The organism is Chryseobacterium aquifrigidense (assembly GCF_006716485.1).
In the GTDB taxonomy this organism is placed as follows: Bacteria; Bacteroidota; Bacteroidia; order Flavobacteriales; family Weeksellaceae; genus Chryseobacterium; species Chryseobacterium vietnamense.
In genome coordinates, this window is sequence record NZ_VFPD01000003.1 from 361,053 (window position 1) to 418,404 (window position 57,352).

Here is a 57,352-nt window from a genome sequence, read left to right on the forward strand (position 1 = left end):
AAGATATGTTTCATTTTTTCGATCGCTAAGGCGTTCCACTTAGCTAGTGTAAATTCTCTGCTGAATGAAGTGTCGCTGCGATCGGAAGACTAATCAATAGTAATAGATTTCATTGCGTACGTAGCGTTTTTATAAAAATCTTTTTAACGAGAAGTTCGCAAAGTTTCTATTAGGATGATTTTCATTTTTTGATCGCTAAGGCGTTCCACTTAGCTAGTGTAAATTCTTTCCTGAACGAAGTGCCTTTGCGAGCGACAGACTAATCAATAGTAATAGATTTCGTTGCGTACGTAGCGTTTTAACTATTTATTTTTGAAGTTAACCTGCTATAAAACAATGTTTTTTATGGGAATATTCTTAAATTATCATAACTTTAGATGAGGGATAGAAAGAAACGATAACTGTTTTTTACAAAAACAAAGTCTATTATTTTTGTGGACTAATAAATATATTCTACATTTGCACCTTGTAAAAAACATAAATGTTAATCAAATTCTAACCTATGAAAAATAAGAAAACTATTCTTTCGGCCTCTGTTTTATTTTTCCTCGGCGTATTCACTTACGGACAGGAAAAAGACAGCATAAGAGCAAATAAGGACACTATAAAGACCAATAATGTAGAAGAAGTAGTAGTACTGGGTTCTAGAGCCGGAGCAAGATCTAAAGTAGACAGCCCGGTTCCTGTAGATGTATTCAACGTAAAAGAATCTTCAATTATCCTTCCACAAACCAATATCGGACAAATCCTGAATGCGGTTGCCCCCTCATTTACTTCTACAATTCAAACGAATTCTGATGGGACAGACCATTTGGATCCCGCTCAGCTGAGGGGTTTAGGGCCAGATCAGGTTTTGGTTTTGGTGAATGGTAAAAGAAGGCATACTTCAGCATTAGTCAATGTAAACGGAACACCCAGAAGAGGTACCGTAGGAACCGATTTGAATGCCATTCCGTCTTTCGCTTTGAACAGGATTGAAGTTTTAAGAGACGGAGCTGCCGCACAATACGGATCCGATGCCATTGCCGGGGTGATCAATCTTGATCTGAAAAGAGACACAGGAAAACTGGCAGGGCAGATCAGCTATGGTGGAAACCTTACGCCAACGGCTAATGACCATACCGGAGATTTTGACGGCCAGAATATTCAGCTGGATTTGAACTATGGAAATAAAATAGGGACCAAAGGTGGTTTCTTTAATATTACCTGGTCTTCACAATTCAGAAATCCAACGTACAGAGCAGGAACAGAAAGTGGTCCGATTTACAATGCATATAATGCTATTGAGCAGCGTGCCTTGAATGACGGAGTGAACCTTTCTTCTCTTTTCACGAATATCAACAATACCCCCAATTCACAACAGATTGTAAATTATATCCATCAGTATGCTCAGAATGTAAGCTATTTTTCTCAGGATTTGCAAAATTCAATTCAGGGAGCCAATACCATTTCTGCGTTACAAAGTATTTTGAAGCCTGGAAATTTTACCAGAGATCAGCTTAATTACTTTACGGATCAGGAATTGGCTTACAGAGGACAGGAAAGGAAGGATTTTAATATGCAGGTAGGTCAGTCTAAGCTTAACAATCATCAGCTGTTTGTGAATGCTGAGATCCCTGTAAGTGACAACTGGAAAGTATATACTTTTGGTGGTTACAGCATAAGACACGGAACTTCTGGAGGATTCTACAGAAGACCAACTGAAAACAGAACCTTTACAGGATTATATCCAAATGGTTACCTTCCGCAGATAGGGACCGATATTCAGGATATCTCATTAGCTGCCGGAATCAAAGGAAACTGGGATGGGTGGAATATTGATTTCAGTAATACATACGGACAGAATTCATTTACCTACAATATTCAGAATACAGGAAATACCTCTTTACGTTTTGCTTCACCAAGGGAATTTAATGCTGGAGGACTAAGATTTTCTCAAAATACCATCAATTTAGATTTTTCTAAAAAATATGATGTATGGGAAGGAATCAACGTAGCATTTGGAGCGGAACACCGCTATGAGAATTTTAAAATTACTCAGGGAGAAGAAGCTTCTTATGCAACCTATGATGTTTCAGGAAATGTGTGGAACGGAAATTCTGTAAGACCTACAGATTTCTTCGGAGCATCACTTCCGGGAGGATCACAGGTATTCAACGGATTTAAACCAGGAAATGCTGTGGATAAAAACAGACAGTCGGTAGCAGCTTATGCAGATGTAGAATTTAACTTTACCAACTGGTTATTGGTAGATGCTGCAGCGAGATATGAAAACTATTCGGATTTCGGGTCTACATTCAATTATAAACTGGCTTCAAGAATCAAGGTAGCACCAAATTTCAATGTGAGATTTGCAGGATCTACAGGATTCAGAGCGCCATCTATTCACCAGATTTATTATAATGTAACCTCTACATTGTTTACGAATAATCAACTGTTGGAAGTAGGAACTTTCAGTAATGATTCTCAGCTGGCAGGATTGCTGGATATGCCTAAACTGAAGCAGGAAACTTCCAAATCAGCAAGTGTAGGATTTACTTACAGAATTCCTTCGGTAGGACTTAGTTTTACTGCGGACGGATATTTCACGAGAATTGATAACCGTATTATTCTTACCGATCAGTTCCTGAAAGCAAGCGTTCCTCAAAAAGCTCAGGAGGCTTACGACCAGTTAGGAATCAATGCTGCGCAGTTCTTTACTAATGCTATTGATACGGAAACAAAAGGCCTGGATCTAGTGATTTCACATAATGCAAGATTCTCAGGATTTAAACTGGATAATAACTTTGCCATTAACCTTAATAAAACAAAACAGGTTGGTGATATTCATTCTGCAGGACTTTTACAGTCGCCACAACTGGAGAAAATATATTTCTCTGAAAAATCGAGAGTATATCTTGAAGAAGCTGTCCCTAGAGTGAAAGCCAGTCTTTCTCATACGCTTTCCTGGAAGGGGGCAAGTTTATATCTGAGAAACACCTATTTCGGAAAAGTGACAGGTGCTGATATCATTGATGTGAACGGAGATGGAATTATTGATTTTAATGAACACCAGCAGATCGGAGACAAGATCATTACCGATCTATCTGCAGCCTATCAGTTTACCAAAAATGTAGGATTGACTTTAGGCGTAAACAATTTGTTTGATATTTACCCAACGAAAAACCTTACTGCTTCTACCAATAACGACCAGTTCATCTATTCAAGATCGACTTCACAGTTTGGGCAGAACGGAAGATATGTTTTTGCAAGATTGAATTTCAATTTTTAAATAAAACAAAAGATAATGCTATAAAAAACAGTTCAGGAATCCTGAACTGTTTTTTCTTTATATAATATGAATTAAACTTTTATTTTGAACCATTAAGATGTAATAAGAGTTTAAGAGTATTAAGATAAGTTTTGTTTTAAGCTTAAGAATCAGAATGATTCATCTTAACGTTCCTTATTTCTTAAATCTTTCTTAATGGTTTTTAGTTTGTAAATCTTATCTTTCCACGAGTTCCTTTACAGGTTCCCCATAATGATCAATCTCTGTTGTGTTGATCTGAAGAAGCTGATACCACTTTCTGAAAGCTCCAATAAATACAATAAGCATCAGAACCATTGCTGTCACCGCTAAAGCAGCCAGTAAAAACTGTCCCTTAGGAATATAAATAGCAGTCACCTGAATATAACCGGCCCAGAAGGTAATTCCAGCCATAAAAACACCCGGAATAGCTGAGCATAATGCATATTTTCCCCTGTTCATTCTGATGAGCATCGTTGTACAGACGATAAGTCCGCAGGCTGCCAGCAGCTGATTACTGATTCCGAATAATGGCCAGATACTGTTTACATTTCCAGTGTACACCAGATATCCCCAGGCAAAAGTGAAAAGAAGACTGCTGATAATAATCCCCGGAATCCAGTTTTTATCATTAAATTTTGGAACAACAGACCCGAGCATTTCCTGTAAAAAGAAACGTCCAACCCTCGTTCCGGCATCAATGGCAGTAAGAATAAATACCGCTTCAAACATAATAGCGAAATTATACCAATAAGCCGTAAGCTGATCCATATATGGAATTTTATTAAAGATATGGGCCATTCCCACCGCCAGAGATACTGCGCCTCCCGTTCTCCCATAAAGATCAATCCCGATTTTCTGTGAATAATAATCAATATCTACTCCGTGCAAAGACGGATGTGCCGCCAGAAATGAATCATAAGCTTCTTTGGGAGTGTTGATCGCAAAATAATCACCCGGCATCAGGGTACAGGCAGCGATAAGAGCCATCAGTGCAACAAAACCTTCCACAAGCATTGCTCCATAACCTACAAAAAGAATTTCTCTTTCTTTATTCAACATTTTGGGTGTTGTCCCTGTAGCAATCACCGCATGGAATCCGGAAATCGCTCCGCAGGCAATTACGATGAAGATAAAAGGAAGTACCGGACCGCCAATAATAGGACCACCTCCATTAACAAAAGCTGTAATAGCCGGCATCTGTATCGTAGGGTGGATGACAATTACCCCGATAGCCAGCATAATAATAGTTCCTATCTTTAAATAAGTTGAAAGATAATCTCTCGGAACCAAAAGAAGCCATACCGGTAATACGGAAGCAATAAAACCATACAGGGGAATCGCAATAGAAATCGTTTTAATATCCCAGGAAAACAGACCATTCATCGTAGGATTCTGCATCAGCGTGTGTCCCCCGATAATCCCTGCCACCAGAAGGATTCCTCCCAAAATACTTGCAAAAAGTACACTGTTCTTTTTATATCGCATAATCAGCCCCATAATGATGGCAATAGGCATGGTAATCACAACAGTAAAAAGAGACCATGAAGCTTCATGCATCGCATTAATACAGGCTAAAGACAAACCTGCCAGCGTAAGGATCAAAATGAAGAGGATCGCAAAACCAGCTACCGTACCCGTTGCTTTTCCAATTTCTTTAGAAGCAATAGTTGCAAGACTCTGACCTTTATGCCTCACTGAAGCAAAAAGTACAATCATATCGTGTACCCCGCCGCCCAGCACGCATCCTATTAATATCCATAAAGCTCCCGGAAGATACCCGAACTGGGCTGCCAAAACAGGTCCTACCAATGGTCCGGCAGCGGCAATAGCCGCAAAATGATGCCCGAAAAGTACATTTTTATTAGTAGCCACATAATCTTTACCGTCTGCAAATTCTACAGCAGGTGTCGTATTTCCGTCATTGAGCCTGAGAACTTTATTGGCAATGAAAATACCATAAAAGCGGTAAGCTATCGCAAAAAGAAGAACAGATACAAAGATAAGCGTAAGTGCGTTGATATTGTTTAAAGATTCCATATTCTTTATTTTTGTTGATGAAAAATTAAATTATTGGTGTTTTTATTGTTAATAATTTAAACAATGACCAAGGTAATTAATTCTCAATGAAAAATATCAATATGTATATCAATCTAGCAAATTTATTGTATCTGTATATGTTATTGTTTTGATTTATAGTTATTTGAATTGTATTTTGATGAGGGTGTATATATTACTTCTTCTGTGAAAGAATGAATTCCACCATCTGATCCGTAAGTTGATCCAGATAAGCTTTATCAGTTGTACCAAAGCCATGCACTCCGCCATCAATGATGATCAGCGAGTTCTGTATTTTAGCCCTGTTTAATTTTCTGTGAAGCTTTTTAGACTGGTTTAAAGGAACCACTTTGTCATTATTTCCCTGAACAATTAATGTAGGAACACCACCTGAAACAAAATATACAGGAGAAAGGGTTTTAAGGTAATCAATAGCTCTGTCCTGATCTTTTCTTATATCATATCCCGAAATTCCTTTCACCAGATTTTCCTGTAAACCAACTATTTTTTTAGACATTAAACCAATCATGGCTACCGGTATGGTCCCTAGTTTTGTATGGAAAAGTTTGTTGAGGTCTGCTGGACCATAATGGTCAATTACATAATTTACTTTAGCAGAATAAGACGAAAGCTCAGGATTACCTGAATAAGTATTGTCTGGTGTGTAAGCTGCCATCAGGGATAGGTGAGCTCCGGCAGAAGCTCCGAACAACCCAATATTATTTGTGTCGAAATGATACTGCTCTGCATTTTTTCTTACCCATCTTACAGCATCTTTGGTATCTTCCAGAGGCAATGGAAAATGAGTGCTGTCATTTAAAAGGGTATAATTAATACTGATTACCGCATATTGCTTGGCCATGAGCTTTGCAATGGTTGTTTCAACATAATTATCTGAGTGAATTATTTTATCACCTTCTATCCATCCACCTCCGTGAACATAGATCAGCACAGGAAGGAGCTTGTCTGCAGCAACATTTTTAGGCGTGAAAACGTCAAGTTGAACAGGATTCCCTTTCCTGTTGGTTTTATATACAATATCCTCAGATAAATTGGCTATTTCGGGAAGTAATGTGCTTTTTACAGGAGGAGTCTTAACCTGTACCTGCGAGAAATTCTGTGAAAAAGATAAATTAGAAAGGCTTATGAATAAAACAAAAAACAGGTTTGTGAAAAACCTGTAGATTGATATGTTGTTTGTCGATAAATTCATAATAAATTTTTTAAGGAGGTGTTACTTTACTAACTCCTCAAAAAGCTTACCAAAAGTAGCATTCAGGTCTTTGGATTTTCCCGGATGAGGTCTTGAGGTTTGTACAACAGAACTTCTTACTGCTGTAAGCCATCGGAAACGCTCCGGAATATCCATAAAAGCAATAGGACCGCCATCTTTCTCACCATTCGCAATTTTCTGAAAGCTTTCCAGATTATGGATGATATCTTCGTAATCAAGCTTGCTGTGCATCAGTTTAAACTTATCCAGACACAAATAGAATTCCACTCTGATGAATTTCTCCTTCTTGGAAAACATCACCAGCCCGATATTGAAAAACTCTTCTCTTTCAACCTTAGGTACCAGGCGTATTACCGCATATTCATATATTTTATCCTCTTGCATTTTTCGCTTCGTTTACAAAGATTTGAGAATTTTCTAATCTGGTTTTCATAAACTGAAAATAGATCTCACGGATTTCTTCCGGTGTTTCGTCAGCATCATTCCAGTGTAACCAGTCTTCAGGAATCATATTGACAATGTCTCTGAAAAGAGTATCATTCAAAACTTCATGGGCAAACTGATCCGCTTCATCAAGCATTTTTGCTTTTGGCAGCAGTACATGGTCTTTCACATATTTGAAAGGTGTTTTGGCAGCTGCATCAAAATTCTGCCAGGAGTGGTGGAAGTAGAATGAAGCACCATTATCGATGATCCAAAGTTCTTTATGCCACATCAGCATATTGGTATTTTTAAAAGTACGGTCTATGTTGGTAATGAATGCATCCAGCCATACTATTTTTGAAGCCAGCAGCGGATCTACACTTACTCCCGGATCATAGGTAATAGAACCGGAAAGATAATGTAATCCAAGATTCAGACCTTCAGAAAACTTCAGAAGATCCTGTATTTCCTCATCGGCTTCCGTTCTTCCGAAATCAGCATCAAGATTGATGAAAACAAGTTCAGGAATTTTAAGTCCCAAAGCTTCCGTAATCTTTCCGCCCAACAGTTCGGAGATCAGCATTTTTACTCCATGACCTGCACCACGGAATTTTAATACATATTTGAAATCATCATCAGCTTCTGCCAGAGCCGGAAGAGATCCTCCTTCTCTCAGGGGCAGAATGTAACGCATCACGGTTACAGTTCTTAAATTCTGCATACAGCAAAAATAAGCTTATTTTTTAATAATTTTTTTAGTGAATTCCTTTTCACCTGTTTTATATTTCAGGAAGTAAACTCCGCTCGTCAAATGTTGAAGTGAAATACTGTAGCCATTCTCCGTGTTATTCAAATGATAAAGAATGATTTTTCCTGAGGCTTCTGTCAGTGAAACGACTTCAAATTTCTTTTTAGAAATAATGTTAATAAGGTTTTGAACCGGATTTGGATATATTTGAATTTCGTTTTCTATAGTTGTTTCCGCGGTATTTAATGTATTTACAACCACCAGCTTTGTTTTGGTAGTTGTTGCTCCACAGGCATCAGTTGTCAGTTTAACATTATAATTTCCTCCTGCAGTATAAGTATGCGCCGGATTTTCCAAAGTAGATGTTGTACCATCACCAAAATCCCATAAATAAGAAGCTGCATTCTGTGTGGTATTCGTAAACTGAACGGTTCCTGCACCGGTAAGCTGATACGTGAATCTGCTGTGAACATCATTGTTGGTTACATACCATTTACCAGGCTGGTTATATACTTCTGCTTTCACTATTTCTTTGATCAGCTGAGCCTGTGACGGAGTAAGATTTCCATTAAAAGGAATCTGGGTAGGATCTTTTTTGAATATAATCGTATAAAATGTATACGCAGCCGCCATAGAACCAATATAGCTGGGATGTGATTCATCCTGATCATACAATTCAATGGCTGGGTTTTGTTCTCTGATCGTTCTCCAGACTTTGCCTACGGGAGAGACAATACCTTCATTGTTCATTGCCATTTCCATGTAACGGTTATAAATCTGAGTATCCATTCCCTGATAGGTACAGACAGCCGGAAGCCCTGGACAGTTCGTTGCATCTCCGTTTTTACGGCCCCAGGTCATATAAAAAATAACATTTCCACAGGGATTTGATGTTTTAATTAAATTAGAAAGCTGAAGTGCATAAGGATACACCTGGTTTTGAACCTGTGAATCCGGGAATGACGGAAGCTGGCTTTGTTCCTGCAATACTACATAATCCCAGTTTCCCTGATTGATGTCCGAAATAACATTCGGGTTATTGGAGTGATCCTGCAGCGTAGCACCTCCCGGAGTTTGGCTGTGATGCTCGAAGACATCGCCATTAGCTGTGGCAATACTTTGAATAAGACCGGGTAAATTATTAACGTAAGTGTAGCTGTTCCCGATGAAGAAGACTCTTTTGGTCGTCTGGCTTAAGGCAAAAGAAAAAGTAATTAAAAATAAAAAAAGTAGAGTTTTTTTCATAAATTTCAGTTTGAATTAATCCCATAAATATAAATAATATTAAATAAAACCCGTTTATTTTATGAATTTGATTATCGAAAAGAATATATATGTAGAAAATAAAGAAACAAAAGGTTTTCTTGCTGATATTTTTTATCCCGATACTGAAAAAAAACTTCCCCTCGTCATATTTGTTCACGGATATAAAGGGTATAAAGATTGGGGTGCCTGGAATCTGATGGCCGAAAAGTTTGCAGAAGCAGGCTTTTTCTTTGTTAAGTTTAATTTTTCACATAACGGAACTACAACGGATGATCCTTTTAACTTCGGAGATCTTGAAGCTTTTGGCCGGAATAATTATTCTAAAGAACTTTCTGATCTTGGAGTGGTCATTGATCACTTCAGTAAAGATTCACATGTGGACGATGAAAAAGTTGTTCTGATCGGTCACAGCAGAGGAGGAGGAATTTCTATTATTAAAACTTTTGAAGACGAAAGAATCAATGGATTGATTACTTTGGCCAGTGTAGATACTCTGGATCGTTTTCCAAAAGGACAAGCTTTTGAGAACTGGAAAAATAATGGAGTATATTATGCACTGAACGGCCGTACCAAACAGGAAATGCCTCATTATTATCAGTTTTATGAGGATTATGAGAAGGACATTCATCGCTTTGATGTTGAAAGAGCTACAGAAATGGCCAAAGCTCATATGTTGATTATTCATGGAACAGAAGATGAAGCAGTAGAGGTAAAGCAGGCTGAACATCTCCATATTCTTCATCCCAATTCTGAGCTGTTTCTGATTGAAAATGCCAACCATACTTTCGGAGCGAAAGAGCCGTGGACAGAAAATGATTTACCAAAAGATCTGCATGCTGTCACCGAAAAATGTATTGATTTTATAAAAGAAAGATTGAAATAAAACACTTAAAACTACGTTATTAGAAATTAACCACCATATCAGTATAATTATGAAAAAAATTATTGCAGGCGTATTTGCGCTTTCACTAGGTGTTGTTTCATGTAAAAAAGAAACAAAAACAGAATCTTCTGTAAGCAGTGATACTTTAGCTACGGTAATGCCTAAAGATTCCGTAACCACCCCAAAAACAGATTCAACCACAACGGCAGCAGCTCCTTCCGCTCCTGCTCCAGAAAATATTATCACGAAGAATGTAGGCAAATATCCTCATGATATTAAATTCTTTGAGGATAAAGGTATTTCAGAAAGACTGAAGAAACTTACTGGTGCCCAGTATGATGAGATGGTAAAGAATTTCAATGTAGAAAGTCCTATTACTTCAGAAAATGGAATCTATAAACTGACAGGATGTAAGCAGCACGACTGCCCGGGATATGCTACAAGCATTTTCTACGATGCTAAAAATGATAATCTGAACGTTTCTATAGATAAAAACGGTAAAGCAACTGAATTTGCTGAAAAAGGAAAAATTACTGTTTCAGAGTCGCTTAAATCCAAATAATAAAAAAGGAGTGAAACTTTCACTCCTTTTTTATTGATGATCAATAGATGTGTTCTATGAGTTGGTTGTAACCGCATTCTTTTTTACTGCCTTTAAAAGGCTTCTGAAGTTTTTCATGGTCATCATTTCTGTTGAAGGATCGAAGATGGTTACCTTTTGATCTTTTTCCACCGAAACTTCAGAATATGCTTTAAGAGAATACATTTTCTTCATCGTACTAATATCATAAACGTCCATTATTGCAAAAGTTTCATTTTTTTTATATTCATACTGAGTTCCAAGTGAATTGTCTAAACCGTTTCGCACTTTCATGGTGTAGATGTTTACCAGAAAATTAAAATCAGAGTTGTTTTTTAATACCTCAAGATCTTCAGTTTCCGGTTCAAAAGGAATACTGTTTTGAATGATGTTTTCTGCTTTTGCCGTTTTCAAGTCAAAGGCATTGCCATTGCTTAGATCCTGGAATAGTTGAAGTGCTTCTTTACTCATCATTTCCCGGTGGTGCGAATCTACATCTGTTTTGATGTTGTTAATCAGCCACTTTTTGTCCTTCGAAAACACCAATGATCTACTGTAAATCCCGTAATCTTTTTTTACAGGATAATAGCAGGACTGTAATATGATTAGGAGAAAAAGGAAGAAGAAATATTTTTTCATCAATATATTCGGATTATTTAATTAAAACCTTCCACGCTTCTTCAATTTTACTCTCCAGAAGTAATTTCTGGGCATCAAGATGGATGTTTTCATCGGCATGAAATTCTCCGGCAGGTAATACTTCCGTATTGGCAAGCATTCCAAGGTCATTTCCTGTAAAAACTTTACTGTATTTAATAGAATCTGGGAGCAGATCGAAACCGATTCCTTTTGTTACCAAAGGTTTTGGCACTTCAAAAAGACTGTTTTCGTTGCTTCTGGAATACCAGTTGCTGCCTAAACGGGCTACCATATCCAGTTTTTTCTGATCGAGATTTCCTGCTTCGTTCAGATATTCTTCTCTGATATGGATTTTCTGAACCTCACAAATTACCAGATTTCCTGCTCCACCCTGGTCGCCTAATGATTTTACCTCTAAAACTTTGCATTCAAAGTTAACGGGGCATTCTTCAATCAGTTTAGGCTGTACAAGATCTGCCTCTTTCATGGTAAGACCGGATTTGATAAACTCATTCACTCCGGTTTCATATTCTGTAGATGCCAGAGAGATCTGTTGCACAATCGGAAAATTGACTGTTCCGATTACTACTTCAGGGACTTCAAGAACATTTTCCAGCGTATGTTTGGTGGTGTTGTCACGCACTCTTCTTGATGGCGAAAAGATCAGAATCGGAGGAACCGTACTGAACATATTAAAAAAACTGAACGGAGATAAATTATTATTACCGTCTTTATCTACTGTGGAAGCCAATGCGATGGGGCGTGGTGAAACGGCCGTCTGCATAATGGTCTGTAGTTGTACGGAAGTTATCTCGGAGGGGATTAGTGTTTTCATGTTTAAGTTAACTGTAAAAATGATAAAACCACAAAAGTCACAAAAGTTTTAGATGAATAGCTTTAAGCTTTAAAGATCAAAAAAGCATGTCGTAATACTTATTTACGAAAGTTTCCTGTCCGTCATGATAAAGATTTTTTACGTTAAAATTCACTAAAATACCTTTAGGTTTCTTCATTAAGTTTATATAGTTGAGAAGTTGTGCTCTATGAATATCATTTAATTGAGAACTGATTTGAGCTCAATCACAATTAAATCCTCCACTAAAAAATCACAAAAGAAATCACAATCCATTTCTTTTCCTTTATAATTGACAAGAATCTTCAGTTCAGATTTAAAACTAATATTTCTTAATCTGAATTCTTCTTCCAGACATTTATGGTATACGCTTTCCAATAAGCCAGGCCCTAAAATTTTGTGAACTTCTATACAAGCACCATTTATTTTATAGGTAAGATCTGTTAAATATGACTGCGTAATCATCAATTCTTTTGTGACTTTTGTGGTAAAAGAAATTAAAGTGCTGGAATAATTTTACCGGAAACTTCCCCGAAACCTACTCTTACACCATCTTTTTCTGCCCATGCTTTCATGGTAACCGTATCGTTATCTTCAATGAATTTTCTTTCTTCGCCGTTGCTTAATGACAAAGGATTTTGTCCTCTCCATGTCAGTTCAAGCATAGAACCGAAAGATTTCGGGTCACTTCCGGAAATGGTTCCACTGGCGTACATATCACCAACTTCTACGTTGCAACCGTTTACGGTGTGGTGTGCCAGTTGCTGGGTCATATTCCAGTACATGTGTTTGTAGTTGCTTTCACAGATCAGGTTCTGATCTCCATTTTCAGGCTGGATATATACTTCAAGGTTGATATCGTAGTTTTTATCACCTTCAAATTTTAAATAATCTAACACTTCAGGATCCTGAGTTGGAGAAGCAGTTCTGAATGGTTCCAAAGCTTCAAGCGTAACTACCCATGGAGAAATAGAAGAACCAAAGTTTTTCGCAAGGAATGGCCCTAGCGGAACATATTCCCAGGATTGAATATCTCTTGCAGACCAGTCATTGAAAACGACCATTCCGAAGATAGCATCTTCTGCATCTTTAGTAGAGATACTTTCTCCCATCTCCGTATTTTTGTTGATGATGAACGCTATTTCCAGTTCAAAATCCAGTTGTTTAGATGGTCCGAAAACCGGTTTATCTGCATCTGCAGGTTTTGTTTGCCCTTTGGGACGATTGATCTCTGTTCCTGAAACTACAATAGAGGATGCTCTTCCGTGGTAACCTACCGGTAAATGTTTCCAGTTGGGTAATAAAGCATTTGCAGGATCACGGAACATTTTTCCTACGTTGGTAGCATGTTCGATGCTGCTGTAGAAGTCCGTGTAGTTCGGGATATGTACAGGCATCATCATTTTTACTTTATCCAGATCATAGAAAGCTTCTTCAATAGTTTTCTGATCTTTTGATAAAATTGATCCTTCCTGTAATAAAGTTTGGATTTTAGTACGAACAGCGTTGGTAACCGGTTTTCCCAGTTCGATAAATTCGTTGATGGTATAGGCTTCAAAAACATTGTCGTCTAATCCTTCAATATCTTCAAAATAACCAAGATCGTACAACGTAGCAAGATCAATGACCTGATCTCCGATTCTTGTACAGCATCCGATATATTCTTTGTTAAAAACTGCGACTCCGAAAGGAATATTGTGTATAGAAAAATCCGAATTTGAGGAATAGTCTACAAATGATTTCATAAGTTTAGATTTTAGTTAGATTCAATATCATCCGGAGAATTCCCCGGAACATTTACTTTGTCTTTTTTGAGTAAGATGCTTCATCAATCCATCTGTCTCTGGTATTGACATCAATAAGGTACAGAATATCGTCCTGTTTTGTCAGCAATAAAGTTTTCGTGACAGGCATTGGAATTTTTTTATTTTCAAGCATATCTGCTCTTAAAGAAATAATATTTTTTTTCCTGATGATATCACCGGTGAAAACATTAGAACTGCTTTCCCCTGTGGCTTTATCATCGAAAACTTCTACATAAGTGGCATTATTCCCTTTGATAATAATAAAATCCCGCTCCGTATGATCGGCTTCATCCTTGATGAAAACAAACTTTTTGTTATCAATATTCACATTTTCAAGATGCTGATTGATACCTTTTCTTTGTTCAAGTCGGTTAAGGATTTCATTCAAAGTTCCATACTGAGCTTTAAGCCCTAAGGTTCCCAGAAGGAAAGTCCCGATTAAAAGTTTTCTCATATACTGTGTTTTATAAAAAAGTTTTGCCAGAATGCTGTATCCTGACAAAACTTATATTTTTTAATGTAAAATTAAAGATTACCTCTTCTTTCCTGTTCTCTTTCTAATGCTTCGAACAAAGCTTTGAAGTTTCCGGCACCAAAACTTTGTGCACCATGTCTTTCAATAATTTCGAAGAACAGAGTAGGACGGTCTTCTACAGGCTTCGTAAAGATCTGTAATAAGTACCCTTCTTCATCATGATCAATAAGTATACCTAACTCCTGAAGTTTTTTAAGATCTTCATCAATATGGCCTACTCTTTCAGGAACCATGTCGTAATAAGCTTCCGGTGGAGCAGAAAGGAACTCTACACCACGCTTCTTCAGTTCAGTTACAGTGTGGATAATATCCTTTGTTGCCACAGCAATGTGCTGTACTCCTTCACCTTCATAGAAATCAAGGTATTCTTCTACCTGAGATTTCTTTTTACCTTCCGCAGGTTCATTGATCGGGAATTTTGCGTAGCCGTTTCCGTTTGACATTACTTTAGACATCAATGCAGAATATTCTGTGTTAATCTGCTTGTCATCAAAAGAAAGGATGTTTACAAATCCCATTACTTTTTCATACCATTCCACAGTTGGGATCATTCTGTTCCAGTCAACATTTCCTACACAGTGGTCTACATATAATAAACCTGCTTCTTCAGGCTTATAATCGCTTTCCCACTTTTCATAACCAGGCATAAAAGCTCCGTTATAATTTTTTCTTTCAATAAACATGTGAACGGTTTCCCCATACGTGTAGATACCGGACATTCTTACCTCACCGTGCTCATCAGTTAACGTAACGGGCTCTAAATAAGGTTTTCCGCCTCTTTTAGTTGTTTCTTCGAAAGCTGCATAAGCGTCATCTACCCAAAGTGCCAAAATTTTTACTCCGTCACCATGTTTTTTTACGTGCTCACTGATAAGAGAATCAGATTTAAGTCCTGTTGTTAATACCAATCTGATTTTTCCTTGTTGAAGCACATAAGATGCACGGTCTCTTACTCCTGTTTCAGGACCCGCATAAGCTACAGACTGAAAACCGAAAGCGGTTTTGTAATAATGGGCAGCCTGTTTTGCATTTCCTACATAAAACTCAATATAATCTGTACCATTAATTGGTAAGAAATTTTCTGCTTGAGCTATTTTCTCGGCAAATGTAAGTGTTGACATATTTTCTCTTTTACTTTTATTTTATTGGTATGCAAATTACAAAATTCTTAGACATTGCGAAAATATTCCCTTGGATTCATTGAATATATTTAACATAACGTTAAAGAAGAGTTTACTTAAGTATATTTAAGTTTCATCAGTTTAAAATCGTCTGCCTACATTTGTTAGACAAAAGACAAGTGAAAAAAAAATATTTCGAAACATGAAAGCCACAGATACTCTCTGCGGCTTTCTTATTTAGGTGGTTTCAATTTTTCTGTTGAGCATTCCAGCATCGGGATTATAGTTATCCCATATCTTCCAGGTGTTATTTATTTTTTTGATAAAATAGATCTGAGTACTTAATTGATTGACAAAATGTTCCTCTCCGGTTTCTCCTACTTTGAAAAGAAGATTCCAGAACTCCTGAGATTCCAGGATTTTTTTCTCGGGATCATCAGTGACCACCTGAATGTCAAAAACTTCATAATTTGATCTGTTGTTTTTAGTAACCAGCTGGAAATCTTTGTCACACAGTTCTTTACTGAACAGTGAGACCCTTTCCAGGAATGGAGAATCATCAAAAACCAGGTCTTTAAAAAGCTTGGTATTATGATTGGGAAACTGTTTACAAAACTCAAAAGCCGTTGCACAGTATTCATAAACCATCTGGGTAAGATAAGACTGATCATCGGTTTCATCATCATCTTGGTTCTTGTATCTTATGCTGAGGATATAGTCATTTAGGTCTTTATATCCTAAGAAAATACAGATTTTATCAAGTGTTTTCAGAAACCTGAGATCACTGTGGGTTTTATCCTGATAATCGTTTTCAAAAAAGCGTTGCAGGGTAACATGGGAAATGGTATTTCCGATTTCAAATTTTTTTCCTCCCTTCAGTTCTTCAGCTTCAGAGAGTTCATCTTTGATGATTTCGGAAAGAATAATATAATGGCTTCTCTTCCATTCATTCACATTCCCCAAAACAGAATTCCTTACCTTGGAATGTTTTACAACTTCGTCTCGTATCGAATTATATATAGTTTTCAATTTCCTTGTTTTTGAATGAATTTTATCAAATATACTGCCAAAATATTAATATTTTCGTATGATTTCATGATGTTCAATTCAAAATTTGTTTTAAATTTTCACTTTAAAAAACAGTTTTGAAAACTTTATGGTTTGATTATCAATGTTTAAATCTTTCAAAAGCAGCTCTTTCCAACATTTCTCTATCATCAGGATGGGCAATGCTGATCAGCTCCTGTGCTCTCTGCCGAAGGTTTTTCCCATAGAGATAAGCTGTTCCATACTCTGTAACTACATAGTGAATATGGCCTCTGGTTGTTACTACACCGGCTCCCTGTTTAAGAAAAGGAACAATTCTGGAAATTCCCTTTTTGGTTCTTGCGGTAATGGCTATGATAGGTTTTCCGTCATCACTTAAAGCTGCACCGCGCATAAAGTCCATTTGCCCTCCGATTCCGCTGTACTGCATCGTTCCGATAGAGTCGGCACATACCTGTCCTGTAAGATCTATTTCAATGGCAGAGTTGATCGCTACCATTTTTTTGTTTCTCATGATATTGATTGGGAAATTGACCTCACTGACGTCACGGAATGCAAACACGGTATTGTCATCTACATAATCATAGAGTTTTCTGGTTCCGAAACAGAAACTTGTGATGGTTTTATTGTCGTTGTAGCCCTTGTATTTATTATTGATTACATCATCCTTAATCAGGTCGATGACACCGTCACTCAGCATTTCGGTATGAATTCCCAGGTCTTTATGGTTGGTAAGGCATTTCAAAACCGCATCAGGAATGGTTCCGATACCCATCTGGAGGGTGGATCTGTCTTCAATAAGCTCAGCCACATTTTTTCCTACGAGCATTTCTTCAGGTCCTACTTTGGAACCGTAGTCTATGGTAGGAAGTTCTTCTTCATGCCAAACCAGTTTATGAATTCTGCTGATGTGGATCATCCCATCTCCGTGGGTTCTTGGCATTCTGGAATTAACAATAGCAACAATGATTTTTGCAGTATCTACAGCAGCTCTTGCAATATCTACAGAAGTTCCCAACGTACAGAAACCATGTCTGTCCGGTGGAGAAACGGTGACAATAGCTACATCAAGTGGCAGGATGTTTTTTCTGAATAAAATAGGAATTTCACTTAAGAAAACAGGAACAAAGTCTCCGCGGTCAGAATTCACAGCATCACGCACAGGAGTGGAAACAAATAAGGAATTGATGAAAAAACTGTCTTTGTATTGCGGTTTTGCAATTTCCACATTTCCCTGCTGGGTAATGGAAACCATTTCCACATTTTGCAGCCGGCCGGACTGTCTTGCCAGCTCATCAATCAGATAATTTGGCGTACAGGCACTGCCGTGGAAAAATACACGGTTTCCGCTTTTTATCGTATACATTGCTTCTTCTGCGCTGATGTAATTATTCATATTTTGTCTTTTAAAAGGGTGTTAAGAATATTTTTATAATTCATAAAAATACTGCTCTTCTTTCAAAGATAATCTTTATAATTTTATATTCATACAAATATTTTGAGGATATTGAACAGACTTTTGTCATGTAAATTAACCGGATATGATAAACAGGAAAAAGGACCAAATGCATTGGCATTCAGTCCTTTTTGTTTTATTTGTTCTTTGATGATAATTTTAATTAGCGGCTTCTACAGCTGTTTTCTGTTTCATACTTCCGGTTTCTGCAAATCGTAAATGCCAGCTGAAGGCTTCCTGTAATAAATGAGGAGTATGACCACCTTTTTCACAAGCTCTATTGAAGTAAGATTGCAATTCTTCTTTGTAATCAGGATGAACACAATTGTCAATGATTTTCTGTGCTCTTTCTCTTGGTGCCAATCCTCTTAGATCGGCCAATCCTATATCTGTTACCAGAATGTCTACATCATGTTCCGTATGATCCGTGTGAGAAACCATGGGAAGAACATGGGAGATATTATTGCCTTTTGATGCGGCCTGGGTCACAAAAATACTTAAGTAAGCATTTCTTGCGAAGTCTCCGGAACCTCCGATTCCGTTCATGATTTTTGTTCCTCCGATATGAGTAGAGTTTACGTTTCCATAGATATCAAATTCAATAGCCGTATTGATGGCGATAACTCCTAATCTTCTGATTAATCCCGGAGTATTGGAAATATTCTGAGGTCTTAAAACGAATTTGTCTTTATATTTTGAAAGATTTCCTAAGACTCTTTCATAGCATTCCTGAGAAACCGTGATGGATGATGCTGAAGCGAAGCTCAGTTTACCAGAATCTATCAGATCAAATGTACTGTCCTGAAGCACTTCTGAAAACATGGTAAGGTCATAAAAATTACTGTCTTTGAATCCGGTTAGAACTGCATTAGCCACTTTACCGATACCTGCCTGAAGGGGAAGTAATCTGTCTGTAAGACGCCCTAACTGAACTTCATTTTCAAAAAATGCAAGAAGATGTTTGGCGATGGCTGTTGTCTTTTCGTCCGGTTCTGCAATATCTGCCGGGCTGTCTTTACGGTTGGTAAAAACTATGGCTTCAATTTTTTCAGGATCTACGGGAATACTTTTTCTTCCGATTTTGTTCCATGGCGCTACGATAGGAATAACATTTCTGTAAGGATAGTCTTCTGCCTGGTAAATATCATGGATTCCATAGACTTCTTCGGGAACTTCTGTATTGATTTCGATGATCACTTTTTTAGCTAAAGCAGCGAAGGTTACTGAATTACCCACAGAAGTGGTAGGGACAATGCTTCCGTCTCTTTCAATATAAGCTGCTTCAATAATGGCTACGTCTATGCTCTGAAGATTTTTGGTGTGGAGAAGTTCGGCACTTTCACTCAAATGTTGGTCGATAAAGAGAATTTCACCGTTATTGATTTTGTTTCTTAAAATAGGATCTACCTGGAAGGGCATTCTTTTCTTTAAAACATTAGCTTCTGCCAGTTTTCCGTCGGTACCGTGCCCCAGTGAAGCTCCGGTCATTAAAGTAACTTTAAGGTCTTCTGCTTTTCCTCTTTCTGCGAGTGCGGGCAAAATGGCCTTGCTGTCACCTGCTTTTGTAAAGCCGCTGGACCCGATGGTCATGCCGTCTTTAATGATTTTTACAGCATTTTCCGCTGTAGTAACTTTTTCGCGTAAACTTTCTAATCTGATTCTTTCTAACATGTAATATTGATTTTGTTTTAAACCACCATTACTTAGGATGCGTTATGAAAAATAATGATGGTTAAATATGTTAACCATACCTTACAAATTTACGAAAAAAGACGCTTTAAATAAAGGATTTAAAGCGTCTTTTATATGTATTCAGCAATACTTTTTTGATAATTTTACTGTTTTATTCCAGCCATGAAGTTTTATAGGAAGGATCTTCTACTTTTAAAGCTTCTTCTGTGATTTTTAATGGACGGAAAGGGTCTACCATTACAGCATATTCTTCCGTGAATTTTTTACCGATACTTCTTTCCATAGCGCCAGGGTGAGGTCCGTGTACAATTCCTCCCGGGTGAAGGGTAAAGTCCATCAAATCAATATGATTACGGCTCATGAAATCACCTTCCGTGTAGAACAATACCTCATCAGAATCAATATTGGAGTGGTTGTAAGGAGCAGGAATGGCCTGTGGATGATAATCATACATTCTTGCACAGAATGAACATACCACGAAATTGTGTCCTTCAAAATTCTGGTGAACCGGTGGCGGTTGGTGGATTCTTCCGGTAATCGGTTCGAAGTTTTTAATATTGAATTTATAAGGATAGAAATATCCGTCCCAGCCTACCACATCAAACGGGTGCGTTGCATAGATGAAATCTGTAATCTGGTTTTCTTTTTTTACTTTGATCAGGAATTCTCCTTTTTCATCTACAGGTTCTTTGTAAGCAGGGGCAATCATATCCCTCTCGCAGAATGGAGAGTGTTCCAGTAGCTGCCCGAATTCATTTCTGTATCTTTTCGGAGTATAAATGGGAGAGTGGCTTTCCAATACAAAAAATACCGTATCATCAGACTTCAGTTCCACCTGATAAATAGTTCCTCTCGGAATAATAAGATAATCTCCGGTTACGAATTCAAGGTCTCCTACAAATGTTTTCAAAATTCCGGTTCCGTTATGAACGTATAAAAGCTCATCACATTCTGCATTTTTGTAGAAATAATCCATTGATTTTCTTGGCTTGGCCAATCCCATTTTCAGGTCGTTGTTCATCAAAAGGATTTTTCGGCTGTCCATGAAATCATCTTCAGGAGTTACATTCATTCCCTTAAACATTCTTGGAGCAACATTTTTTTCCACAGCTATTTTTGGAGTGACATCTTTCGGCTCGCCGATAGATTTGATCTGCGTAGGGCGGTGGATATGATATAACAGAGAAGAAATACCATGGAAGCCTTCTGTACCGAAAAGCTGCTCATAGTAAAATTTATCTTCAGGAGACTTAAAGATCGTGTGTCTTTTTGGTGGGATATTTCCCGATTGATGATATCTCATTTTACTTTGATATGTAGTTTCTCAAATTTAATCATTTTTCATGAATTGGCTCAACCTATATTTTTTGCATTAAGTTTTGTATTTAAAAAATAATTGTTAGATTTGTCTAACAATTTTAATTTCATGAAGCGAATATTATTTTCTATTACCTTTTTATCAACCTATTGTTTTGCGCAGGAGACTGATAGTTTGAGTTTGCAGCAGACTAAGAATCAGGATTCTGCAAAAATTACGAAGAGGGAATTCAAGACCAGTACCATTGAGGATGTAGTGGTTACTGGAACCATAAAACCTATGAGCAGGTCGAAAAGTCCTGTAGCCGTTGAGATCTACAGTCAGAAATTTTTTCAGAAAAATCCTACTCCAAGTATTTTTGAAGCTATTGCTATGGTGAACGGAGTGAAACCTCAGCTGAACTGTTCCGTATGTAACACAGGTGATATCCATATCAACGGATTGGAAGGACCTTATACGATGATTCTGATTGACGGAATGCCGATTGTAAGTTCACTTTCCACTGTGTACGGATTGAGTGGAATCCCTAATAGTCTGGTGGATAGGATAGAAGTAGTAAAGGGCCCTGCATCTTCTATTTACGGTTCTGAAGCGATGGGAGGCGTGATTAATATTATCACTAAAAATGCTTTGACTGCACCTAAATTGAGTGTTGATATGATGACGAGCACATGGAGTGAAAATAATCTGGATCTTTCCACCAAATTTAATGTAGGAAAGAATGCCGCTTCATTATTAAGTTTAAATTATTTCAGCTTTCAGGAAAGAATAGATCAGAATAAAGATAATTTTACAGATGCCACTCTACAGAGCAGAATTTCAGTTTTTAACAAATGGAATTTTAAAAGAAAAGAAAACAGACAGGCAAGTTTTGCGATGAGATACCTGTATGAAGACCGCTTTGGAGGAGAAATGCAGTGGAATAAATCTTTCCGTGGTAGTGATGAAGTATATGGAGAAAGTATTTATACCAACAGGGCAGAGGTTTTCGGATTGTACGAATGGCCGATGAAGGAACATATCGTGACTCAGTTTTCTTACAATTATCATGACCAGAATTCCTTTTATGGATCCAATCCGTTCAATGCGACACAAAAGGTAGCTTTTGTACAGACGTATTGGGACAGAAGTTTCGGGAAACATGATATTACTGCCGGACTTACTTTCAAAAGAACTTTTTATGATGACAATACACCGGGAACATTAGCTTCAGACGGTATCACGAATGCGCCAATGAAATCTCCAATCTGGGGTGCTTTTATTCAGGACCAGTGGGAAATCAACGATAAAAATACGTTGTTGCTGGGATACCGGTATGATTATGATAAAGTACATCATTCTGTACACTCACCAAGGTTTGCATGGAAATTCAATCCTAATCCGTATCATACTTTACGTTTCAATTTTGGTACTGGCTTCAGAGTGGTTAATCTATTTACGGAAGATCACGCTGCATTAACAGGTTCGAGAGAAGTGGTGGTAAAATCTGACCTGAAACCGGAAAGATCTGTCAATGGAAACCTGAATTATATCTGGAAAATTCCGGTGGGTAACAGAATGGTAAATCTTGATGCTTCCGCATTTTATACTTATTTCAGTAATAAAATTGTGGGAGATTTTGATTCCGATCCCAATAAAATTATTTATGACAATCTTCACGGATACGGAATTTCAAGAGGAGCTTCTTTGAATGTGGATTTTAGCTTTCAGTTTCCTTTGAGTGTCAATCTGGGAGTTACTTATCTGGATGTATACCAGAAATTTGACAATGAAAATCAAAAAACACAACAGCTGCATGCTCCAAAGTGGAGTGGAACGTATAACCTGACCTATAAGTTTGCCAATAATCTGACCATCGATTTTACAGGACAGTTCTACGGACCAATGCGACTTCCTGTTTTAGTGAACGACTACCGCCCCGAATATTCACCGTTTTATTCTCTGGCCAATATTCAGGTGTCCAAGAGTTTCAAATCCGGATTTGAAGTGTATTGTGGAATGAAAAACTTATTTAATTTCAGACCCAAAGATCCTTTGATGAGACCGTTTGACCCATTTGACAAGCATGTTGATGATCCAATCAACAATCCCAATCATTATACTTTTGATACAGCATACGGTTATGCGCCAATGCAAGGGATCAGAGGTTTCCTGGGAGTAAAATATACTTTAAAATGAAAAAAATAGCTTTATTTTTAATGTTAGTGCCCTGTTTTTATCTGTCTCAGATGAAGACAGGCACTTTTTCTGATCTTGAGGTACAGCAGAAAGAAAATCCGAAGCCTGTTGTTATTCACCTTTATACGGACTGGTGTGCGGTCTGTAAAATTGAATCTTACCGTTTGAGTAAAGATAAAGAGCTGGTTAATTTGATTAATGACGATTTTTATTTCATCAATTTCGAGGCAGAGAAAACGAAGGATAAAATTCATTTCCAGAATCAGGATTTTGAATACCTGCAGAATGGAAACTTGGGAATTCATGAATTGGCGCTTGCTTTGTCAAAGAATAAAAATCAGCCTGTTTATCCTTTATGGGTATTTCTGGATAGACATCAGAATCTGGTGTATTATCAGGAAGGGCAGATGACGCCTGAAAAAATGAAGGAGAAACTGTTGGAAATTTCTGCTTTGTAAGTTGGGAGGTTTTGTTGTAAACGCAAAGGCGCAAGTTTTTTCTTTGGTGATATTTTTAAGTCGCAAGGATTTTATCTACGATAAAATTGTATAATTCTAATACTATATGCATTAATCCTTGCTGAAAATCTTTGATTTTCTTGCGTCATAAAACAAATTATTGTTTATTTTTTCTTTGCATTTTCCCAACTTTAAAAGTCTTTTTTATTTCCCACAGATTACACAGATAACGCAGATGTTTGAGTAAAAAAAACTGCAAAATTTGCTTTATCTGCGTGAGTTTTTTAATGTTTCTAAATTTCGTTGGAAGGCACAAAGCTTTTCTTTTTTAATCCGTCTTTTAAGTCGTAAAGATTTGAATACTGTTTATTTTTTGTTTCCTGCAGATCACACAGATTACGCAGATCTTTGTAAAATTTGCTAGATCTGCGTGAGTTTTTATCTGTGGTATTTGTGTGATCTGTGGGAAATTCTTTACTATTAAATTTTTGCATCAATCAAAACAGCCAGCTGAATGCAAGGTTCATCAGAGCGATTACTCCATGCGTGATTCGTTCCTCTTTGGATGACAATATCTCCTGGTTTCAGAAGCGTTTCTCCTTCTTCCATGATCAGATAGAGTTCACCGGAAAGGATAATGATATAGTCAAGTGTCGGAGTTTGATGCATCATCGGATGAGGTTCATTCTTTTTCCACTCAACTCCTAAATCTTTATCAGGCGGAACCACTACATATCGGAAATAAGTGCCATTTTTGGGAGTTTGCGGAAATCCGGTGTTAGGAATTCTGGTTTCAAATTCCAGGCTTGCTGGCATTGTCTGCGTATTCCATATATCTGAAATGATCAGTCCAGGAAAATGTTCCACAGCATTTTCTACCTGTTGGTCTTCTACAATGATCGATTTCCCGTTTTTAATTCCTGTTACGATCCGTCTTGGTATTTTGTTCATAAGTTAGTGCTTCATGATAAGTTTATGACCTTGTGTCTGATTGTTTTTTAATAGAGAATGCGCCTGCAGAACAGTGTCCAGAGAAAGATTTCCTATGAGTTTATGCTGTGGAGGAAGAATCGTTTCGTTTTCAATGAGCTTTTTTATTTCAAGTAAGCTGTTCTTGTAATACTCATATTTTTTGATCATTCCGTAAGTATAATTGGAGATATTCATAATCAAAGTTCCTTTGTTGAATAATGCTTCATGAGCATCCTTAGTGACTAAAGCTGTTACGTCTACATAAGTACCATTAATTTTTAAAACTTTAGCAGTCACTTCTGACATATAATTTCCTACGAGATCGATTCCATATTCAAAAGGTTGATCATTATTGGCTTTTAAAATATTTTCAATAAGGTTTTCATCTCTGTAATTAATGATCTGATGACTTTTTAATCCTAAACTGAGAAGCATCTGTCGGTTTTCTTCACTGCCAACGGTTGCTGTGATCTGCCGGATATTATGGGCCAGTAAAAGTTTGATCAAAAATGAACCAACGCCTCCGGCTGCACCTGTTACAAGAACTGTATTTTCCGGATTTAACTTCAGACGGTTAAAGATTTGCAGAGAGGTAAGTCCTGTGGAAGGAATGGAAGCCGCCTGTTCAAATGAGATATTTTTTGGTTTAAAAGATACAATAGCTTCAGGTACGGCAATATATTCTGCGTAAGTGCCGTTGCTTCCCATAGAGCCGCTGCCGCAATAGACCTCATCACCAATATTGAACTGTGTAACTTCGGAGCCTTTGCCAACAATGATTCCTGATAGTTCTCTCCCTAATATTGGTGAACTGACTAGTTTACGTTCAAGTTCATTTTCCAACATTTGATAATCTATAGGATTGAAACCGCTGGCTTTAATCTGGATTAAAACCTCATTATCTTTAGGTTTTGGCTGTTCGGTAAAGCCATCTTCCAGCTTTCCGTTTTTATTTAAAATAACTGCTTTCATTATTGTTAATTTGATACACAAATGTAAAGAGGGAATAGTTTATATTTGCTACTAGTTAACTAATGGTAACTAGTTACCTTCATGAAACTATTATGGCAAAAATTACTGAAAACGGCATCGAAAGAGAGGCCAGCTGTACGGAAGAACTGTTTGCAATGCGGGACAGTCTGGACGTTTTAGGAGGAAAATGGAAACTGATGATTTTACGATATCTGACGAACAGACCGGACCAAATGATCCATTTTAAAAAGCTGGAACGCAGTATTGAAGGCATATCTGCCAAAATGCTGAGCAAAGAATTAAAAGAACTGGAAACAAATCTTCTGATCACAAGAACCATTCAGGATACGAAACCTATCACTGTAACGTATGCTGTGACTGAATATGGAAAATCTGTATTTCCTGTAACCGAAACATTGGTAAATTGGGGAATACTTCATCGGGAAAAGATCAAAGAATCAATGGGATAGTTATGAGATATTGGGAACGCAAAGACGCAAGAATTTTCCTTTAAATATGCCTTAAGGCGCAAGGATTTTATCTTTGATAAAATTTAATTCTGTTGAATTTTAACTGAAACAAACTTGCTGAAAATCTTTGATTTTCTTGCGCCTTAACGCAGTATATTATTAAATTTCTTTGCGCCTTGCGATTACTAATAATATGGCTTCATAGAGAAAAAATCAACTAATCTATGTCGATAAAAAAATCCTCAGATCCGTGCAGAGTTGAGGATTTTAAATAATACCAAATTGTTTATTAATTTTTATCTAACCACGAATGTACAAGTTCAGAATGATCTTTCACCCATTCTTTGGCCGTAGCTTCTTTATTTTTACTCTGTTCCATTTTCATTAAAAGATCGGACATGTTTCCATCATCAAAATGAAGTTTAGAAAAGAATTTTGCCAATTCCGGATGATCTTTAGCAAAGCTTTTTCTGGAATAGGTTTTAATCTGTTCTGCTTCTCCATATATTTTTTTTGGATCATCAAGAAACTTAAGCTTCATTTTTCCAAACATCCAGTGAGGCTGCCATCCGGTTACCACAATCCATTCTTTTCGTTGTATGGCATTCTGTAATTCGGTGATCATGGCAATGGTAGAGGAGTTGATCTGTTGATAATCCAGTTGATAATCAATAATTGCTTTGTCTGTTCCGGTGGTTAATCCCGCTCCTTTTTCAATTCCAATAATTCTGTGATTGAATTGATCTTTATGTTGATTAAGTTCTTCAATAGAGTTCACAGGAACATACTCCGGTACGACTAATCCTATACGGCCGTTGTCATAATTGGTTCCAAGATGAGCCAGTCCCGGAAATTTAGCAAGCTTTTTAGCATGGGTGTAAGGAAGCCAGACTCCCATGAAAAGGTCTGTATCTTCATTATTCATCGAAGCCAGAATCATATCCGTTGAGGCTTTTTGAATAATAACGTGATATCCTTGCTCATCCAGAATAGCTTTTGTAACGTGCGTCATTGCCACATCTTCCGCCCAGCCGTCTACCATTCCGATGGTAATATATTTAGAGTTTTTTATGTTTTCGCACGAACTTAATGCTGTACATAGTAACATTAAAACGGGAAAAAACAGATATTTTAATTGTTTCATCTTATTGCTTTTTCTTTACAAATCCCTGGGTAATCCTGTCGAGGATAATGGCTAAAATCACAACGGATAATCCGCTTTCAAATCCTAATCCGATATCCAGATTATTAATTCCTTCCAGTACTTTTTCACCTAAACCACCTGCAGCAATCATTCCTGCGATCACCACCATGGATAAGGATAACAGTATGGTTTGATTGATTCCTGTTAAGATCGTTTTCATTGCTAAAGGAAGCTCTACTTTAAACAAAATCTGTCGGTTGGTTGCTCCAAAAGCTCTGGCTGCTTCCACAATGTCTTTCGGAACGGCTTCAATTCCCAACGCTGTTAATCGTACCGCGGGCGGCATGGCAAAAATGATGGTTGCAAAAGCACCGGGCACTTTACCAATACTGAAAAACAGTACAGCAGGAATCAGGTAGACAAATGCGGGCATTGTCTGCATCAAATCCAGTAAAGGACGAATGATTTTGTCGGCTATTTTGCTTTTAGCTGCTAAAATTCCCAGAGGAATAGAAAGGATAAGGGCAGTAATGGTGGACACAAAAATAAGTGCCAGCGTTTCCATCGTTTCTTTCCATAATCCCATTAAAAATATTAAGCTTAATCCGGCTGCGGTTACCACAGCAATACCTTTTCCGGCTTTCCATAATGCCAAAAGGGTAAAAAAGAGAATGATTACATAAAAAGGAGTGTTTGTTAATACCCATTCAATCCCCATGATAGAGGAGTTTCCTACATGTTTTATAACATCAAATACAGGTTTTCCATTTTCTGTGAGCCAATTGATTGCAGTTTCTACATATTGACCTATATCTATAGTTTTATTCATCTTATTGGTTGTTTGCGATTTCTTTTAATTCAATAATTTCTTCTTCATTAAACTTGGTCGCTTCTATGACCAGAGATAACTGGGTAACAAGACCTAAAAATTTGTTGTCTTCATCAATAACAGCAATGGAAGATTTATTTTCGGAGATCAATGGCAGCATTTCCTCTACCGTCACTTCAGGATACACTGAAGGAACATTACTGTTAATAATGGATTCTACTGTAGGTTCTTTCTTTCTGGCTATGCGAACAACATCATTAAGGGTTACAAAGCCTAGAAATTTATTTTGAAAATCTACCACAGGCAGGTTTTCTAATCCGGTAGCTCTCATTTTTCTTAAAGCTCCTTCCGGACCATCTTTTCTGAAACGTACTACCGTAGCTTTGTCGAACATCAGAGATCTGGCAGTAATAATTGTTTTACGATCTACTTTCTCCACGAATGCTTTCACATAGTCGCTGGCAGGATTGGTTAAAATATCTTCTGCTGTTCCTATCTGTTCTATGACACCATCTTTCATAATGACGATACGGTCTCCGATTTTAATGGCCTCGTCCAGATCGTGCGTAATAAAGACAATGGTTTTTTGTAAAGTATTCTGCAGTTCAAGCATCTGATCCTGCATTTCAGATTTTATTAAAGGGTCCAGTGCGGAGAAAGCTTCATCCATAAGCAATACTTCAGGATCGTTGGCCAAAGCTCTTGCTAATCCGACTCTCTGCTGCATTCCTCCTGAAAGTTGGGAAGGATACTGATTTTCGAAACCGTTTAAACCAACAATATCTAATGCTTTCTGTGCTTTTGCATCGCGGGAAGCTTTACTTTCACCTCTGATTTCCAGTCCAAAACCTGCATTATCTAAAATGGTATGATGGGGAAGTAATCCGAACTTCTGGAATACCATACTCATTTCTGTTCTTCTCACTTCCAGCAGCTCTTTATTATTTTTACTGGTAATATCATCATCATTGATGTATACTTTTCCTGAGGTAGGCTCATTCAGTCTGTTTAGACAGCGCAGTAATGTGGATTTTCCACTTCCGGAGAGTCCCATGATCACAAAGAATTCCCCTTCGTAGATTTCAAAACTGGCTTTATTGATTCCTATGGTACAGCCTGTTTTTTCAAGAATTTCCTTTTTGGAAAAACCTTTGTCTAAAAGTTCCTGTGCTTTTTCTTTGTTTTTACCAAAGATGATGGTCAGGTCTTCAACCTTAAGTTTTACTTTTCGAGTGTTTTCATTTTTTTCCATATTCAGAATTTTTCAATTAATACATGATATAAGAAATTGTACACCAATTCTTTATATACTTTTAGTTTTTGTTGTTCTGCTGATGACAATAAGATAAAATAATTTGCTAAGCTTTTAATAATAAAAGCTTTAACAAAAAAATAATGCATAAGAACCATGAGGTCTTATGTTTATTTAAATATTTCAATAGATTATACTCTAGAAAAAGAGTGTATTATGTAAAAAGAAATTAATCTCTTACATAGATTCTACAATTAAATTACTGATGAGGTAATTACAGATATGTGTACTGAACAACTTGAATGGCTACATTTCATCAAAATGCTTGCCAGCATCAAAAACTGTATAACAATTTTTTATTGACGGTGCAAATTTACGAATTTTATATTAAATGGATTTTTATAGTTGTAACTGATTGATTTTCAATAGTATTTTAAAATTGAGAATTCATGTCAATTTTTCCCTTATTACTAAAATTAAGAGAAGATGAACATGACCCGTATAGTCCGGTAAATTATTTCAGCAAAACAGCAATGATTGCCAGTATGGCAGGAAGTGCCTGTACAAAGAATATTTTTTTAGTGGCTGAAATGGCACCGTAGATTCCCGCTACAGCTACACATCCTAAAAAGAATAAAGCTACATTGGTCTGCCATTGCGGATCTTTAATCAAAAATGACCAAATGAGTCCGGCAGCCAGAAAACCATTGTAAAGACCTTGATTGGCAGCGAGCCCTTTGGTAGGTTTAAACATTTCTGCAGGTAGAGCAGCTTTGAAAACTTCTTTTCCTTTTGTTTCCCATGCAAACATTTCCATCCAAAGGATATAAAGGTGTTCCAGTGCCACAACAGCGATCAGAATTTTAGCAACGATTTCCATGATTCAATATTTTCTCATTGTAAAACTAAAAAAATAAAGTTAAGTTTGAGTATTAATTCGTACAATGGATCCATTCAAAGCACATTTACATAAGTTTATTACCATAACTGATGAAGAATATACGTCTATTGTATCTTTTTTCGAGGTATTGGATGTAAAAAAGAAACAAAATCTGGTGCTGGAAGGAGAGGTCTGCCGGACCATGTATTTTGTAGTGAAAGGATGTCTCAGAAAGTTCTTTATCAATGAAAAAGGTGTAGAGCAAACTACAGAATTTGCCATTGAAAACTGGTGGATTACCGATACATTTGCTTATGAAAGACAGATATCAACAGATTTTTCCATACAGGCAGTAGAACATTCTTCTATTCTGGTAATTGATCTTGAGCGCCAGGAAGAATTGTTGAAAAAACATCCCGTAATGGAACGGTATTTCCGTATGGTCTACCAAAGAGCTTATGCCGCTTCAGAGCGTAGAATCCGTTATTTGTATGAAATGTCCAGAGAAGAACTTTATATGCATTTCAGTACATTGTATCCATGGTTTATCCAAAGAATTCCTCAATATCTTATTGCTTCCTTTTTGAATCTTACGCCTGAATATCTGAGTGAAATCAGGGCGAAGTTACGATCTTAAACCAGTTTAAGATTTTTACGGATCATAAACCGGAAATTTGTCATGTTATTAAAAGCCAATACAATGACAGATATCAAAAATCAATTTCCGCAGCTATTTTTAAGGCTTGCTCTTGCTGTAACCATGCTCTCTGCAGTAGCAGACCGATTTGGATTTTGGAGCAAAGAAAATTCATCATGGGGAAACATGGAGCGTTTTAAAGAATATACAAGACAGCTAACCTATTTCCTTCCGGAATCTTTGAGTACATTCTCAGCGTATGCCGCAACCTTTTTAGAAATTCTTTTTCCATTGATGCTGATCTTTGGATTTAAAACAAAGTTTGCAGCCTATGGAAGCAGTATTCTGCTGTTGATTTTTGCCATATCCATGACCATTGCCTCAGGACCTAAAGCTCCCCTCAACTATTCTGTATGGGTAGGAAGTGCTGCAGCTCTTTTACTGGCGGTACAGCAACATTATTCTTTAAGTATAGATCAATTAACCAAAAAATAATACATATTATGAGCGCAAGATTAAATATTGCAACAGTAGATTCAGCAGCTTACAAAGCGATGATGGGATTAGAAGGATATTTACAGACCACTTCTTTAACCCACATTCAGAAGGAATTAATTAAAATCAGAGCTTCACAGATTAATAAATGTGCTTTCTGCCTTGATATGCACACCAAAGATGCCATCAAATATGGTGAAACACCTCAGAGAATCTTCATTCTGAACGGATGGACGGAAGCAAAAGAATTCTTTACAGAAGAAGAGCAGGTACTTTTGGCAATGACAGAGGAAATTACGCTGATCAGCCAAAACGGATTAACTGAAGAGACTTTCCAGAAGGCAAAAAAATTCTTCGATGATAACCAGATCGCTTACATCATTATGGCTATTGTAACCATCAATGCATGGAACAGAATTGCAATAAGTACTCATCTTCCGATTGCAAAATAGCTAAGTCCGGGAGCGGAGAGATGAAGATGAAGTCAATGAAGACTGCATAATTTACGGATGTTTACTTTTTATAAAAACGGCCTTTCAAAAACTGAAAGGCCATTTTAATGTAAAATTCAAAGTGACAATGTAACATAGTCGATATTAATTCTAAAAATAAATTCTTTGGTTCATTTTATTTTTTTAACTGGAATTACATTGTCTCTCCGAAATAAAAGTTGTTTGAATTTTACCCAACCACAAAAGTCACAAAAGGTTTCATTTTAATACACTCACTTAAGTAAGTTCAAAATGAGACCGCAGGAAAGTTCACACAAGATGAAAATCAAAGATTTTCACAAAACTTAGGTGTACTTATTACGCATAAGACCCGGTTCTGAAAAAAGTTAAGTGTTTAAAACTTTTGTGCCTTTTGTGGTTAAAATAATGAATATAAAAGTTTAAACAACCTCATACTGTAAGCATTTAAATTAATAAATCGCCACAGGATTCACATTCACCTGCGTAGAACCTACGTATAATGGCTGTCCCAGTACGAATAGAAATTCCCATACTTTTTGTTTCACCAAAGGGCGGCTGTCAATCAGTTCCAGGTTATAAATTCCTTTTTTCGCCAGCATAAACTGATTGATGGGGAATTCTTCTTTACTTTTCGGGTTAGGATAGACTTCAGAAGCCCATGTATCACCGCCAAATGCTACAATTCCCTGATCGGCAAGCCATTTTGCAGCATCCATTCCGATGCCCGGTTCTGTTTCTAAAAATTGCTTGTTGTCTTTACCTGCCAATTCCAGCCATCCGGTATTGAAAAGAATGATATCTCCTTTTCTTAGGGTAAGTCCCTGCTTCTTTAAAACAGATTTGATATCTTCTACCGTAAACTCTGTTCCGCCGGGTACTATTGACTTTCCATAATGAGCAGTCATATCAAGGACTACACCTCGGGTTACAAAAGGAGGTACTTTTTCTACACCCAGTTTTTTAACGCCTTCTACGGTTACAAAATCAGTCGCTTTATTTCCGTTGTAGTAAGTATTATCAATACCAATGTGCCCGATACCGTTGAGCTGTGTACCCACTCCGGTCCATCCGTTTACCAGTTCGTCATTGAAGGTAAATTTGTTCGGACCAATACTTTTTCCGCCCTGTTCTCCGGGCTGAATATTATATAAATTAAAACTTCTGTGTCTGAAAGCCGGAAGGTTTTTATCAATCGGAACTGCAAGAGCTAAGGTTTTACCTTGTTTCACAAGTCCTAATGCCTGTTTTACAACTTCAGGAGTCAATAAATTAGCGGCCCCGATTTCATCCTTTGCTCCGTAAGCAGAAGGATACCATGATTGGTCTTCGGGATTGACAAGGGTTTGAGCATTTAATGAAACGCTGTTTATAGTCAATAATGTGGCTAACCCGAACATTTTGATCAGATTATTTTTCATTTTTTATAAGGTTTGAGATTAAAAGAAAGGAAGCTGGAAGAGGGGAGAGGGAAGTTGTTGTTGTCCGAGAATCAATGGATTGGGATGTTGTCATTCCGACGAAGGAGGAATCTCTTTGTTACATGTAGCGTAGTGCAATAGAAGCTTCCTAATTATCAATATACTAATAGAACTTCCATCTTCCAGCCTCCTTCTTCCAGCTTTATCTTATATTTCGCTTAAAGCCGAATTGATGAAGTTCAATTCTTCCTGAGAAAGGTCAATAGACATAGCTTTTGCATTTTCGATGGCTTGCTGGGCATTTCTTGCTCCTGCCAATACTACTGTAATTGCTGGCTGCAGCGTAGTCCATCTTAGTACCAGTTGAGAAAGGCTGGCTCCTTTTTCCTGCGCAATAGGTTCAATTTTTTCTAAGAAAGTTTTCACTTTATTCAAATCAAACTGGGAGAAATATCCATTTCTGTGGTCGTTATCTTTTAATTGGGTTTCTTTGAAATATTTACCGGTTAAAAGACCTCTTTCCATAGGGCTGTATACGATAATTCCTGAATTATTTTCTAAAGAATAAGGAACAAGGTCGCTTTCAATGGCACGGTTCAACATACTGTAAGAAACCTGATTGCTGGCAAGTTTTAAAGTTCTGTTCGCCTCTTCCATTTGAGCCACGCTATAGTTACTTACCCCTGCAGCACGGATTTTTCCCTGTTGGATTAATAGTTCCATAGCTTCCATAGTCTCACAAATAGGAGTAGTACTGTCTGGCCAGTGAAGTTGCAAAAGGTCGATATAATCTGTCCCTAATCTTTGTAAGCTTTCTTCAACTTCTTTGATGATGTTTTCTTTGGAAGCCAATTTATAAACAGGAAGAGTCTTTCCTTCGTCTTCTGCATCAAAGAAAAATTCTCCTTTTCCGTTATTGCTTCCGTCCCATACCAATCCGAATTTTGTCAAAAGCTGGATTTTTGAACGGTCTTTTCCTTTGATAGCTTCACCAATCATTTCTTCACTCAGTCCAAAACCATAAAAAGGCGCCGTGTCGATAGAAGTTACTCCGTGATCTAATGATGCATGAATAGAGTTGATAGAATCCTGCTTTTCATTACCTCCCCACATATTTCCTCCGATAGCAAAGGCTCCGTGTGTGATTGTTGATAATTCTAAATCTGTATTTCCTAATTTTCTGTATTCCATTTTATTTAAAATTGTTATGTGTAAAACCACCCCGTCAAAAATTCTTTGAATTTTCGCCACCCCTCCAGTGGAGGGGAATTCCCGTCATTTCAATGGTGAGACTTTTAAGAGCTTTTCTGATTTTAAAGAACTTAAAATCTTTTGTGACTCTTGTGGTTAAAAATGATTTGTTATTTATTTAATTCTTTTAAGATAGCTTCTCCAACGCTCTTTGCAGATTGTGGATTTTGTCCTGTGATCACTCTCTGGTCTGTTACCACATGATTTTGCCAAAGGCCTGATTTTTCAAATTGTGCACCTCTTTCTTTCAGTTTGTTTTCTAATTAGGAAAGGAACAACATCTGTTAATTTTACCTCAGCTTCCTCTTCATTGGTAAAAGCATTGATTTTCTTTCCATCTACAAGATATTTCCCGTTATTCAGCTTGATATTTACCAATCCTGCCGGTCCGTGGCACACTCCTGCTACAATACCTCCGTTTTCGTAGATTTCTGAAGCAATATCAGACAGTTCTTTATTGTCTGCAAAATCCCACATTGCTCCGTGTCCTCCTGCATAAAAGATGGTTGAATACTCTTTTGGATTCACCTGTGATGGCGTCATAGAATGATCAATCTTGTTCTTATACTCTTTGTTTTCCCAGAATTCTTTGTTTACCGGATCTTTCAAATCGAAACCATCTACCGGAGGAGTTCCGCCTTTCGGGCTTACAAAGTCAATTTCATAACCTGCTTTGTGAAGAACTTCCCATGGGTGAGAAACTTCTCCCAAATAATATCCTGTATCTTCACCAGTACTTCCTTTTTTATCGTGGCTGGTTACAACGAATAAGATTTTCTTTTTCATATTTTTTGATTTTTTAGTTTGAGCCTGTACGAATCCTATGGTAAAGACCGCAAGTAGTAAAAACGCTAATTTTTTCATGATTAAATAATATTGGTGGTATAAATCTGTGGTTTTTCCTGAAGCTTTTCATCCACCAAAGCTCCGAAAGCCTGGATGTAAGGTTGCTGGTTGTGCTGATCCAGACCTTCTTTACTTTTCCAGATTTCGTAGAAAACAAATTCGTTTTTGTCTTCAATTCCCTGATGAAGGCTGTAAAGCTCACATGCTTCTTCTTTTCTTGTTTCTTTTACCATATTCTGAAGAACTTCCGATACTTCTGCCTGATGTTCTTCTTTGGCTTTTATAATGGCTGTAAGATGAATTTTCATATTAAATAAAATTTTCAATTGAGTTATAAATTGGTTTCCATTCCAGTTCTGTTCTGGCTTTGTCTGCGCTGCATATACTGTTGGATGCAAAACCGAAATAGCCTCCCGCAGGACCGAAATTATCAACGGCATCCTGTATACTTAAAGACTGTGCCGGTTCCAGATTATATTTTTTACTGATGATTTCTGCAATGTTTCTTAAAGATGAAGCACCGTTTTCTGCATAATAGATAGACCCTTCTTTTGCTTTTTCCAGGGCCAGTACATACAGATCTGCCAAATCTTCAATATGTAAATTGGACCAGATGTTTTCACCTTCTCCAAAATAAACACCGTGCCCTTTTTTCTGAGAAAAATTAACCAATGCCGGAATCTGGATACTGTCTTTTTTTATTCCCAGACCTTCCCCGTAAACCATGGTAGGAACAATAACGATACTTCTTATATCTTTTTGAACAGACTGAAGAACATAGTTGTTGATAAGAACCCTTGATGCCATTTCCAGTCTTGGAGTGAGAGGGAAATCTTCAGTATACACAAAATCACTTCTTTTACCATTTTCTTTACCTCCGAAAATGGCAGATCCTGAAGTAAATATGAATGTTTTACGGCTTCCTTCCATTGCTTTGATAAAATTATCCACAGCATAAGCATCATCTGCAGAATCAGCATTGTGTATGACTGCATCAACGCCATCAACAGCTGTTTTTATTACATCTTCATTGTGAATATTCCCTACAATGGTTTTTATTCCCAATGATTCTAATTCCTGTACGTGAGCTTCGTTACGAACTAATCCGGTTACTTCATAATTTCTGTCAAGCAGTTTTTTTGCGATAGTTCCGCCTATATAGCCGGTAATACCTGTGATCAGTATTTTTTTCATGATACTAATTCTGGTTTTAATTCTTTTTCAAATACGTTCCTTACATGTTCTCTGTAAAGCTTCATGTCACGCTCTATATTGGCATTTTTCTCCACATCATGGAAGTGGAAACTTTCCATTTTCTCCAGTGAGACAAAGGCATTCATTCTATGGAAACCAAATAATGGTCCATCATCTACACTTTTTTCACTGAAGAATTCTCCAGGAAGCGTGAAAGCCGTTGCAGGAGCATTCCAGCTTGTGGTCAGCATATATTTTCTTCCGCCAAGCATTCCTCCTGTACCATAGTTGATTTCAGGATTTTCAGCTTTTCTTCCGTCACTCATATAAATTCCCTTTGCATGACCTGCTGTGAAAACTTCATCAATATATTTTTTCAATCCGTTCGGAAGCTGGAACCACCAGATTGGGGTATGGTAAATAATGTAATCTGCCCAGACAAATTTTTGCACTTCTTCATGTTTATCATAATTTTCACTTACATTGGTGATCTTTACTTCTACATTGTCAAATTCTTTAAGAGCTGCTAATGTATTTTCTGCAATAGTCTGATTATATTTTCCTCCGGAATGTCCGAAATTCTGTCCTCCGTTGATGATTAATACTTTTTTCATTTTTTTATGATTGTTTAAATTTTACTCTGCAAAGTTAGGATGGATGTTTGTATAATAAAAATAATATAAATTATAGGGAAGTATTATTTAAATTATAGTTTGTCAAATTCGAAGTTTTAGGTTTAAAGTTTAAAGTTGGTCAGTTCTTTTCGCTTATGAGTTTTTAAGGTTACGGGTTGCGGGATTCGGGATTCGGGATTATGAACAATTGATGTTATGTGGAAGTTTTGTAACCAGCACTTAATCATTCACTATTGACTTTGCGTAGCAAAAATTGACTATTGACGGGACTAATAGTGAATTGTGAATAGTTAGTCTAGTTTGTTTGTGAATTTTGTATATATGCTGATTCACTATTCATTTGCGCAGCAAAAATTCACCATTGACCATTTCCCTTTTCATGGTAAAATGTCATATCATATCTGACCTGAAATTCCCTTCTGTCGTGTAAATTTGTTTAACAAATTGAAGGACAATGATACAGATAGCCGTTTTTAGTGATGTGCATGGAAATCTTCCTGCCCTGGAAGTAGTGTTGAAGGATATTGAGAAAAGAGGAATCAGGCAGAGATTTTGTTTAGGAGATCTTGTGGACTTCGCACCCTGGGGAAACGAGGTGATTGAGAAGATCAGAAGTCTGAACATTCCTTGTTTAATGGGAAATCACGATGAAAGAATTGCTTTTAATATTCCTGTTGTTCCTTTGGCTAAGCACTCAGGAGAAGAGACGAATGCCAGATTCATAGCGATTGATCATTCTAAAAAACATATTACAGAAGAGAACAAAAAGTTTTTATCAGAGCTGCCTTTTCATTTAAAATTAAACTATAAAGTAGGGGAGAAGCACTGGAATATTCAATTGGTTCATTCCAGTTTATCAAGCAATGACACCTATTTGTATGAATCAGAAAAGGATGAGATTTTTACTGATACGCTGATAGACTCTAAATCTGATGTTATTGTGATGGGACATACCCATTTGTCTTTTAAAAAGCAGTTTGAAAATAAGACATGGGCAATTAATTGTGGCTCCGTGGGCCGCTCTAAAGAAGAAAACAGACTGGCTTCTTATGTCATATTCACTTTAGATGAAGAAAAAATTACTCCGGAAATTATTCAAATACCCTATCCGATTGATGAAACGGCCCGTCAGATAAAGGAAAGCGGGATTCCGGATTATTACGCATCATTTCTTAAAAATGAAAATGTATTAATATTATAATTATTTTGTAATTTTGCATCAGAATATTAATAATTAAATCATGGTCAATTTAGAATGGTATCGTACTTTTAAGGCGATATATAAAACCGGGACATTGACGGGTGCTGCTGATGCTTTATTCATATCACAGCCGGGCGTGAGTCTGCATTTAAGTTCTCTGGAAGCTTATGTAGGATACAAACTATTCGACAGGACCGGTAGAAAAATGATCCCTACAGAACGTGGGAAAGTATTATTTAATGCCGTTGCTGAGCCTATTACCAAACTGGAAGATGTAGAAAAAAACTTCCAGAAATCTACAGAGAAGCATACGCCTACCATCAGTGTCGGAATGTGTTTTGAAACTTTTCAGACGACGTTGGAGCAATATGTTTCTTCACTGCCTTTTAATCTGATTATCAGTTTTGGAGAATATCCGGAAATGCTTGATCAGCTGGATAAAGGAATTCTTGATCTTATCATCACTCCGAAAAAAGGGTCTTCACCCAATATAGAACATGAAGCTTTCTCTTCTGAACAGATCATTCTGGTGGGTGGAAAAGATGTAGATGCCGCTGCTTTCAATAAAGTGTTGAAAACAAAAGATGCAGAGCAGATTGAGGAATGGCTGAAGAATGAAAAATGGTACGGAACCACCGGAGATATGGAACACCTTTTCCAGTTCTGGACCTTGAACTTTGGTCATAAACCTAATTTCCGTCCGAATTATATTGTTCCTAATCTGAATTCAATCATCCGTTGTCTGAAAGGTGGAACAGGACTAGCGGTTGTTCCCGATTTTCTATGCAAAAATGATATTGAAAGCGGTGAGGTGAAACTGATCTGGGAAGGGAAGAAGAAACTGGAAAACACGCTGTATTTCGGATGTCGTAAGAAAACCAATTATCAGACTGAAATAGAGCATATCAAAGGCTTATTCCGTCAGGTGATGGGTTAATATAACCATATCGCGCATTTGTAAACCGTTTTCATATATCGGATCCGGATAATTTTCAATAAAAAAATCTTTCAGTATTCCGCTTTTGATGAAACCGTTTTTCTCATAAAATCTGATCTGTTGGAATCCGGTATCCGACGTTCCAACGGTCAGTGTTTTATAATGATATTCTTTGGCAATTTCCTTAGCTTTATTCATCAGAATACTTCCGATTCCTTTGCTTCTATAGCTTTCAATGACTGCGATATTTTTAATTTCCAGTTCTGTATTGTTGTTTTTATATAATGCCATTACCGCAATATTTTCAGTGCAGTCATATAAAAGATAAATGTCAGATTTGAAAATATATTGATTGATAGCTTCTTTGGTTTCATCCGCCAACAGCAATAAATGATAAGGAATTTCCGTATCCGGATTTAATAAACTGAACGTAAAATTTTCCATTTACAGACTCATATGAATAAGTGGGTAATCCTTTCCTGAACCATCTTTTTCTGATCTTCCGATTTTTCTGAACCCCATTTTTTCATAAAATCCAATCGCTTGTGGATTCTGTTCATTCACATCCACTTTGGTCAATCCGGTCTTTTCTTTCATAAACTGATAAAGGGTTTTTCCATATCCTTTCCCACGCACATCATCGTGAATGAAGAGCATTTCCAGGTTGCCTTCTGCTACAGATGCAAAACCTTTAGCGTCATCGTTTTCTGTGATTAAATAAACTTCCAGATTAGGAAGATAATCTCTTGGAATGGCTTCTTTAAAATAATTGAAATCCTCTTCAGCCAGGAAATCGTGGGTCGCTGTTACTGCTGACTCCCAGATTTCCATAATTCTCGGATAATCTTCTGCTGTAGCCAATCTGATATTTTGTGACATGATTTAAAATTTAAGCAAAAATAGAGAAAATAGCGATGAAATGCCAGCAGGAGTGAAGATTTGAGGATGGAAGATGGGAGTTAGAAGTGTAGAGGGGTGGTTTTATCGGCTATTCATTTCCTTCCCTGAAGGGGTGGATTTTTGCAAAGCAAAAAGACGGGGTAGTTTAAAAAAGTAATACAAGAGCAGTCTGTTACATAAAACAGTAAAATTGGTAAGCAGAATTTTCAATTTTTTATTGCAAATTTGTTTATCACTTTATATTAATCATTAAAATAAAGACTTATGCAAAAGAAAACCTATACAGGGCACCCTGTGGTAACCTTAAATAACGGAGTGGATATTCCTGCTTTAGGCTTTGGAGTATGGCAGATGGAAGATCTGAAGGAATGTGAAAATGCAGTAATCAAAGCTATTCAGACAGGATATAGAATGATTGACACTGCTGCTATTTACCAGAATGAAACGGCAGTAGGTGCCGGGGTGAAAAATAGCGGAGTAGACAGAGATGAACTGTTTATCACATCCAAAGTATGGGTTCAGGATCATGGATACGAAAAGGCTAAAAGTGCTTTTCAGAGAACCTTGGACAGATTGCAGATGGATTATCTGGATATGTATCTGATTCACTGGCCTTATGGAGATTTCCTGGGAACATGGAAGGCATTGGAAGAATTATACAAGGAGGGAAAGATCAAAGCTATTGGGGTATGTAATTTTACCGTTGAGAAGCTTGAAGAACTTAAAGCAAATTCAACAGTGTTACCGGTGATTAATCAGATTGAGCTGCATCCGGTATTCCAGCAGAAAGAACTGCAGGTATACGACAGAGAAAATAATATTGTAACTCAGCCCTGGAGCCCGCTTGGAAACGGTAATACTAATCTTTTAAGCAATCCTGATCTGAAAGCAATTGCTGAAAAATATGGTAAAACCGTAGCTCAGGTAATTTTAAGATGGCACCTTCAGGAAGGATTTGTAGTGATCCCGAAATCGGTGACACCGTCAAGAATTGAAGAAAACTTTAATGTATTTGATTTTGAACTGACAGAAAATGAAATGAATGTCGTTCGTTCTTTGGATACAGGAAAAAGATTATTCTTTGATCCTAAAGATCCGGAATGGGAACAGAAAATGCTCAATTCCGTAGCGGATATCTAATAAAAACAGAAATTAAGAATATTCCCACAGTTTTCACTATTTCACAGATTACAATCTGTGTTTTCTGTGAGATCTGTGGGATTTGTATTTTCATTCAGGGTGAGGAATATCATATCCTGTTGAAAATGAAGTGTTCCTATTTTTCGTACCTTTTTATTTAAAATAATTTCTTATGTTCTGGCCGGATACAATCAGTAAAAAACTAGGGATAGAATATCCTGTAATTCAGGCTCCGATGTTTGGAGTGAGTACGGTACAGATGACTGTTGCTGCTTCAAAAACAGGTTGTCTGGGATCATTGGCACTGGCTGATCTTTCAGCAGATCAGTCTGTTGAATTGATCAGGGAGACAAAAAAACTGACAGATAAACCTTTTGCAGCAAATATATTCGTCCATCAAATTCCTGAAGTGACGGATGGTTTAAAAGAAAAGTATATTAAAACCAAACAGTTTCTTGAGCAGCTGGCCAGAGAAAATGAAATTGATGTAAAGCTTCCGGAACTTGAGAAAATCAGTATCAACGGCTACCATGAACAGGTGGATGCCATCATTGAAGAAAACTGTAAAATCCTGAGTTTTACATTCGGAAATCTGGATGAACAAAGTATTCAGAAATTAAAAGAAAACGATGTTACCCTCATCGGAACCTGTACATCTGTGAATGAAGCTTTGCAGCTTGAAAAATCAGGTATTGATATTATCTGTGTTCAGGGAATAGAGGCGGGAGGCCACAGAGGAAGTTTTGAGGCGGAGAATATTCTGCAGATCGGAGGGATATCTTTGCTGTCACAGGTGTATGATCATGTGAGTGTTCCTCTGATTTATGCAGGAGGAATTTATGATGCCAAGACCTTAAAAGCTGTTAAAGATTTAGGAGCGCAGGGCTTCCAGGTGGGAAATCTTTTATTGGCATCTCAGGAAAGTGCTTTACAGCCTTTTGAAAAGGAAAGACTGAAAAAAGTAAGAGAAGAAGACATTATTTTAACGAAGAGCTTTTCGGGAAGATATGCCAGAGGAATAAAAAATCAATTTATAGAAGCGGTTGAAAACTCAGAATATATTTTACCCTATCCTTACCAGAACAAACTGACCAATGCGTTGCGTAAAGCAGCAAAATCTCTGCAAAATCCTGAATTTGTATCCATTTGGCTGGGGCAGTCTATTCACCATTATAGTGAGCTTTCCACAGAAGAAATTTTGAGAAATCTGATCAAAGAATGTGAAAGATAGGTCAAGATAGTTTCAATTTGCCTGTAATTTTCTATTTTCGTGAAAGATAAAAACTAAAATCAGCGAAAATAAATGAAATTTTCAGAGGGAATTCAGAGATCACTTCCGTTCGGCTACCTGTTTCTTGTCGTAATGGGAATATTAAAAGAAAGTGTCTTCTATTACCAGATAGGCATTAATATTCTAAAATACTCAACAATCATGGACATCCTGATCAGTCCGATTGCTACCTTAACAGCTCATCCTGTGATATTGATTATCCTCATTGGGATCATTATATTTTCATTTGCTTTTCCCTCTTTTTTATCAAAACAGGCCAGTAAAAATAAACGTTGGGCATTCCAGATGGCATCTCTCAAAGGACATGAAAATATGAGCAAAGAGGCTATTGAGAATCATTTTACCAATATGTTTGTGAGGTTTCTGGCCATGATGTTGCTGTCTTTCTTTGTAGGAATAGGGCTGGGAGAAGGATTCGGGCTTACCAGAAAGATAAGGGAGAACAAACTTAAATATGACTATAAATTAAATTATGGTGATGATAAGTTTGAACAGGTTCATCTGATAGGATCGAACAGCATGTATTATATTTATCTGGCAAAAGGAAATAAAACAATAAAAATAGCACCGTTGGGCTCCATAAAAAATATTGAACTGACCAATAACAAGAAAATTGAATGATCATAATTTAATAAAAAAGCTTCAGATAAGATTCTGAAGCTTTTTGTTTATTTTGTTAAATCAAGGCCACCGAAATTTCCGGAACTCATCATGAGATAAACACCATCCGTTTTATCCAATGTATCCCAATAGGCATGAAGGTCTTCAGCGTTTGTAAACACCTTTAAATTCTCATTCCTGAATTTTTCTTTGATGAATTCAGGTGATATTGGCTCCATTCTTTTGATCTTCAAAGCATCTTCAGAATAGAAAACTACAGCATCTTCCAGACCGTCCATCGCATGATCATATTGTTCAAGAAAGGTGGGATTTAAGCTGGAATAGGTGTGAAGTTCCAAAAATCCGTGTTTCTTATCATTTTTAAATTGTTCTGCAAATGCTTTTACAGCTGCCTTCACCTTGCTTGGTGCATGGGCAAAATCTTTGTAAAGAATTCCCTTATCTTCTCTTTCTACTTTTTCAAGACGCTTGGATGCTCCTTTGAAGCTCATGATTGCTTCATAGAAATCTTCATCCATAATACCAAGCTGCTGGCAGATATGTCTTGCTCCTTCTAGGTTCAGCAGGTTGTGTGCTCCAAAAACAGAAAGTGGAACATCACCCATTTCTGTTTTTAAATAAACTTTACCATTATTGATTTCGTACTCCGGAGTTTTGTAAGGAATCTTTCTGAAATAGTTCTCTGCATTTTCCACTACTTTCACTACTTCAGCATCCTCTTCGTTGTATACAAGAACTCCACCAGCTGTAATGCTTGCCACAAACTTTCTAAACTGATCAATATAATCATCAAATGTTTTGAATACATTGATATGATCCCATGCAATACCACTCATTAAAGCAATATTCGGCTGATACAGTAAAAATTTAGAACGAAGATCAATAGGAGAAGAAAGGTATTCGTCACCTTCCAGCACCATGAAGTCATTATCCTGAGTCAGTTTGACCATACAGTCGAAACCTTCAAGCTGAGCTCCTACCATAAAGTCCACGTCTTTTTGGTGGAAATTCAGAACGTGAAGAATCATTGAAGTGATGGTTGTTTTACCATGTGATCCGGCAATAACAACTCTTGTCTTATTTTTAGACTGCTCGTACAGGAATTCAGGATAAGAATATATTTTCAAGCCCAGTTCTTTTGCTCTTGCCAGCTCAGGATTATCCTGATGTGCATGCATCCCAAGAATGACAGCATCAATATCCGCAGTAATCTTTTCCGGGAACCAGCCCATTTCCTGAGGCATAATTCCTTTCTTTTCCAAACGGGACTTTGAAGGTTCAAAAATAGCGTCATCAGAACCTGTCACCTGATATCCTTTGTCTTTTAATGCGATTGCAAGATTATGCATGGCGCTTCCGCCAATGGCAATGAAGTGGGTTTTCAATTGTATTTACTGTTTTTTAACATTAGTATTAATGATCTGCTGGAAAGCTTCAAGAATATTATTCCAGTTGGTCTGGTAGTTCGGAATAATCATACTCGCATCCGATTTACTCCCTTCATTCGGACCTCTCTTGACATTGATAGACGTTGAAATATTGTCGTACAATTTTTTACGGTCTTCCTGTATTCTTCTGAAATTATTCTGAGAAAGAACCTGATCCAGTTTCTTTAAATCTTCATTAGAAATCTTAAAATCCTGTTTGTACTTCTTTCCCTGTCCTTCAAAAGAATAGTGTACAGTATTCCCTTTTATAAGCAGGTTTTCATAAACAGGAGCATAGCCTCCGCTTTTCGAATAGCTGATATCAAAATCCGAATATATCTTTTGGCTGTTGCATGAAACTAATACTATGATTGCGAATAAGATTCCAAGTATTCTGTTCATAATTTTTAATTTACTTTAATTATTTGAGTCCTTTTGTTCTAATTTTTTAGCTTTAAGTTCTTCATCATAACTGTGTAATAGATTGAAATCTTCTGTCTGCTCAATAGCCGTCATAATTTTCAATAAAATTTCCGGTGCTTTTTCATTATCATAATCAATATCCAAAGGAGCTTTGAATTCCATCGTAGGTTTTACACCGGTAACCTTTACGCGGAGTCCTTTTTTATCAAAAGCTCTTCTGAAACCGTTTATTTTGATTGGAATTACAATAGGACGCTGATTCTTTACCAATTTGGCTGTTCCCCGTCGTCCCTGTGCAAAAGCTGACGTAGTTCCTTGAGGGAAAGTAGCTACCCAGCCATTGTCCAACGCTTTCATAATATTATCTACCTCACTCATGTCTACCATTCTGTTGACATTTTTCCCTTCTGCTCTCCATGTCCTTTTTACGGTTACAGCACCTGCAATTTTGAAAATTTTAGGAAGAATACCTTTATTCATGGTTTCCTCAGCTGCTACATAATAAAAATCAATCTTGGGATTCAGTAGATAGATCGGGTTCTTTATCGTATTTAAGTATCCGTTGTTTACAGCACAGAAGGCATGGTACATTGCTGCCACATCTGCAAAATAGGTCTGATGGTTGGATACAAAAAGTACGTTAGAGTCCGGAAGATCCACAAGGTGTTCTGTACCGGTTATTTTTAACTTATTAAAGCCATTGAATCTTCTGTAAGATACAATTCCCAATATAAAAATAATAAACCTTTTCAAAAAATAAGGAGTTCCGAATGCATCGGTGAAAATATTTTTCTTCGCCATCTCTCAATTAAACACGGTAGTGCAAAGTTACATTTTTTTCAACAACTGACTGAATTCACTTAATATCATCGCTGTAGCACCCCAAATAATGTATCCGTTGAAATTGATCACAGGAACTTCATGTCCGCCTGCACTGGGCAGAGCCATAATTTCCGGAGTGTCTGACAGGTTCAAAAAGGAAGTGATAGGAAATTCTATGGTTTCCACAGCTTCCGTCTGCTGAAGAACGAATGCCGGATTCTTTTTAGTATAAGAGATATAGGGATATACATAAAAATTGCTTGGCGGAATATAGATAGGAGACATTTCTCTGATAATCCTTACATAATGCTTGTCTATTCCAATTTCTTCTGAGGTTTCACGAACTGCGGTTTCTGCAAAATCTCTGTCCATTTCCTCACGCTTTCCGCCAGGCAGCGATATCTGCCCGCTGTGTCTGTCGTGTTCATTAATCGTTCTTTGAATCAATGGAAAATACCACTCGTTGTTTTTCAGATATAAAACAATATTGACAGCCGCAAATTTGGGATTCTTTGACAATACTTCATCATAAGTAAAAACGGGACGATAGGGAGGTGAAAATACTCCATGTGCGTGTTCACCGGGAAGTTCCACGCTTTTTATTTGTCTCAATAAATCTTTTCCAAAATTTTCCATAGCTCAAATTTAGCAATATATCTTGAAGAAATAAGTGCCTTAACATTAATTAACCTATGAAAAAGACCGTATTGTAACCGGAAATTTTTGCCTATTAATCCCAGTGATATATCATTAATGATAAAACCCGGTGGATTTCAACTTTCAACCTTGAATTTTTAATTCAAATTGATTTTCTTTGGTGACAATAAATCTGACAGCAGTTTGTAATAAAAGCTTAAAACCCTGAATTGTGATGTTTTGAATATATAAATGATCAGGTTTACTTATACAATATCATAATTAAAGAAAGATTACTATTCACTGTTGGTGGATTTACTGTAAATCAATATGTTGTGATGGTGTTTTTCCGTAACGGTAAATAATGACTTGCCCAACTGAAAACAGTGATTTTCAAAATTTACACCTTGATGGTGGTTTTTCATTTTGACGGGGAAGCTACCTTTGCCTTACTATTAACCAATTAATTTTTACCAAGATGAAAAATTTACTTACAGGTGTACTTACACTATTCGCAATGAGTTTCGGATTTGCACAATTCAATATTGATGTGACTACTCAAACAGGAAACTTAAATGTTGCTACAGTAGACCAGACCGGTCTTTTGAACATCAATTCTCTTACACAGACAGGGAATCGTAATACTGCAGATATTGACCAGGTAGGGATTTTAAATGTCAATAATGCGCAGAGTATCGGAAACAGAAACTCTGTAGATGTAGATCAGATGGGTATTGGAAACTCCAATGAAGTTTTGCAGATGGGAAATAGAAACTCTGCATCAACCTGGCAGTTAGGAGTACTTAACTCTACCGAACAAACTCAGATCGGAAGAAGAAATGATGCCTCCTCGGTACAGATTGGATTAGGTAATTCAGTTTTCCAATATCAGGACGGAAGAAGAAATGATGCTTCTGCCATTCAGGTAGGTGCTGGTAATGACGCTTATCAGGTTCAGTTGGGAAGAAGAAATGATGCCAGCGGACTTCAGATAGGAGCTAATAATGTTCTTGTTCAGTATCAGGATGGTAATGATAACAGTGCTACTCATATACAAGCTGGTACAGGTAATATTGCAGCCTCAGTTCAGGTAGGAGATGACAACACTTCTGCAGGAGTACAGATAGGTAATGCCAACCAGCTTTATCAGTTCCAGATAGGAGATTCCAACACAGCTATTGATCTTCAGATGGGTAACGGTAACTTTACCTGGGTAGCTCAGAGCGGTCTTGGCCATTTTCATGTAGGAACTCAGATGGGTAATGGAAACTCAATGATTGTGAATCAGTCGAATTAAGCCCTATAACAACATACTGTAAATCTTAGAAATTGTAAAGGAGAAACTGCAGTGTTTCTCCTTTTTTACCTTCAGTTTTCACAGATTTGTTATTCATGTAACTTTAATAAACAGGCTATGTTTAACTTAAGATGGAGTGTTTTGGCGCTTTTCACATGGCTGCCAATACATGCACAGGAAATAGACTGGGATAAGGTAAACAGTAATACAATCTTTAATCTTATAGCCAGACAGCAGACAGATCAGAGTTCTTATGGATCCGATATTATTCAGATAGGAGACTATAACAATGCCGAACTTTCCCTTAACGCCCGAACAAATATTGTAGTAAAACAGCTTGGAGATTTTAATACCTTATATTTTATCAATTCATTCACAGATAAAGAAGCAAAAGCTGCTATTACTGCTCAGGGAAATAATAATATTATTGATGTTACAGGAAGCAACAGTATTTCGGATGGAATTCAGATTAATGTAAAAGGAGATAATAAAACAGTTTTCATGAGAAACTATTAAAACACAAGTGATGAAAATTTTATATTCCCTAAGCCTGGGTACATTTTTTACCTTCCTGTCTGTATGGGTTTATGGGCAGGAAGATAAGAAAGTAAACGCCAGGATAGAGAGTAGTCTCCTTGAAAACCAGGTAAGATTGAAAGCCGTAGTCATCAATAACACCGCTGTGTATAAAGAACTGAATTACCTTTTGGTTTCTATTAAAAAAGGGAACGGCGGAAATCTCTCAAATAATCAGCAGAATGGGAAATTTTCTGTTAACCCCAATGAAGTAAAGGTATTATCGGAGATCAGTGTGAATCTCGAATCAAAAGATGCTCTCAAAGCCTTCCTTTATATCAGGGATGAAGAAACCCAAAAACTGATTGCTAAAGACAGTCTTGAACTGAACAGCGATCTTTTTAAGAAAAAAACAGCTAAGATTGAGGAAGATGCTGCTTATGAGCTCAGAGGACTTACTATAGATGAGACAAAAACCAAAGTAGGAAAAGACTTTTATGATATGTTTTACATGCAATACAGTCAGCTTCCCGATAAAAGCAGCAGTGTCATTACCATTACAGAACTTCCTCTCCGTGGAACAAGCGGTCAGATTACTATTCAGATGGAAGATAAAATTATTTACAGTTTTATGACCAATCCGGCAGAGGATTATTTAAAAGAACAGCTAGGTTATAGCTTAAAATATATCAAAGAATTTAATGCCAAGAAAAATCTTATAAAAAATGAATTTATCTATTAAAAATGTCCGCCATGAAAACCTTTATCATTATTTTGACATGTATTGCGGGTGTTTTCTACGGAAAAGCTCAGCAGCTCGTCTATAAGCCGGTAAATCCAGCTTTCGGAGGAGATACATTTAATTACCAGTGGCTTTTAAGCTCTGCTAATGCACAAAACCCATTTGATGAAAAAAATGATTTCAGCGACTTGCTGGATCGTGTGAATTCCCTTGATAGTTTTACCCAGAGTCTGAACAGACAGATCCTCAGTGAGCTTTCAAGAAAACTGTTTGATGAACAGTTTGGTGATGGAAACATAAAACCCGGAAATTACCTTTTCGGATCCCTTTATCTGCAAATTACCAATACTAATCAGGGACTTTTAATCAATATTTTGGATACCAGCAATGGTGATCAGTCCGAGATCGTAATTCCGAAATAGGAAATAACTAAAAATAAACTTACCATGACAACCTACACTTATACCAGAATCTTTTTCTGCACTTTCCTGCTATGCATTCTGCAGGCCTGTAGTTCAATCTTTGGTTTACCTTCGGATCCCGAAAAACCAACAATGGGAGAGGTTACTTCTTCCACTGCAGAATTGAAAAATCTTCCGCTTCCCAAAGAGAAGATTGTAATAGGAGTCTACAAATTCAGAGATCAGACCGGCCAGTATAAGCCTTCCGAAAACGGAAACAACTGGAGTACGGCAGTTCCTCAGGGAACTACAACCATTCTCATCAAAGCATTAGAAGACAGCCGCTGGTTTGTTCCTATTGAAAGGGAAAATATAGCTAATCTTCTCAATGAAAGACAGATCATCCGTTCCACCAGACAGGAATACATCAAGGATGCAGACAAAAACAATCAAGCACTTCCCCCTCTTTTATACGCCGGAATTCTTCTTGAAGGCGGCGTTATCTCATACGACAGCAATATTCTGACCGGAGGACTTGGCGCAAGGTATTTCGGAATCGGTGCTTCCACACAATACCGCCAGGACAGAATTACGATATATCTCCGCGCTGTCTCTACCCTTAACGGAGAAATTCTTAAAACGGTTTATACCTCTAAAACCATTCTTTCAACCAGTGTTAACGGAAGTTTTTTCAGATATATTGATACTGAAAGACTACTGGAAGCTGAGGTGGGTCTTACTCAAAATGAACCTGTTCAGCTCGCCGTGACAGAAGCCATAGAAAAGGCCGTAAAAGCTCTGATTGTTGAAGGAATCAGAGATAAAATATGGGGGAAAGCAATAGATGAGAATGGAGGATATCAAAGTTTAATCAACGAATATAACAGAGAACAGGAGCAAAATAATGACCGGGTGATTGGCGGCAGATATCCGCAGGATTACAGACAAAAACTATCTGTTTTTGCGAATGTTGAAGGGCAGAAAGTTAAAGATGACTATGTAGGTTCTAAAATGAATGTTGGTGGAAAAATAGGCCTTAAATATTTCCTTACTCCTTACCTGAATGTGGAACTGAACGCAAGTTATTTTACGCTTGAAAATTCAAATATTGTGAAAAGAAACTACTATGGTCCTGAAGTGAATCTGGAATATATCCTTTTTCCGAAATACAGATTCAGTCCATTTGTGTATGGTGGAGCAGGAGCGTTGTATTCAAAATATAAACCTCAATATAAAGCACAATTCGGGGGTGGGCTGGAATATATGATCAGCAAGAATTTCTCACTGAGAGCCTCCGCCCAATATGACCTTGGCTTCAAAGACGACTGGGAAGGCCTTGTAAATGGGAAAAGAAAAGATCAGGCTTTGCGCTTTGGAATAGGAATCAACTTTTACTTCGGAAACAAATAAAAACACGAACTATGAAAACTATAATTAAAATATTCAGCATATTCATCTTTGCTTTTTGTCTGTTTTCATGCAATGAAGACCTTGTAGAACAGGCGCAAACAGGAATGTTAAAAGGAAAAGTCGTAAAAAGAGGCAGTAATGTGCCGATTCCTAACGTGAAGATTTTTACCAATCCTACGACACAAACGGTTTTCAGTGGTACAGACGGCTCATTTGAAATCGCTGTCATGCCGGTAGGCAATTACTCTGTAAAAGCAGAACTTTCAGGATATATTACAAGCTTTCAGTCAGTCAATATACAAAATCAAAATCAGGTAGTAACGGTAGTTTTTGAGATGGATGATGATACTTCATTGAATTCTCCTCCCGCTACACCACAGTTGCTAAGTCCGATAGATAACGCAGTAAATCAGCCTTTGAGTGTTGAATTAACCTGGAGCGCAACAGATCCCGATACAGCAGATGTATTAAGATACAGCCTGACAATTAAAAATAATCTTGACACTAATGTGATTCAGGTTAATGATTTGACAGCAAACCACTATACGCTTTCAAATCTGAAGTTTGGTGTAAGTTACTTCTGGCAGGTGTCTGTTTCGGACGGCATTCACCAGCCAGTTTTAAGTTCTATCAGTAAATTTACCACCAATACCGTTCCAGCCAACAGGTATCATTACGTTCAGAAACAAAATGGAAACTTTGTGATCATTTCCAGTGATGACCAGGGAAATAACTTCCAGTTTACCAATTCTTCCTACAACAGCTGGCGACCGCGCAAAAACAATAATGCAGGTCTCATTGCATTCCTTCGTACGGAAGGCGGAAGCACCCATCTTTATACTGCCAATCCGGATGGTTCCAATCCTTTTAAAGTAACAACGGTTGCTGTTGCAGGATTTAACAATTATGAAATGGACTTTGCATGGAGTACCAACGGTAAGGAGCTTATTTATTCCAACTTTAATAAGCTTTACAGGATTAATAAAGATGGAAGCGGGCTGAGCCTGGTATATACAACTCCGGATGGAAGCCTGATCTCAGAATGCGACTGGAGCTACGACGGCAGTAAAATAGCATTGAAAACCAATGATTATAACGGATATAACACTAAAATTTATGTGATCGATAGTAATGGTGCCGTTCTTAAAACTGTATTGTCAGGTACCGCAGGTGCCAGCGGAGGGTTGAACTTTTCTGTAGACGGACAGCTTCTTCTTTTTACCCGTGATGTTTCCGGATATCTGGATGGAAGCGGAAATTACCGTCAGCTGGATTCACATATCTTTATGTATAACCTTGTCACAGATGCTGTGAGTGATATTTCTGCAGAAAGCGAAAAAGTACTGGGCACAAATGATCTTGATCCCAGGTTCTCACCAAATAACGCTCAGATTATTTTTATGAATACCTCCAATGATAATATTTCTCAAAGGAATGTAATGGTCATTGACCTTAGTAATACGTTGACTGATATGACAAGAGCAACGCTATTCAGCAATGGAGAAATGCCGGATTATGAGTAAGAAGCGTTTAGTGTTTAAAGTTTAATGTTCAAAGTTTAATGTTTAAAGTCCAAGGTTTTAGTTGTAAGTGAGGTGTGAGATACTATCTGTACCCATTAGAGATCAATTGAGAAGTAATTAAATACGTTTTTCATTGTTAAGTCTCTTATTTCTCTGCCTCACTTTTTATTCTACAGACTTTGATAGGTAACAATAAAAATTTCCCTGGAGAATTATTGAAATTAAAATCAGGGGAAAAAAAATTCCAGACTTTCTAAAGCCTGGAATTTTTGAGTGATTCATGGAAGTCTTTCAGTCGATGATATGATTCTCTATCGCATATTTTACAATTCCGACTGAATTTTTCGCATTGAGTTTCAAAAGAATTCTTTTTCGGTGTGTTTCTACCGTATTGATACTGATAAATAATTTTTCTGATATGTCTTTACTGCTGCATCCGTCACAGATCAGTTTAAGAATTTCCATTTCGCGACGGGTGAGAGGTTCTTTGATGTGAGGATTGGGTTTTCCCTGTTCACTACTGATAAAATTGATCATTCTTTCCTTTGCCTGATCACAGATATAGATCTCATTAAGAAGTAAAACATTGATGGATTTAAGAAACTCATCATAGGTGCAATTTTTATCCAGATAAGCTTTAATACCTTTATTGAAGAGTTTTCGGATGTCAATCACATCATATGAACTCCCAATGATAGTAATCTTGGTATTTTTATGCTTTGCAATAATAGTCTCCACAAGCTTGCAGATTTCTGAAAGCATAAGCATATTGGAACTCATCACAAGCATTTCCGGAGGTTCTTCTTTTAAATGTTTTGAGAGGTTTTCTAGAGAATTACAAATATCAATTGTACTGAAAATTTTACTTTGGGTAAGTAGTCTTGATAATCCTTCTGTATAGAGCATCGGTTCATCAAAAATAGTCAATTTTGGTTTCATCATGGTTTATTTTGTTTATATAAAAATAGGAAAAAACTTCATATTTTGAATAAAATTGACAAATAATTTCAAATTATTATGTTTTTATTAATGATAAAATATTATTTTTATTGATTTTTTGTTAAATAATTCTCTTTTTGTGGAGTTTTTTGGAGTTATTATTGTTAAAACCTAATGTTGATCATTGTTAATGAATGATAACACTAATTATTTTAAGATTTAACTAACAGAACGGGGATATGCTTTACCGGAAAATTAACAGAATTGGCAATGAAACAAAATTCATTGGCTTTATGATGGAGCTGTTCTGCTTTTTCTTTCATACATTCTTCCGCAACAGTTACCGTAGGATGCAAAGTTACTTCTGTAAAATGACCGCTCCCACTGGCTGTTTCCCCCATGATACCCGTTGCTTCATCAGTATAATCTGTAACAATAATACCCGCCTCAGAGCAGAAATGAAGATACCAAAGCATATGGCAGGAGGAAAGAGAAGATAAAAACATCTCTTCAGGATTGTATTTTGTTCTGTCACCACGGAATGCAGGATCAGACGAACCTTCAATCACAACTTTGTTTTCTGCTGAAATGGTGTGACTCCTTTCGTAGTCCCTATAGCCGGTTGTTCCTGTTCCCTGGTTGCCTGTCCAGCGGACGGTAATTTTGTAATGGTGGTTTTTCATAGATAAAAGATAAAAGATAAAAGATAAAAGATAAAAGATAAAAGATAAAAGATAAAAGATAAAAGATAAAAGATCTTGTCGTTAAAATTCAATAGGGGTGGGCTTTAGCCCAGCCTGCATAAACAAAAAACATCCATTGGCTTTAGCCGAAACTTATAGCAAGAAAAGATAATAAAAAAAACCTCCAGTACAACTGAAGGTTTTAAATTTTGTCTTAATTAGAAAATTCTATCAATTCTTCTTTTTTGGAATTGTAAATTTTATATTCTAAATATTTAAAAGAATCCCTTGGAACAATGGTTACCCACTTTTTGTATTTGATAAACCATTTCATCTGGATACTTTTAATGCCTTTTGTAAGGTAGGCTTCCACAAATGGGTGTACATGCAGGTAGATTTTTCCTTTTTCTTTCTGCAGGATGTTTCTTAAAGTTTCACCCATTCTTTCCACGATAACAATAGGAGCTACAATTTCTCCGTCTTTGTTCGGGTTTTCTTCTTTGGTGTCGATCTGTTTTTCCGGACGGTTTCTTTGTCTGGTGATCTGGATCAGACCAAATTTACTTGGAGGAAGGATTTTATGGCGCGCTTTGTCACGCTTCATTTCCTCTTTCAGATGCTCGTAAAGATCTCTTCTGTGATCAGAATTCGGCATATCTATGAAATCGATAACGATGATACCTCCCATATCGCGGAGGCGAAGTTGTCTTGCGATTTCTGTAGCAGCCATTTTGTTCACTTTCAGTGCATGCTCTTTGTTGACAGCAGTTCCGGTAGTAATATTGTTTCCGGAGTTGACATCTACTACGTGAAGTGCTTCTGTGTGTTCAATAACAAGATAAGCTCCTTTGGAACTCGGAATGTTTACATGTTTTCCGAAGCTCTGTTTAAGCTGTTTTTCAACATTGTAATATTCCAGAAGTGGAATATGAGAATCATAAAACTGGACAATATTTTTCTTTTCAGGCGCAATTACTTCAATGTAATTTTTCATTTCGTTCACCATTTGCTCGTCGTCGCAGATGATATTCACGAAGTCCTGATTAAAATTGTCTCTTAGAATAGCTGAAGCTTTGTCTTCTTCGCTTAAAACTTTAGACGGAACTTTATTTCTCTGGATGTTTTTGAAAGTGCTTTCCCACTTCTGAACCAGCTGGTTCATGTCATTATGCAGGTCTGCAACTTTTTTTCCTTCTGCTACCGTTCTGATGATCACTCCGAATCCTTCAGGCTTAATGCTGTCGATAAGGGTTCTCAGTCTTTCTTTTTCCTCAGAGCTTCTGATCTTTTTGGAAATAGAAACTTTATTGTCAAAAGGAATTAAAACCAGGAAACGTCCTGTTAAAGAAATCTGGGTAGAGATTCTTGGACCTTTGGTAGAGATAGGTTCTTTGGTAATTTGTAACAGAACTAAATCGTCCTTGGCAATTACTTTGTCTACCGTTCCGTTTTTGTCTATTTCGGGTTGTATCTCGAAATTTTTTAAGCTCGAAGTGCTTTGTTTTTTAGAAATAGTATCTTTTAAAAACTTTCTGTACGTAAGATACTGAGGGCCCAGATCCTGGTAATGCAGAAATGCATCTTTGTCATATCCGATATTGACGAATGCTGCATTCAGATTGGGTGCCAGTTTTTTTACTTTTCCTATAAACAGATCTCCAACTATAAAATCGCTTTTGTCTTCTTGCTCATGAAGTTCACATAGTCTTCCGTCTTCCAGCAGCGCAATCTTTGTAAGATCATCTTCATGCGAAACTATTAGTTCTTTCTTCATTTTTTAATAAGATAAAATTGTTAAGATTATAGGAAGTGGATGTTTTTTATCGATTAATTCATCTATTAAATATAAGGATTTTGAATGAAAATCATTATATGTTTATTAAAATAATATTTGAAACCCTCCGTTTTCCGCGGAATCTTATAGTTGCAAACAAAAATATAGTTAGTGAACTTTAAAAATTTAAATCCACCAACTATATTATTATATTGTAAATCTCGAGAAAAAGAGATTATTTTTTCTTATGTCTGTTTGCTCTTCTTCTTTTCTTTCTTTTGTGAGTCGCAACCTTGTGTCTTTTTCTTTTCTTTCCGCTTGGCATAATTTTAATTTTTTAGTAACTAGTTAATATTCAGTTAATGTTCTTATTTTACTGCAACTTTAGTTTTTACTTTCTCAACAAAAGATTTTGATGGTTTGAAAGCAGGAATGTTATGAGCAGGAATCTCAATTGCAGTGTTTTTAGAAATATTTCTTCCTGTTTTAGCAGCTCTTGTTTTAATGATAAAAGATCCAAAACCTCTTAGATAAACGTTATCCCCATTATACATAGAAGTTCTGATCTCCTGCATAAAAGCTTCTACAACTTTCTGTGTTTCATTCTTTTCTGTTCCCAACTTATTTGAGATGGTGTTTACCAATTCTGCCTTTGTCATTTCCTTATTTTAATTTTAAATTTTAGGTGTGCAAATTTAGTTAAAAAAATTGAATACTAGCAAATTAGTGGCAAAATATTTTTATTCAAAGAGTTGGACTTTTTATGGATACACTAAATTAAGGTCGGGTGATGATAATTTAACAATAAAATAATACAGCCGGATAAAGGTACAAAAAATAGATGAACAAAATTTAATAAATGCTGGTTATAGCTGCCTTTAAAGCACTTTATAATCTTGAGCAGGATATGGTAAGATCCTCTTATCTACCTTCATTCTTAAACCCGGATTACTTTTTTTAACCAAAATCAAATTTTTTTATAAACTCGAATTATAATATCCGTTTTCTACACAGAAACGGATAAGATGAAGCTTTGTTTTTAATCCCAGTTTTTCTGTAAGCCTGTTGATATAGGTATCAATAGTCCTGGTGCTCAGATTAAGCTTTTCTGCAATTTCTTTATTGCTGAAACCTTCATAGCAGAATCTCATAAGCTGTATTTCTGATGGTGAAAGCTCTTCCTGTCCTTTCTTCTGCCTGTCCATATATTCCTGTACGGCAAGCGGTTGCTGCTCCCATTCTTTGGAATAAGCCTGGTAATCGAAGTCGTCAGATGCAATACTTCCTTTGATAATATCCTTTATAATAGTGCTTTTTTTCTGACAGTAATAGATATTGGGAATCTTTGAAAGAATTTCAGCCATGTCCTCCTGATAAGTGCCGGAATAGGTGATGATAGGGGTTTCTGTATTGTTTTTTCTGATGTATTTAATGGCTTCAATTCCACTTAATACCGGCATGAAAAGTTCAATAATGAACACATCTTCCTGTCTTCTGTAGATTCTGTTTACCAGTTCATGCCCATTGTTACAATCATTCAGAAGCATATAGAAAGGATTTTCCATAAGTGTTTTGATCATTATTTTTTTAAAATAAAAATCACTGTCAGCAATGGAAA

At 36.9% G+C, this 57,352-nt stretch carries 57 protein-coding genes and 1 pseudogene (1 of these 58 running past the window's edge); 20 read left to right on the forward strand and 38 right to left on the reverse strand.

The annotated features are described in order from the left end of the window. Positions 1–502 precede the first annotated feature (502 nt). Complete coding sequence (locus FB551_RS20400) at positions 503–3,271, forward strand: TonB-dependent receptor plug domain-containing protein (protein ID WP_142018742.1); 2,769 nt, start codon at positions 503–505, stop codon at positions 3,269–3,271. A gap of 216 nt (positions 3,272–3,487) precedes the next feature. On the opposite strand, the gene FB551_RS20405 is transcribed toward FB551_RS20400, so the two are convergent. The 5 genes from FB551_RS20405 to FB551_RS20425 form a co-directional block, all read right to left on the reverse strand. Beyond that, positions 3,488–5,329: a carbon starvation CstA family protein gene (locus FB551_RS20405; protein ID WP_185150227.1), complete on the reverse strand. Its 1,842-nt coding sequence runs from the start codon at positions 5,327–5,329 to the stop codon at positions 3,488–3,490. A gap of 193 nt (positions 5,330–5,522) precedes the next feature. Then, entirely contained in the window at positions 5,523–6,560 is a 1,038-nt protein-coding gene (locus FB551_RS20410) for an alpha/beta hydrolase (protein ID WP_142018743.1), read from the reverse strand. Between the two features lie 21 nt (positions 6,561–6,581). Further along, positions 6,582–6,965, reverse strand: a complete 384-nt coding sequence (locus FB551_RS20415; RefSeq protein WP_142018744.1) for a DUF3037 domain-containing protein — start codon at positions 6,963–6,965, stop codon at positions 6,582–6,584. After that, complete coding sequence (locus tag FB551_RS20420; RefSeq protein ID WP_047429333.1) at positions 6,952–7,725, reverse strand: HipA family kinase; 774 nt, start codon at positions 7,723–7,725, stop codon at positions 6,952–6,954. Before FB551_RS20420 ends, FB551_RS20415 begins: the two co-directional genes overlap by 14 nt. Positions 7,726–7,740: 15 nt before the next feature. Next, complete coding sequence (locus tag FB551_RS20425) at positions 7,741–8,997, reverse strand: PKD domain-containing protein (protein ID WP_142018745.1); 1,257 nt, start codon at positions 8,995–8,997, stop codon at positions 7,741–7,743. Between the two features lie 61 nt (positions 8,998–9,058). Between FB551_RS20425 and FB551_RS20430 the strand changes: the two genes are divergently transcribed. Together FB551_RS20430 and FB551_RS20435 are read left to right on the forward strand one after the other, a co-directional pair. After that, positions 9,059–9,901 carry an alpha/beta hydrolase family protein gene (locus tag FB551_RS20430; RefSeq protein ID WP_047429336.1) on the forward strand — a complete coding sequence of 281 codons (843 nt, stop codon included), beginning with the start codon at positions 9,059–9,061 and terminating at the stop codon, positions 9,899–9,901. Positions 9,902–9,950: 49 nt separating this feature from the next. Then, positions 9,951–10,463, forward strand: coding sequence for a hypothetical protein (locus tag FB551_RS20435; protein WP_052186917.1), 513 nt, complete (start codon positions 9,951–9,953; stop codon positions 10,461–10,463). Positions 10,464–10,517: 54 nt separating this feature from the next. On the opposite strand, the gene FB551_RS20440 is transcribed toward FB551_RS20435, so the two are convergent. The 10 genes and pseudogenes from FB551_RS20440 to FB551_RS20485 form a co-directional block, all read right to left on the reverse strand. Then, positions 10,518–11,120, reverse strand: coding sequence for a hypothetical protein (locus FB551_RS20440; protein WP_142018746.1), 603 nt, complete (start codon positions 11,118–11,120; stop codon positions 10,518–10,520). Positions 11,121–11,133: 13 nt separating this feature from the next. Continuing rightward, positions 11,134–11,955 carry a flavin reductase family protein gene (locus FB551_RS20445; protein ID WP_047429340.1) on the reverse strand — a complete coding sequence of 274 codons (822 nt, stop codon included), beginning with the start codon at positions 11,953–11,955 and terminating at the stop codon, positions 11,134–11,136. A gap of 76 nt (positions 11,956–12,031) precedes the next feature. After that, positions 12,032–12,438 (reverse strand): annotated as a pseudogene (locus FB551_RS20450) (GxxExxY protein). 32 nt (positions 12,439–12,470) lie between these two features. Beyond that, positions 12,471–13,718: a fumarylacetoacetase gene (fahA, locus tag FB551_RS20455; RefSeq protein ID WP_142018747.1), complete on the reverse strand. Its 1,248-nt coding sequence runs from the start codon at positions 13,716–13,718 to the stop codon at positions 12,471–12,473. A 52-nt stretch (positions 13,719–13,770) separates the two neighbouring features. Then, positions 13,771–14,232, reverse strand: coding sequence for a hypothetical protein (locus FB551_RS20460; RefSeq protein WP_047429538.1), 462 nt, complete (start codon positions 14,230–14,232; stop codon positions 13,771–13,773). Between the two features lie 71 nt (positions 14,233–14,303). After that, the gene (gene hppD, locus FB551_RS20465; RefSeq protein ID WP_047429345.1) at positions 14,304–15,434 is read right to left on the reverse strand and encodes a 4-hydroxyphenylpyruvate dioxygenase; all 1,131 of its coding nucleotides are present in this window, start codon (positions 15,432–15,434) and stop codon (positions 14,304–14,306) included. Positions 15,435–15,671: 237 nt separating this feature from the next. Continuing rightward, the gene (locus tag FB551_RS20470) at positions 15,672–16,463 is read right to left on the reverse strand and encodes a hypothetical protein (protein WP_047429347.1); all 792 of its coding nucleotides are present in this window, start codon (positions 16,461–16,463) and stop codon (positions 15,672–15,674) included. A gap of 139 nt (positions 16,464–16,602) precedes the next feature. Next, positions 16,603–17,877, reverse strand: a complete 1,275-nt coding sequence (locus FB551_RS20475; protein ID WP_142018748.1) for an acetyl-CoA hydrolase/transferase family protein — start codon at positions 17,875–17,877, stop codon at positions 16,603–16,605. Between the two features lie 219 nt (positions 17,878–18,096). Continuing rightward, entirely contained in the window at positions 18,097–19,608 is a 1,512-nt protein-coding gene (locus tag FB551_RS20480; protein ID WP_047429353.1) for a succinate CoA transferase, read from the reverse strand. Between the two features lie 172 nt (positions 19,609–19,780). Then, the gene (locus FB551_RS20485; RefSeq protein ID WP_047429356.1) at positions 19,781–20,932 is read right to left on the reverse strand and encodes a homogentisate 1,2-dioxygenase; all 1,152 of its coding nucleotides are present in this window, start codon (positions 20,930–20,932) and stop codon (positions 19,781–19,783) included. A 123-nt stretch (positions 20,933–21,055) separates the two neighbouring features. On the opposite strand from FB551_RS20485, the gene FB551_RS20490 reads away from it, so the two are divergent. Further along, positions 21,056–23,125, forward strand: a complete 2,070-nt coding sequence (locus tag FB551_RS20490; RefSeq protein ID WP_142018749.1) for a TonB-dependent receptor plug domain-containing protein — start codon at positions 21,056–21,058, stop codon at positions 23,123–23,125. Next, complete coding sequence (locus tag FB551_RS20495; RefSeq protein ID WP_142018750.1) at positions 23,122–23,583, forward strand: thioredoxin fold domain-containing protein; 462 nt, start codon at positions 23,122–23,124, stop codon at positions 23,581–23,583. The genes FB551_RS20490 and FB551_RS20495 overlap by 4 nt, the downstream gene beginning before the upstream one ends. Before the next feature lie 480 nt (positions 23,584–24,063). Here FB551_RS20495 and FB551_RS20500 read toward each other — a convergent pair whose 3' ends face one another. Next, positions 24,064–24,534, reverse strand: coding sequence for a cupin domain-containing protein (locus tag FB551_RS20500; protein ID WP_142018751.1), 471 nt, complete (start codon positions 24,532–24,534; stop codon positions 24,064–24,066). Positions 24,535–24,537: 3 nt separating this feature from the next. Next, entirely contained in the window at positions 24,538–25,527 is a 990-nt protein-coding gene (locus tag FB551_RS20505; RefSeq protein ID WP_142018752.1) for an NADP-dependent oxidoreductase, read from the reverse strand. Between the two features lie 92 nt (positions 25,528–25,619). Here FB551_RS20505 and FB551_RS20510 point away from each other — a divergent pair, with 92 nt between their 5' ends. Further along, a complete protein-coding gene (locus tag FB551_RS20510) occupies positions 25,620–25,997 on the forward strand; it encodes a winged helix-turn-helix transcriptional regulator (protein WP_047424526.1) in 378 nt (125 codons plus the stop codon). Positions 25,998–26,286: 289 nt separating this feature from the next. Here FB551_RS20510 and FB551_RS20515 read toward each other — a convergent pair whose 3' ends face one another. From FB551_RS20515 to FB551_RS20530, 4 genes are all read right to left on the reverse strand, one after another. Next, entirely contained in the window at positions 26,287–27,141 is an 855-nt protein-coding gene (locus tag FB551_RS20515; protein WP_142018753.1) for a glycine betaine ABC transporter substrate-binding protein, read from the reverse strand. A 1-nt stretch (position 27,142) separates the two neighbouring features. Further along, positions 27,143–27,970, reverse strand: a complete 828-nt coding sequence (locus FB551_RS20520; protein WP_047424380.1) for an ABC transporter permease — start codon at positions 27,968–27,970, stop codon at positions 27,143–27,145. A 1-nt stretch (position 27,971) separates the two neighbouring features. Continuing rightward, complete coding sequence (locus FB551_RS20525) at positions 27,972–29,222, reverse strand: quaternary amine ABC transporter ATP-binding protein (RefSeq protein WP_142018754.1); 1,251 nt, start codon at positions 29,220–29,222, stop codon at positions 27,972–27,974. Positions 29,223–29,736: 514 nt separating this feature from the next. Beyond that, the gene (locus FB551_RS20530) at positions 29,737–30,102 is read right to left on the reverse strand and encodes a DUF1304 domain-containing protein (protein ID WP_047429381.1); all 366 of its coding nucleotides are present in this window, start codon (positions 30,100–30,102) and stop codon (positions 29,737–29,739) included. A gap of 64 nt (positions 30,103–30,166) precedes the next feature. Between FB551_RS20530 and FB551_RS20535 the strand changes: the two genes are divergently transcribed. The 3 genes from FB551_RS20535 to FB551_RS20545 all read left to right on the forward strand — a co-directional run bounded on the left by FB551_RS20535 (position 30,167) and on the right by FB551_RS20545 (position 31,686). After that, positions 30,167–30,739: a Crp/Fnr family transcriptional regulator gene (locus FB551_RS20535; RefSeq protein ID WP_047429384.1), complete on the forward strand. Its 573-nt coding sequence runs from the start codon at positions 30,167–30,169 to the stop codon at positions 30,737–30,739. 63 nt (positions 30,740–30,802) lie between these two features. Continuing rightward, positions 30,803–31,234: a DoxX family protein gene (locus FB551_RS20540; RefSeq protein ID WP_052186928.1), complete on the forward strand. Its 432-nt coding sequence runs from the start codon at positions 30,803–30,805 to the stop codon at positions 31,232–31,234. A gap of 8 nt (positions 31,235–31,242) precedes the next feature. After that, positions 31,243–31,686, forward strand: a complete 444-nt coding sequence (locus tag FB551_RS20545) for a carboxymuconolactone decarboxylase family protein (RefSeq protein WP_142018755.1) — start codon at positions 31,243–31,245, stop codon at positions 31,684–31,686. A 470-nt stretch (positions 31,687–32,156) separates the two neighbouring features. Here FB551_RS20545 and FB551_RS20550 read toward each other — a convergent pair whose 3' ends face one another. The 6 genes from FB551_RS20550 to FB551_RS20575 all read right to left on the reverse strand — a co-directional run bounded on the left by FB551_RS20550 (position 32,157) and on the right by FB551_RS20575 (position 37,030). Next, on the reverse strand, positions 32,157–33,125 hold the full coding sequence (locus FB551_RS20550) for a cyclase family protein (RefSeq protein ID WP_142018756.1): 969 nt from the start codon (positions 33,123–33,125) through the stop codon (positions 32,157–32,159). 207 nt (positions 33,126–33,332) lie between these two features. Continuing rightward, positions 33,333–34,316 (reverse strand): aldo/keto reductase, encoded by a 984-nt coding sequence (locus FB551_RS20555; protein ID WP_142018757.1) that lies wholly within the window; start codon positions 34,314–34,316, stop codon positions 33,333–33,335. Between the two features lie 285 nt (positions 34,317–34,601). Further along, entirely contained in the window at positions 34,602–35,240 is a 639-nt protein-coding gene (locus FB551_RS20560) for a type 1 glutamine amidotransferase domain-containing protein (protein WP_226798749.1), read from the reverse strand. Between the two features lie 2 nt (positions 35,241–35,242). Then, positions 35,243–35,530 carry a putative quinol monooxygenase gene (locus tag FB551_RS20565; RefSeq protein ID WP_142018758.1) on the reverse strand — a complete coding sequence of 96 codons (288 nt, stop codon included), beginning with the start codon at positions 35,528–35,530 and terminating at the stop codon, positions 35,243–35,245. Position 35,531: 1 nt separating this feature from the next. Next, a complete protein-coding gene (locus FB551_RS20570; RefSeq protein ID WP_142018759.1) occupies positions 35,532–36,416 on the reverse strand; it encodes an NAD-dependent epimerase/dehydratase family protein in 885 nt (294 codons plus the stop codon). Then, positions 36,413–37,030, reverse strand: coding sequence for an NAD(P)H-dependent oxidoreductase (locus tag FB551_RS20575; protein ID WP_142018760.1), 618 nt, complete (start codon positions 37,028–37,030; stop codon positions 36,413–36,415). The genes FB551_RS20570 and FB551_RS20575 overlap by 4 nt, the downstream gene beginning before the upstream one ends. A 475-nt stretch (positions 37,031–37,505) precedes the next feature. On the opposite strand from FB551_RS20575, the gene FB551_RS20580 reads away from it, so the two are divergent. Next, a complete protein-coding gene (locus FB551_RS20580; protein WP_142018761.1) occupies positions 37,506–38,252 on the forward strand; it encodes a metallophosphoesterase family protein in 747 nt (248 codons plus the stop codon). A 40-nt stretch (positions 38,253–38,292) separates the two neighbouring features. Continuing rightward, positions 38,293–39,189, forward strand: a complete 897-nt coding sequence (locus FB551_RS20585; RefSeq protein WP_142018762.1) for a LysR family transcriptional regulator — start codon at positions 38,293–38,295, stop codon at positions 39,187–39,189. Here FB551_RS20585 and FB551_RS20590 read toward each other — a convergent pair. Both FB551_RS20590 and FB551_RS20595 read right to left on the reverse strand, forming a co-directional pair. Further along, positions 39,166–39,633 (reverse strand): GNAT family N-acetyltransferase, encoded by a 468-nt coding sequence (locus tag FB551_RS20590; RefSeq protein WP_142018763.1) that lies wholly within the window; start codon positions 39,631–39,633, stop codon positions 39,166–39,168. The two genes, FB551_RS20585 and FB551_RS20590, sit on opposite strands and share 24 nt — an antisense overlap. Then, positions 39,634–40,068, reverse strand: a complete 435-nt coding sequence (locus FB551_RS20595) for a GNAT family N-acetyltransferase (protein ID WP_142018764.1) — start codon at positions 40,066–40,068, stop codon at positions 39,634–39,636. It lies immediately after the preceding gene. Positions 40,069–40,353: 285 nt separating this feature from the next. On the opposite strand from FB551_RS20595, the gene FB551_RS20600 reads away from it, so the two are divergent. From FB551_RS20600 to FB551_RS20610, 3 genes are all read left to right on the forward strand, one after another. Further along, positions 40,354–41,229, forward strand: a complete 876-nt coding sequence (locus FB551_RS20600; protein ID WP_142018765.1) for an aldo/keto reductase — start codon at positions 40,354–40,356, stop codon at positions 41,227–41,229. Positions 41,230–41,401: 172 nt separating this feature from the next. Beyond that, the gene (locus FB551_RS20605) at positions 41,402–42,460 is read left to right on the forward strand and encodes an NAD(P)H-dependent flavin oxidoreductase (RefSeq protein ID WP_142018766.1); all 1,059 of its coding nucleotides are present in this window, start codon (positions 41,402–41,404) and stop codon (positions 42,458–42,460) included. Positions 42,461–42,532: 72 nt separating this feature from the next. Further along, the gene (locus tag FB551_RS20610) at positions 42,533–43,141 is read left to right on the forward strand and encodes a hypothetical protein (RefSeq protein ID WP_142018767.1); all 609 of its coding nucleotides are present in this window, start codon (positions 42,533–42,535) and stop codon (positions 43,139–43,141) included. A 47-nt stretch (positions 43,142–43,188) separates the two neighbouring features. Here FB551_RS20610 and FB551_RS20615 read toward each other — a convergent pair whose 3' ends face one another. Genes FB551_RS20615 through FB551_RS20630 form a run of 4 tightly spaced genes read right to left on the reverse strand, consistent with a single transcriptional unit; the run spans position 43,189 to position 46,449 of the window. Beyond that, positions 43,189–44,526: a UDP-N-acetylmuramate--L-alanine ligase gene (locus FB551_RS20615; RefSeq protein WP_142018768.1), complete on the reverse strand. Its 1,338-nt coding sequence runs from the start codon at positions 44,524–44,526 to the stop codon at positions 43,189–43,191. A gap of 6 nt (positions 44,527–44,532) precedes the next feature. Continuing rightward, positions 44,533–44,970, reverse strand: a complete 438-nt coding sequence (locus tag FB551_RS20620; RefSeq protein WP_047429428.1) for a hypothetical protein — start codon at positions 44,968–44,970, stop codon at positions 44,533–44,535. Between the two features lie 15 nt (positions 44,971–44,985). After that, entirely contained in the window at positions 44,986–45,792 is an 807-nt protein-coding gene (locus FB551_RS20625) for a lysophospholipid acyltransferase family protein (protein ID WP_047429431.1), read from the reverse strand. A 27-nt stretch (positions 45,793–45,819) separates the two neighbouring features. Continuing rightward, positions 45,820–46,449 (reverse strand): NUDIX hydrolase, encoded by a 630-nt coding sequence (locus tag FB551_RS20630; RefSeq protein ID WP_047429434.1) that lies wholly within the window; start codon positions 46,447–46,449, stop codon positions 45,820–45,822. Positions 46,450–46,927: 478 nt separating this feature from the next. Here FB551_RS20630 and FB551_RS20635 point away from each other — a divergent pair, with 478 nt between their 5' ends. The 6 genes from FB551_RS20635 (at position 46,928) to FB551_RS20660 (ending at position 52,338) form a co-directional block, all read left to right on the forward strand. Further along, a complete protein-coding gene (locus FB551_RS20635) occupies positions 46,928–47,746 on the forward strand; it encodes an RIP homotypic interaction motif-containing protein (protein WP_047429438.1) in 819 nt (272 codons plus the stop codon). A gap of 117 nt (positions 47,747–47,863) precedes the next feature. Further along, positions 47,864–48,262 (forward strand): hypothetical protein, encoded by a 399-nt coding sequence (locus tag FB551_RS20640; protein ID WP_047429441.1) that lies wholly within the window; start codon positions 47,864–47,866, stop codon positions 48,260–48,262. Positions 48,263–48,272: 10 nt separating this feature from the next. After that, the gene (gene csgH / locus FB551_RS20645) at positions 48,273–49,004 is read left to right on the forward strand and encodes a curli-like amyloid fiber formation chaperone CsgH (RefSeq protein WP_047429444.1); all 732 of its coding nucleotides are present in this window, start codon (positions 48,273–48,275) and stop codon (positions 49,002–49,004) included. A gap of 11 nt (positions 49,005–49,015) precedes the next feature. After that, on the forward strand, positions 49,016–49,426 hold the full coding sequence (locus FB551_RS20650; protein WP_047429540.1) for a curli production assembly/transport component CsgF: 411 nt from the start codon (positions 49,016–49,018) through the stop codon (positions 49,424–49,426). A 24-nt stretch (positions 49,427–49,450) separates the two neighbouring features. Beyond that, positions 49,451–50,815, forward strand: coding sequence for a CsgG/HfaB family protein (locus FB551_RS20655; RefSeq protein ID WP_142018769.1), 1,365 nt, complete (start codon positions 49,451–49,453; stop codon positions 50,813–50,815). A gap of 11 nt (positions 50,816–50,826) precedes the next feature. Beyond that, positions 50,827–52,338, forward strand: a complete 1,512-nt coding sequence (locus FB551_RS20660) for a carboxypeptidase-like regulatory domain-containing protein (protein WP_142018770.1) — start codon at positions 50,827–50,829, stop codon at positions 52,336–52,338. Positions 52,339–52,629: 291 nt separating this feature from the next. Here the strand turns inward: FB551_RS20660 and FB551_RS20665 are convergent, their stop codons facing one another. The 5 genes from FB551_RS20665 to FB551_RS20685 form a co-directional block, all read right to left on the reverse strand. Continuing rightward, positions 52,630–53,280 carry a response regulator transcription factor gene (locus FB551_RS20665; protein WP_226798750.1) on the reverse strand — a complete coding sequence of 217 codons (651 nt, stop codon included), beginning with the start codon at positions 53,278–53,280 and terminating at the stop codon, positions 52,630–52,632. 209 nt (positions 53,281–53,489) lie between these two features. After that, positions 53,490–53,960, reverse strand: coding sequence for an OsmC family protein (locus FB551_RS20670; RefSeq protein WP_142018771.1), 471 nt, complete (start codon positions 53,958–53,960; stop codon positions 53,490–53,492). 214 nt (positions 53,961–54,174) lie between these two features. Next, entirely contained in the window at positions 54,175–55,734 is a 1,560-nt protein-coding gene (locus FB551_RS20675) for an Rne/Rng family ribonuclease (protein WP_047429450.1), read from the reverse strand. 368 nt (positions 55,735–56,102) lie between these two features. Further along, positions 56,103–56,393, reverse strand: coding sequence for an HU family DNA-binding protein (locus FB551_RS20680; protein WP_002984212.1), 291 nt, complete (start codon positions 56,391–56,393; stop codon positions 56,103–56,105). 318 nt (positions 56,394–56,711) lie between these two features. Beyond that, positions 56,712–57,352 carry the 3' portion of a response regulator transcription factor gene (locus tag FB551_RS20685; protein WP_047429454.1) on the reverse strand. 31 nt of this gene lie beyond the right edge of the window, so only the last 641 of its 672 coding nucleotides appear in the window; the start codon falls outside the window, past its right edge; the stop codon is at positions 56,712–56,714.

What these genes read in the sequence shown, in the direction of transcription:
- FB551_RS20400 (WP_142018742.1), top strand. Translation starts at nt 503, where the DNA reads ATGAAAAATAAGAAAACTATTCTTTCGGCCTCTGTTTTATTTTTCCTC.
- FB551_RS20405 (WP_185150227.1), bottom strand. Translation starts at nt 5,329, where the DNA reads ATGGAATCTTTAAACAATATCAACGCACTTACGCTTATCTTTGTATCT.
- FB551_RS20410 (WP_142018743.1), bottom strand. Translation starts at nt 6,560, where the DNA reads ATGAATTTATCGACAAACAACATATCAATCTACAGGTTTTTCACAAAC.
- FB551_RS20415 (WP_142018744.1), bottom strand. Translation starts at nt 6,965, where the DNA reads ATGCAAGAGGATAAAATATATGAATATGCGGTAATACGCCTGGTACCT.
- FB551_RS20420 (WP_047429333.1), bottom strand. Translation starts at nt 7,725, where the DNA reads ATGCAGAATTTAAGAACTGTAACCGTGATGCGTTACATTCTGCCCCTG.
- FB551_RS20425 (WP_142018745.1), bottom strand. Translation starts at nt 8,997, where the DNA reads ATGAAAAAAACTCTACTTTTTTTATTTTTAATTACTTTTTCTTTTGCC.
- FB551_RS20430 (WP_047429336.1), top strand. Translation starts at nt 9,059, where the DNA reads ATGAATTTGATTATCGAAAAGAATATATATGTAGAAAATAAAGAAACA.
- FB551_RS20435 (WP_052186917.1), top strand. Translation starts at nt 9,951, where the DNA reads ATGAAAAAAATTATTGCAGGCGTATTTGCGCTTTCACTAGGTGTTGTT.
- FB551_RS20440 (WP_142018746.1), bottom strand. Translation starts at nt 11,120, where the DNA reads ATGAAAAAATATTTCTTCTTCCTTTTTCTCCTAATCATATTACAGTCC.
- FB551_RS20445 (WP_047429340.1), bottom strand. Translation starts at nt 11,955, where the DNA reads ATGAAAACACTAATCCCCTCCGAGATAACTTCCGTACAACTACAGACC.
- fahA (WP_142018747.1), bottom strand. Translation starts at nt 13,718, where the DNA reads ATGAAATCATTTGTAGACTATTCCTCAAATTCGGATTTTTCTATACAC.
- FB551_RS20460 (WP_047429538.1), bottom strand. Translation starts at nt 14,232, where the DNA reads ATGAGAAAACTTTTAATCGGGACTTTCCTTCTGGGAACCTTAGGGCTT.
- hppD (WP_047429345.1), bottom strand. Translation starts at nt 15,434, where the DNA reads ATGTCAACACTTACATTTGCCGAGAAAATAGCTCAAGCAGAAAATTTC.
- FB551_RS20475 (WP_142018748.1), bottom strand. Translation starts at nt 17,877, where the DNA reads ATGAATAATTACATCAGCGCAGAAGAAGCAATGTATACGATAAAAAGC.
- FB551_RS20480 (WP_047429353.1), bottom strand. Translation starts at nt 19,608, where the DNA reads ATGTTAGAAAGAATCAGATTAGAAAGTTTACGCGAAAAAGTTACTACA.
- FB551_RS20485 (WP_047429356.1), bottom strand. Translation starts at nt 20,932, where the DNA reads ATGAGATATCATCAATCGGGAAATATCCCACCAAAAAGACACACGATC.
- FB551_RS20490 (WP_142018749.1), top strand. Translation starts at nt 21,056, where the DNA reads ATGAAGCGAATATTATTTTCTATTACCTTTTTATCAACCTATTGTTTT.
- FB551_RS20495 (WP_142018750.1), top strand. Translation starts at nt 23,122, where the DNA reads ATGAAAAAAATAGCTTTATTTTTAATGTTAGTGCCCTGTTTTTATCTG.
- FB551_RS20500 (WP_142018751.1), bottom strand. Translation starts at nt 24,534, where the DNA reads ATGAACAAAATACCAAGACGGATCGTAACAGGAATTAAAAACGGGAAA.
- FB551_RS20505 (WP_142018752.1), bottom strand. Translation starts at nt 25,527, where the DNA reads ATGAAAGCAGTTATTTTAAATAAAAACGGAAAGCTGGAAGATGGCTTT.
- FB551_RS20510 (WP_047424526.1), top strand. Translation starts at nt 25,620, where the DNA reads ATGGCAAAAATTACTGAAAACGGCATCGAAAGAGAGGCCAGCTGTACG.
- FB551_RS20515 (WP_142018753.1), bottom strand. Translation starts at nt 27,141, where the DNA reads ATGAAACAATTAAAATATCTGTTTTTTCCCGTTTTAATGTTACTATGT.
- FB551_RS20520 (WP_047424380.1), bottom strand. Translation starts at nt 27,970, where the DNA reads ATGAATAAAACTATAGATATAGGTCAATATGTAGAAACTGCAATCAAT.
- FB551_RS20525 (WP_142018754.1), bottom strand. Translation starts at nt 29,222, where the DNA reads ATGGAAAAAAATGAAAACACTCGAAAAGTAAAACTTAAGGTTGAAGAC.
- FB551_RS20530 (WP_047429381.1), bottom strand. Translation starts at nt 30,102, where the DNA reads ATGGAAATCGTTGCTAAAATTCTGATCGCTGTTGTGGCACTGGAACAC.
- FB551_RS20535 (WP_047429384.1), top strand. Translation starts at nt 30,167, where the DNA reads ATGGATCCATTCAAAGCACATTTACATAAGTTTATTACCATAACTGAT.
- FB551_RS20540 (WP_052186928.1), top strand. Translation starts at nt 30,803, where the DNA reads ATGACAGATATCAAAAATCAATTTCCGCAGCTATTTTTAAGGCTTGCT.
- FB551_RS20545 (WP_142018755.1), top strand. Translation starts at nt 31,243, where the DNA reads ATGAGCGCAAGATTAAATATTGCAACAGTAGATTCAGCAGCTTACAAA.
- FB551_RS20550 (WP_142018756.1), bottom strand. Translation starts at nt 33,125, where the DNA reads ATGAAAAATAATCTGATCAAAATGTTCGGGTTAGCCACATTATTGACT.
- FB551_RS20555 (WP_142018757.1), bottom strand. Translation starts at nt 34,316, where the DNA reads ATGGAATACAGAAAATTAGGAAATACAGATTTAGAATTATCAACAATC.
- FB551_RS20560 (WP_226798749.1), bottom strand. Translation starts at nt 35,240, where the DNA reads ATGAAAAAATTAGCGTTTTTACTACTTGCGGTCTTTACCATAGGATTC.
- FB551_RS20565 (WP_142018758.1), bottom strand. Translation starts at nt 35,530, where the DNA reads ATGAAAATTCATCTTACAGCCATTATAAAAGCCAAAGAAGAACATCAG.
- FB551_RS20570 (WP_142018759.1), bottom strand. Translation starts at nt 36,416, where the DNA reads ATGAAAAAAATACTGATCACAGGTATTACCGGCTATATAGGCGGAACT.
- FB551_RS20575 (WP_142018760.1), bottom strand. Translation starts at nt 37,030, where the DNA reads ATGAAAAAAGTATTAATCATCAACGGAGGACAGAATTTCGGACATTCC.
- FB551_RS20580 (WP_142018761.1), top strand. Translation starts at nt 37,506, where the DNA reads ATGATACAGATAGCCGTTTTTAGTGATGTGCATGGAAATCTTCCTGCC.
- FB551_RS20585 (WP_142018762.1), top strand. Translation starts at nt 38,293, where the DNA reads ATGGTCAATTTAGAATGGTATCGTACTTTTAAGGCGATATATAAAACC.
- FB551_RS20590 (WP_142018763.1), bottom strand. Translation starts at nt 39,633, where the DNA reads ATGGAAAATTTTACGTTCAGTTTATTAAATCCGGATACGGAAATTCCT.
- FB551_RS20595 (WP_142018764.1), bottom strand. Translation starts at nt 40,068, where the DNA reads ATGTCACAAAATATCAGATTGGCTACAGCAGAAGATTATCCGAGAATT.
- FB551_RS20600 (WP_142018765.1), top strand. Translation starts at nt 40,354, where the DNA reads ATGCAAAAGAAAACCTATACAGGGCACCCTGTGGTAACCTTAAATAAC.
- FB551_RS20605 (WP_142018766.1), top strand. Translation starts at nt 41,402, where the DNA reads ATGTTCTGGCCGGATACAATCAGTAAAAAACTAGGGATAGAATATCCT.
- FB551_RS20610 (WP_142018767.1), top strand. Translation starts at nt 42,533, where the DNA reads ATGAAATTTTCAGAGGGAATTCAGAGATCACTTCCGTTCGGCTACCTG.
- FB551_RS20620 (WP_047429428.1), bottom strand. Translation starts at nt 44,970, where the DNA reads ATGAACAGAATACTTGGAATCTTATTCGCAATCATAGTATTAGTTTCA.
- FB551_RS20625 (WP_047429431.1), bottom strand. Translation starts at nt 45,792, where the DNA reads ATGGCGAAGAAAAATATTTTCACCGATGCATTCGGAACTCCTTATTTT.
- FB551_RS20630 (WP_047429434.1), bottom strand. Translation starts at nt 46,449, where the DNA reads ATGGAAAATTTTGGAAAAGATTTATTGAGACAAATAAAAAGCGTGGAA.
- FB551_RS20635 (WP_047429438.1), top strand. Translation starts at nt 46,928, where the DNA reads ATGAAAAATTTACTTACAGGTGTACTTACACTATTCGCAATGAGTTTC.
- FB551_RS20640 (WP_047429441.1), top strand. Translation starts at nt 47,864, where the DNA reads ATGTTTAACTTAAGATGGAGTGTTTTGGCGCTTTTCACATGGCTGCCA.
- csgH (WP_047429444.1), top strand. Translation starts at nt 48,273, where the DNA reads ATGAAAATTTTATATTCCCTAAGCCTGGGTACATTTTTTACCTTCCTG.
- FB551_RS20650 (WP_047429540.1), top strand. Translation starts at nt 49,016, where the DNA reads ATGAAAACCTTTATCATTATTTTGACATGTATTGCGGGTGTTTTCTAC.
- FB551_RS20655 (WP_142018769.1), top strand. Translation starts at nt 49,451, where the DNA reads ATGACAACCTACACTTATACCAGAATCTTTTTCTGCACTTTCCTGCTA.
- FB551_RS20660 (WP_142018770.1), top strand. Translation starts at nt 50,827, where the DNA reads ATGAAAACTATAATTAAAATATTCAGCATATTCATCTTTGCTTTTTGT.
- FB551_RS20665 (WP_226798750.1), bottom strand. Translation starts at nt 53,280, where the DNA reads ATGATGAAACCAAAATTGACTATTTTTGATGAACCGATGCTCTATACA.
- FB551_RS20670 (WP_142018771.1), bottom strand. Translation starts at nt 53,960, where the DNA reads ATGAAAAACCACCATTACAAAATTACCGTCCGCTGGACAGGCAACCAG.
- FB551_RS20675 (WP_047429450.1), bottom strand. Translation starts at nt 55,734, where the DNA reads ATGAAGAAAGAACTAATAGTTTCGCATGAAGATGATCTTACAAAGATT.
- FB551_RS20680 (WP_002984212.1), bottom strand. Translation starts at nt 56,393, where the DNA reads ATGACAAAGGCAGAATTGGTAAACACCATCTCAAATAAGTTGGGAACA.